At 24.5% G+C, this 45,098-nt stretch carries 40 protein-coding genes and 3 tRNA genes; 13 read left to right on the top strand and 30 right to left on the bottom strand.

The genetic code is table 4. The features are described 5' to 3' along the window. The 7 genes from T405_RS03985 to infC form a co-directional block, all read right to left on the bottom strand. On the bottom strand, positions 1-968 hold a 968-nt coding region (locus T405_RS03985), incomplete at its 3' end, for a restriction endonuclease subunit S (RefSeq protein ID WP_036430140.1). Positions 969-1,102: 134 nt separating this feature from the next. Beyond that, positions 1,103-4,684: a hypothetical protein gene (locus T405_RS00830; protein WP_036430138.1), complete on the bottom strand. Its 3,582-nt coding sequence runs from the start codon at positions 4,682-4,684 to the stop codon at positions 1,103-1,105. A gap of 50 nt (positions 4,685-4,734) precedes the next feature. Continuing rightward, positions 4,735-6,093 (bottom strand): asparagine--tRNA ligase, encoded by a 1,359-nt coding sequence (gene asnS, locus T405_RS00825; protein WP_036430136.1) that lies wholly within the window; start codon positions 6,091-6,093, stop codon positions 4,735-4,737. A gap of 121 nt (positions 6,094-6,214) precedes the next feature. After that, entirely contained in the window at positions 6,215-9,265 is a 3,051-nt protein-coding gene (locus T405_RS00820; RefSeq protein WP_036430134.1) for a hypothetical protein, read from the bottom strand. 59 nt (positions 9,266-9,324) lie between these two features. Continuing rightward, positions 9,325-9,675 (bottom strand): 50S ribosomal protein L20, encoded by a 351-nt coding sequence (gene rplT / locus T405_RS00815; RefSeq protein WP_036430133.1) that lies wholly within the window; start codon positions 9,673-9,675, stop codon positions 9,325-9,327. A gap of 62 nt (positions 9,676-9,737) precedes the next feature. Then, entirely contained in the window at positions 9,738-9,926 is a 189-nt protein-coding gene (gene rpmI, locus T405_RS00810; RefSeq protein ID WP_036430131.1) for a 50S ribosomal protein L35, read from the bottom strand. A 1-nt stretch (position 9,927) separates the two neighbouring features. Continuing rightward, positions 9,928-10,530, bottom strand: coding sequence for a translation initiation factor IF-3 (gene infC, locus T405_RS00805; protein ID WP_084271891.1), 603 nt, complete (start codon positions 10,528-10,530; stop codon positions 9,928-9,930). Between the two features lie 375 nt (positions 10,531-10,905). Here infC and T405_RS00800 point away from each other — a divergent pair, with 375 nt between their 5' ends. Beyond that, on the top strand, positions 10,906-11,172 hold the full coding sequence (locus tag T405_RS00800; RefSeq protein ID WP_036430127.1) for a hypothetical protein: 267 nt from the start codon (positions 10,906-10,908) through the stop codon (positions 11,170-11,172). Positions 11,173-11,439: 267 nt separating this feature from the next. Here T405_RS00800 and deoC read toward each other — a convergent pair whose 3' ends face one another. From deoC to deoD, 3 genes are read right to left on the bottom strand one after another with little or no spacing between them, the layout of a single operon-like run. Beyond that, positions 11,440-12,102: a deoxyribose-phosphate aldolase gene (deoC, locus tag T405_RS00790; RefSeq protein WP_036430123.1), complete on the bottom strand. Its 663-nt coding sequence runs from the start codon at positions 12,100-12,102 to the stop codon at positions 11,440-11,442. An 8-nt stretch (positions 12,103-12,110) separates the two neighbouring features. Next, positions 12,111-13,406: a pyrimidine-nucleoside phosphorylase gene (locus tag T405_RS00785; protein WP_036430121.1), complete on the bottom strand. Its 1,296-nt coding sequence runs from the start codon at positions 13,404-13,406 to the stop codon at positions 12,111-12,113. Position 13,407: 1 nt separating this feature from the next. Continuing rightward, positions 13,408-14,115 carry a purine-nucleoside phosphorylase gene (gene deoD / locus T405_RS00780; protein WP_036430119.1) on the bottom strand — a complete coding sequence of 236 codons (708 nt, stop codon included), beginning with the start codon at positions 14,113-14,115 and terminating at the stop codon, positions 13,408-13,410. A gap of 225 nt (positions 14,116-14,340) precedes the next feature. Between deoD and T405_RS00775 the strand changes: the two genes are divergently transcribed. Further along, positions 14,341-14,431 (top strand) — tRNA-Ser (locus tag T405_RS00775). Between the two features lie 88 nt (positions 14,432-14,519). On the opposite strand, the gene T405_RS00770 is transcribed toward T405_RS00775, so the two are convergent. From T405_RS00770 to T405_RS00755, 4 genes are read right to left on the bottom strand one after another with little or no spacing between them, the layout of a single operon-like run. Then, a complete protein-coding gene (locus T405_RS00770) occupies positions 14,520-15,545 on the bottom strand; it encodes a Cof-type HAD-IIB family hydrolase (protein ID WP_051619512.1) in 1,026 nt (341 codons plus the stop codon). Beyond that, positions 15,545-15,934: a hypothetical protein gene (locus tag T405_RS00765; RefSeq protein ID WP_036430117.1), complete on the bottom strand. Its 390-nt coding sequence runs from the start codon at positions 15,932-15,934 to the stop codon at positions 15,545-15,547. The genes T405_RS00770 and T405_RS00765 overlap by 1 nt, the downstream gene beginning before the upstream one ends. Continuing rightward, positions 15,921-16,460 carry a DUF4231 domain-containing protein gene (locus T405_RS00760; protein ID WP_036430114.1) on the bottom strand — a complete coding sequence of 180 codons (540 nt, stop codon included), beginning with the start codon at positions 16,458-16,460 and terminating at the stop codon, positions 15,921-15,923. The genes T405_RS00765 and T405_RS00760 overlap by 14 nt, the downstream gene beginning before the upstream one ends. Continuing rightward, a complete protein-coding gene (locus T405_RS00755; protein ID WP_036430112.1) occupies positions 16,460-16,927 on the bottom strand; it encodes a hypothetical protein in 468 nt (155 codons plus the stop codon). The genes T405_RS00760 and T405_RS00755 overlap by 1 nt, the downstream gene beginning before the upstream one ends. An 81-nt stretch (positions 16,928-17,008) precedes the next feature. Here T405_RS00755 and T405_RS00750 point away from each other — a divergent pair, with 81 nt between their 5' ends. Beyond that, positions 17,009-17,848, top strand: coding sequence for a Cof-type HAD-IIB family hydrolase (locus T405_RS00750; RefSeq protein WP_036430110.1), 840 nt, complete (start codon positions 17,009-17,011; stop codon positions 17,846-17,848). Between the two features lie 58 nt (positions 17,849-17,906). Here the strand turns inward: T405_RS00750 and T405_RS00745 are convergent. The 5 genes from T405_RS00745 to ligA all read right to left on the bottom strand — a co-directional run bounded on the left by T405_RS00745 (position 17,907) and on the right by ligA (position 23,412). Continuing rightward, a tRNA-His gene (locus T405_RS00745) sits at positions 17,907-17,982 on the bottom strand. A 127-nt stretch (positions 17,983-18,109) separates the two neighbouring features. Then, positions 18,110-19,216, bottom strand: a complete 1,107-nt coding sequence (locus T405_RS00740) for a restriction endonuclease subunit S (protein WP_036430108.1) — start codon at positions 19,214-19,216, stop codon at positions 18,110-18,112. A gap of 8 nt (positions 19,217-19,224) precedes the next feature. Continuing rightward, entirely contained in the window at positions 19,225-21,090 is a 1,866-nt protein-coding gene (locus T405_RS00735) for an HsdM family class I SAM-dependent methyltransferase (RefSeq protein ID WP_258408951.1), read from the bottom strand. Positions 21,091-21,092: 2 nt separating this feature from the next. Continuing rightward, a complete protein-coding gene (locus T405_RS04010) occupies positions 21,093-21,266 on the bottom strand; it encodes a hypothetical protein (RefSeq protein WP_258408950.1) in 174 nt (57 codons plus the stop codon). A 127-nt stretch (positions 21,267-21,393) separates the two neighbouring features. Then, positions 21,394-23,412: an NAD-dependent DNA ligase LigA gene (gene ligA, locus T405_RS00730; RefSeq protein ID WP_036430106.1), complete on the bottom strand. Its 2,019-nt coding sequence runs from the start codon at positions 23,410-23,412 to the stop codon at positions 21,394-21,396. 65 nt (positions 23,413-23,477) lie between these two features. Here ligA and T405_RS00725 point away from each other — a divergent pair, with 65 nt between their 5' ends. From T405_RS00725 to yidC, 4 genes are all read left to right on the top strand, one after another. Further along, on the top strand, positions 23,478-24,614 hold the full coding sequence (locus T405_RS00725; RefSeq protein ID WP_036430104.1) for a trigger factor-related chaperone: 1,137 nt from the start codon (positions 23,478-23,480) through the stop codon (positions 24,612-24,614). A 129-nt stretch (positions 24,615-24,743) separates the two neighbouring features. After that, on the top strand, positions 24,744-24,890 hold the full coding sequence (rpmH, locus tag T405_RS00720) for a 50S ribosomal protein L34 (protein ID WP_036430102.1): 147 nt from the start codon (positions 24,744-24,746) through the stop codon (positions 24,888-24,890). 10 nt (positions 24,891-24,900) lie between these two features. Next, on the top strand, positions 24,901-25,242 hold the full coding sequence (gene rnpA, locus T405_RS00715; protein WP_036430100.1) for a ribonuclease P protein component: 342 nt from the start codon (positions 24,901-24,903) through the stop codon (positions 25,240-25,242). Then, positions 25,220-27,268 carry a membrane protein insertase YidC gene (gene yidC, locus T405_RS00710; protein WP_036430099.1) on the top strand — a complete coding sequence of 683 codons (2,049 nt, stop codon included), beginning with the start codon at positions 25,220-25,222 and terminating at the stop codon, positions 27,266-27,268. Before rnpA ends, yidC begins: the two co-directional genes overlap by 23 nt. Positions 27,269-27,304: 36 nt before the next feature. On the opposite strand, the gene T405_RS00705 is transcribed toward yidC, so the two are convergent. The 10 genes from T405_RS00705 to T405_RS00660 form a co-directional block, all read right to left on the bottom strand. Further along, positions 27,305-28,315, bottom strand: coding sequence for an NAD(P)H-dependent glycerol-3-phosphate dehydrogenase (locus T405_RS00705; protein ID WP_051619511.1), 1,011 nt, complete (start codon positions 28,313-28,315; stop codon positions 27,305-27,307). A gap of 51 nt (positions 28,316-28,366) precedes the next feature. After that, a tRNA-Trp gene (locus T405_RS00700) sits at positions 28,367-28,441 on the bottom strand. 135 nt (positions 28,442-28,576) lie between these two features. Continuing rightward, positions 28,577-29,947 (bottom strand): M17 family metallopeptidase, encoded by a 1,371-nt coding sequence (locus T405_RS00695; RefSeq protein ID WP_036430097.1) that lies wholly within the window; start codon positions 29,945-29,947, stop codon positions 28,577-28,579. Positions 29,948-29,983: 36 nt separating this feature from the next. Then, complete coding sequence (locus T405_RS00690; protein WP_036430095.1) at positions 29,984-31,342, bottom strand: M17 family metallopeptidase; 1,359 nt, start codon at positions 31,340-31,342, stop codon at positions 29,984-29,986. Beyond that, positions 31,314-31,724 (bottom strand): IMPACT family protein, encoded by a 411-nt coding sequence (locus T405_RS00685; RefSeq protein WP_036430094.1) that lies wholly within the window; start codon positions 31,722-31,724, stop codon positions 31,314-31,316. The genes T405_RS00690 and T405_RS00685 overlap by 29 nt, the downstream gene beginning before the upstream one ends. After that, positions 31,717-32,568, bottom strand: a complete 852-nt coding sequence (gene ylqF / locus T405_RS00680; RefSeq protein ID WP_036430092.1) for a ribosome biogenesis GTPase YlqF — start codon at positions 32,566-32,568, stop codon at positions 31,717-31,719. Before ylqF ends, T405_RS00685 begins: the two co-directional genes overlap by 8 nt. After that, positions 32,555-32,842 (bottom strand): hypothetical protein, encoded by a 288-nt coding sequence (locus T405_RS00675; RefSeq protein WP_036430090.1) that lies wholly within the window; start codon positions 32,840-32,842, stop codon positions 32,555-32,557. The genes ylqF and T405_RS00675 overlap by 14 nt, the downstream gene beginning before the upstream one ends. Further along, the gene (locus T405_RS00670; RefSeq protein ID WP_036430088.1) at positions 32,842-33,585 is read right to left on the bottom strand and encodes a TrmH family RNA methyltransferase; all 744 of its coding nucleotides are present in this window, start codon (positions 33,583-33,585) and stop codon (positions 32,842-32,844) included. The genes T405_RS00675 and T405_RS00670 overlap by 1 nt, the downstream gene beginning before the upstream one ends. After that, on the bottom strand, positions 33,578-34,111 hold the full coding sequence (locus T405_RS00665) for a tRNA (cytidine(34)-2'-O)-methyltransferase (RefSeq protein ID WP_036430086.1): 534 nt from the start codon (positions 34,109-34,111) through the stop codon (positions 33,578-33,580). Before T405_RS00665 ends, T405_RS00670 begins: the two co-directional genes overlap by 8 nt. Positions 34,112-34,261: 150 nt before the next feature. Beyond that, positions 34,262-36,019, bottom strand: coding sequence for a GIY-YIG nuclease family protein (locus T405_RS00660; protein ID WP_036430084.1), 1,758 nt, complete (start codon positions 36,017-36,019; stop codon positions 34,262-34,264). 198 nt (positions 36,020-36,217) lie between these two features. On the opposite strand from T405_RS00660, the gene T405_RS00655 reads away from it, so the two are divergent. From T405_RS00655 to T405_RS00630, 6 genes are all read left to right on the top strand, one after another. Beyond that, complete coding sequence (locus tag T405_RS00655; protein ID WP_036430082.1) at positions 36,218-37,552, top strand: MAG3090 family protein; 1,335 nt, start codon at positions 36,218-36,220, stop codon at positions 37,550-37,552. A gap of 109 nt (positions 37,553-37,661) precedes the next feature. Continuing rightward, the gene (locus T405_RS00650; RefSeq protein WP_036430080.1) at positions 37,662-39,002 is read left to right on the top strand and encodes a glycine--tRNA ligase; all 1,341 of its coding nucleotides are present in this window, start codon (positions 37,662-37,664) and stop codon (positions 39,000-39,002) included. Between the two features lie 18 nt (positions 39,003-39,020). After that, positions 39,021-40,940 (top strand): DNA primase, encoded by a 1,920-nt coding sequence (gene dnaG, locus T405_RS03680; protein WP_051619510.1) that lies wholly within the window; start codon positions 39,021-39,023, stop codon positions 40,938-40,940. 1 nt (position 40,941) lies between these two features. Beyond that, the gene (locus T405_RS00640) at positions 40,942-42,378 is read left to right on the top strand and encodes an RNA polymerase sigma factor (protein ID WP_036430078.1); all 1,437 of its coding nucleotides are present in this window, start codon (positions 40,942-40,944) and stop codon (positions 42,376-42,378) included. 1 nt (position 42,379) lies between these two features. Continuing rightward, positions 42,380-43,150 carry a Nif3-like dinuclear metal center hexameric protein gene (locus T405_RS00635; RefSeq protein WP_036430076.1) on the top strand — a complete coding sequence of 257 codons (771 nt, stop codon included), beginning with the start codon at positions 42,380-42,382 and terminating at the stop codon, positions 43,148-43,150. Between the two features lies 1 nt (position 43,151). Then, positions 43,152-44,648 (top strand): APC family permease, encoded by a 1,497-nt coding sequence (locus T405_RS00630; protein WP_036430074.1) that lies wholly within the window; start codon positions 43,152-43,154, stop codon positions 44,646-44,648. Between the two features lie 76 nt (positions 44,649-44,724). Here the strand turns inward: T405_RS00630 and T405_RS00625 are convergent. After that, positions 44,725-45,098 (bottom strand): restriction endonuclease subunit S (locus T405_RS00625; protein ID WP_198763719.1); only part of this gene is annotated, 374 nt, incomplete at its 5' end.

Genomic DNA, 45,098 nt, shown 5'->3' with positions numbered 1-45,098 from the left:
CTTATGCCAAAACAAAATGAATTTAAATATATATTTTCCTTATCTTTAAAAGGTCAAATCGATGTAATTCCAACTTCTTCTGGTATTTCAGAAGAAGTTGTAACAAAAATATCTCCATACTTTACACTGTTTTGCTTACGGTCTTCTTCGATTCTATCTAGTCCTTTAAGATTAGCAATAGGGTTATTAAAAATATTTAAATATGTAATATACCTTGAATTACCATGACCAAAATCTTTTTTTGTTTTACCCGACAAACCAGTATATGTTTGTCCTATTTCTTCTAATTTCTCTTCTTCTCACTCTCCCTGAAACCCCCTAAATCTTATTTTAGGTGTTTTTGAATTACCATCTGGGAACATTTTTTGTAAGAGAGTTTCTTTGAGTTGTTTGAGTTTATTGAGTTTAATTTCTTCTAGAGTTATTAGGTTGTCGATATTTTCTAAAAGTTTTCCTATTTTTTGTTGTTCATTGTATTTAGGTAAAAGTAATTGAAAATTAGATAAAACTTCCTTTGTTATAGTTTTTATTATTGCTCCTGGTGCATTATCTGATTCAATTTGAAATTTCTTTTTAATGATATGAGCTCAAAAAGTTTTATTGATTTTAGTTTTATAACCTTCGAAAACTAATATTGTTCTATCTATGTATGAATCATATTGCGAAACCGCCGTTCTCCCTATTGTGCCTTGTAATGAAACTAACACTGAACCTTTTTTAACAAAAACGCTCATCCGTTGTGCTGATAAACTAATTTTTTGCTTTGTTTTCGGTTCTAACTTCAAATCATCACCTATATCAAAAACTTGAACAAAAGGCATCAAATTAACACCATTATATCATTCTTCTTTTCCATAAGGTTGTGGAAAAGAACCCCTTCTGAAAGAAGATAAATTTTCTATTCTTTCCTCACTTCATTCTTCACCAAACCCTTTAAACCTAACTCTTGGAACTAAATTTTTTTTCATAATTACCTTTAATTTTTAAATTATATTAAATTTAATTATCAAATTAATATTATTTATTGAAATTCAATAATTTAAAATTCATTTCAATTAAGGATATAAACAAAAATAGAACAAAATTCTATTTGTTCTATTTTCTATATTTCACTTCTTCCTAATAAGTGGTTTGTTGTTTTTGGTGCTCTTCTTAATTTAACACCATCATTAATATCTGAATCTTGTTTAAATTTTGTAATAGGAATATCTATGTCAAAACTATTATCACCTTGATGTTCATATCCTATTTTTAAAATATGTAGTTTTAATTCATCATCAGAATTATCAAAACTCAATTCTACATTTGATGCAAATTCTAAAACATCATTTTCATCATTAAATACTAATGAGTTATTTGGGAATGTTAATTGATTTCCACCTCTTAATTGAATAAGGAAGTTATTTCTTGGGAATGTAATTAAGTTTTCTGGATTTTTGATTTTGATGAATGCTTGATGTTTTGCTTGACGTTGAATTGTACTTTCATTTTCATCTTTAAATAAATCTATATAAGCATCAAAAATTTCTAAGTTAACTTCTTTTAAGTGTCATAATGGATTTTCTTTATTAAAAGTTAAATCACTATTATCTTGAACTTTTAATAAAGGAAGAGAATCTAGATTGTCAATTTCTTTTCCATTTGTATTTAGTCTTAATTCTTTTAAGTATAAAGCATTAGGTTGAATTTCTTGACCTTCTTGTGGGATTATTTGTTCTGCGGGTGCAATAAATTGGTACTTGACAGTATCATTTTCTTGTACTTTTGTTAATTTAAATTCTTTAACTATGTTATTTTCTAATTTAAATGCAACTTTAGAATTAAAGTTTAAATCTATTGATAAACCATTATTTAATTCAAAATCAAATCTGTATGATTTTGAATTAACATCATAGGATCTATTGAATTTTTTAACTGAATTTTCTAGTTTTTGTAATTTGAATTCATGTCTTGGCATTCTGATTAATTCGTGATCACCTAATAAGATTTTATTAAATGAAACTGATTGTAAAGTTTCTGGTTTTCCTGTTACTTTTAGTTTTAATTTAACAGTTCTTGGTAAATTGTTGTTTTGGTCATCTTCTACCGAACTTCATTGACTAAATGGTATTTCATTAACTACAACACCATTAGGTATGTTATTGATATTTAATTTAATACTTCTATTTTCTTCTGGTTTAATTCTATAAATATCTAAATTAAAACTTAATTCATATTCTTCAGTTGATATATTTTCAATCTCAAGAGTTTCTTCGTTTATAACAACAACTGATTCATTTATTATAGAATTTTGTAATTCTTTTTTGAATTCCTCAAATTCATCTCTAAGTTTAAATTCTAAATTAAGGAATTGATTTAATGTTGCATTTGCATCATTATTAATTGTTTCTAGTAGTTTAATAAACTCTTTGTATTTGAAAGAATACTCTCTTGAATAATATACTGATGGATTGGTATTACCATATTCTATTATTTCATTTAATAAAGTTCTAGTTTTTAACAATCCTTGTGCTTGTTTAGGATCATTATTAGGATTTTGATCTTTTACCTTATTAAATGCCTCAATAACTTTTTTTAATTTTGCTTCTAATAATTCAATTTCATTCTTGAATCTATGGTTAGGTAAGTTTAATAATTCTGATTCTCTATTTTGTATTTGATTTTTTAATTCTTGAGCTTTTGAGATAACTATAGAATATTTTTTTGTATTTGTATCAGTAAAACTAGCAAAAACTTCATTTTTAGTTTTTAAATTATTTAATATTTCAGTTTTTTGATTAGTAAATGAAATGAATTCATTTTTTAGTACTTCAATGTCTTTGTTTGTAATATCATAAAATTCTAACTCTGGGAATTGAACTGGATAATGTCTTAAATTACCACTTGCATAACTTCTTGGAACTCATTTAAATTTAATGAATTTAGCAAAACTTGGTTCAAAATGAATAGTAACTAATTTCACGCCTTGATTATCATTATCTAATGAAGTGTATTCAGAAGAATTTAAAGCAGTACCATTATGACTACCAAAATCAGCAAAATTAATTTTATCTTGATGTTTTACATCTTTAAAATTCACTCCATCCTCTGAAACCTGAATTCTCATTTCTTCTGGTAAAACTAAACCACCTAAACTATTTGCAGCTTTGATATAAATATTTAATTGTGATATTAAAACATTTTCATCATTATTAACATTAAAAACAAATTCAGAAAGTTGATTGCTTTGATCTCTTTCTTTTTGATTTCAGTTATTTCAATATGAACCATCTGCTTTATCTTTATTTCCATCAATAAGTCTATCTAATAAATTAGTTTCTCCAGAACTATTAGATTTAGTTCTATCAACTGATAATTTAGTATTAGTTAAATTATTTCCAGGAGCAGCAGCATAATTTATATAATAAACTTTAAATGTAACATTTAAATTATTATTTATAGCATCTGTTGTTTGATTTTCATTACTTTGAACTAGTTGATAATTCACAGTGAAATTTTTCTGAATTATTTTATTATTTGACTCATTTGTTGTATTTTGATTAGTAGCTGTATATGTTTGATTTGGAACTAAAGAATATTGTTTTTCTTTATATGTAATTGTATTAGGTAAATATTTATTAATTTTTTCACCATTAATTAAATATAAATAAAGTTCTTTATTTTCCGGTAAGTTAACAAGTTCATTTTCTTGTATTTGCTCACTTAATCTTCTTGAATTAAATAAATTGTTTCTTAATATTGCTAAATCTTCTAAATTAGGTGTTACAGTATTTTTATTATTATCAATTTCTGGTGTTAAAGGATTTGGAACATTTATCTCAGTTACATTAACAGGAGCTGATTCTAAATTTCTTAATTGATTTGTATCAGATAAATAAATTCCTTTAACTGTATAATTTGTATTTTCAAAAACTCTAAAACTCATTAAAATACTTTGATTATTTGAATTTTCTTTAAATTCCTTTAAATGTAATTGTAAATTATGATCTGCATTATTATATTCAACTAAAATTGAATCTGAAATTTCATTAACATCATCTAGTGGTAGAGTTGATGATAATTCAAATGTAATTAATCTAAAATCATTTCTATTTTCATATTGTACTGAATTAGGATTCTGAGAAATACTAAATAATAAAGATGAATTATCTAGTTCTTCTTTGTCTTGCTGGGTTTTGTTCAATATTGTGTCTAAAGCATTAACTGCTTGATTTAATTTTTCTGTTAACTCTTCTTGGTTCGAATTATTAACATTTTGTGCTATTTCTAATGCAGTCAAAAGAGCAGATTCAATTCCTTGATTTAAAGAAGTCTTTAATTCTTTATATCTTTGTTTGTTTAATTCTTGTAAGTAATCTCTAGCTTGAGATATTTTTAAAGTTAATAAGGATTCTCTTTTATCATTTGTACCTGGTTTCTGTTCTGGTTGTGGATTAGGGGTAGGTCTTGGATTAGGATCAACAGGTTGTTCTGGAGTTGGACCCTTTGGTTTTGGTTCTACTTGAATTGGTTGTTCAGGTTCGGTTGCTTTATTAGATTTACTTGCAACTGAAGCAATAACTGCTATAGTGGTAATTCCAAGTATTGATGAACCTAAAATAATTGAAGCTAATTTAACTTTCTTTTTATCTTTTAAAAATTTGTTTACCTTTTCTTTTAAATCATTTAAATTAATGTTTTTCATAAATTTTATTATACTAAAATATAAAAAAAAGCAGTGCTAAGCACTGCTAGTTACATACGGATGTTTCCATTTGTTCTTGGATAAGGTATTACATCACGAATGTTATCAATTCCTGTTGCATACATAACTAATCTTTCAAAACCTATACCAAAACCACTTGATTGCATATGTCCAAATCTACGCAAGTCTAAATATCATTGTAATTCTTCTTGATTAATGCCTAGTTCATTGATTCTGGTAACTAGTTTATTGTAATCAGTTTCTCTTTGACTTCCACCTATTAATTCACCGATTCCTGGAACTAATAAATCAAATGCAGCAACTGTTTGTCCATCATCATTTTGATGCATGTAAAATGCTTTAAATGATTTGGGGAAGTTAATAATTACAACTGGTGATTTATATAAAACATCAGTTAAGTATTTTTCATGTTCACTTGATAAATCTAATCCAAAGTGAATGTTTTTTTCTTCAAAGCTATCTTTAACTTTTTCTAATTCTTTTAATGCATCTTTATAATCAATTATTTTTAGATATGAATCTAAAAATAAGTTTAATCTGTTTAATAATGTGCTATTTGATATTTTGTCTAAATATTCAAATTCAAATGGGTGTTGTGCTATGGTATTTCTTATTACTACTTTTAATAAATCTTGTGAAAGTTCAATGGTTTGGAATAAGTCATAAAATGCCATTTCTGGTTCTATCATTCAAAATTCAGCTAAATGACGCTTAGTGTTAGATCTTTCTGCTCTAAATGTAGGACCGAAAGTATAGATATTTTTAAACCCATTAGCATAACTTTCCCCATGTAATTGTCCTGTTACACCTAAAGTTGATTTATTACCAACACCAAAGAAAGGATCATTTGTGTTTTTATCACTAACTATAAATGTTTCTCCTGCTCCTTCTCCGTCATTGCTTGTGATGATTGGACTATTCATATAGTAGAAATTTTTATAAATAAAATATTTATGAATTTCTTGAGCCAGTGTTGAACGAATAAGCATAACTGCTCTTAAAATATTTGTTCTATGTCTGAAATGAGGCACTTCTCTTAATGTTTCAAGTTTAATTTCTTGATTTTGAATTGGATAATCATCATCTGATTTTCTAAATGAATGAAGTTTGGTAGCATTCATCTCAATAGGTTGAGGTGCATTAGGTGTAGCATTTAATGTTCCTGAAATAGCAATTGCTGAACCAGGTTTTAATGAATCTAATAATTCAAAATCAAATTCTTCACCTTTAAAAACTACTTGTAAGTTTTTAATAGTACTTCCATCATTTATTTCTAAAAATCTGATTTTCTTATTTCCTCTATTTGAAGCAACTCAACCTTTAACTTCTACATTTGTTCAAGTATCATAAAATACTGGTTTTAATAAAAACTCTTTAATTGTGTGCATAATAACTCCTTTGTTATTTTGAAATTTGAGTTCTGTTTATAGTAAATAATTTATTTTTTTATTTTGTGAATAACTTAAATAGCAACTCAAAATACAATAAAATTATATATAAAATCAATTATTATTTAATTAATCTGATTGTAAATTGGTCACTTACAAAGTTATTATTTGGTTTTACAGTTAATTTATTATCAATTATTTGACTTGTAAGTGGAATTATTTCAAAATCAGCAACTAAGATTTGATTTTGTCCTTGCATATCAATTGATACATTATTTAACTTAATTAATTGTGATTGATTTATAATTGGTGGATTATATTTGTTTTTAGTTATTTCTAATACTTGATTAAAGAAATTACTTAAGTTAGTCTTTTCTAATAAAAGTTTAGTTTTTTCTTTAAAATCATTTGTTTGATTAATAGTTTCAACTAATTCTTGTAAATTAGTATTCTTATCTTTAAAACCAAAATATCTATTAAAAATTTCTAAGTTTTTAAATGTATCTGGCATTGATTTAATAAATTCTTTGTATAAATTATTTTCTAATGTAAATCCTGATATTCAATTATTTAAGATTGCATTTTTGTAAATACTTTCGTTGCTTGCTGATTTATTGAATTTTGCAAGTATTTTATATTGAATCATATTTAGAGCATTAAAAGGAGTAGTTTTTTGATTAGATGGACTTCCTTCTGTTTGACCATATAATACTAAATATAACTCATGATTAGTAGTATCATATAATTTTAATGAATTATCAATATTAAAGTATTGACTTAATTTTGTATTATTAAATGGAATTTTATATAAAGTTTTTGCTCCGAGTGAAGCATCTAGATCATCAGTATCTTTAAAATCTTGAAATTCTTGATTAATTTGATTAATTGTAGCTGATCTCCCTGTATTTGTTAAGGTTATAATATTGGTTAAATCAATATTATTTGGATTTTTTATAGAAAAATCACTTTCTTGTCAAAAATTATTAACAATAATTGAATATTCTTTTGATAAATTTTCATTAGATTTAAATTTAAAATTAATTCTTAATGAATTATTGTCAATAGTTGTATAGTTAATACTATTTTTATCAATGTCTAAATTGTCAAAATTGAAATCAAAGTTATTTAATTTAAATCTATTATTATTTGCTGTTTTTAAATTTTTAAATAAGAATACAAGTGGATTTTTTTGAAATTCCTCTTTATAAGATTTTATTCATCATTTATTTATGTTAATAAAGTTTTGTTCAGTTAATAAATTATTTAAAGTTTCATTCGGTATGGTTCCCGTGTTTGAAGTTAACCCAGTATTAATATTTTTTTCTATTTCAAAACTTTGACTATAACTTATTATTTTATTTATATTAAATGAATTAAGAAGTTTTTCATTATCTCAAACAAAAGTAATTGTTTTATTTTCTTGATTAATTTCTTTATGTTTTAAATAAATGATTTCTTGATTTTGTGAAACTTCTAGTTCTAAAGTAGTTGGTTGAACATTGTATTTTAATAATTCAAAATAATTTAATGTAATCAATTGACTAAATCCGTTATTAATAGATTCATTATCGATATTTAATATTTCTTTATCAAATTCAGGTCTTGTTTGTTTTAAGATTAATTTTGTTGTATCAATATTTGATTCTGGATAAATCCTTTGTTCATTACTTACTATTTTTTGTAAATAATAAGAAGTATTCAAATTAGCATTCTCAATGACAAATTTATAACTTCCATTTGTTTCTTTAGTTACATTTAATCTAAACTCTCCACCTAAATCATTGTTAATTATTACCTCTGGATTTTGTAATTCACCTGTTAAATTAAATGAACCTTCAATATTTTGTCCATTAACACTAAACATAAAGTTTGAATACTTTACAGATGAGTCTGTTGTATTTAAAATTAATGAAACATTATTAGATTTATTTAAAGCAAAGTCAAGAAAATCATTTGCTCCTTGTTCTCTAAAATGTATGGAATCAACTTCAAATTGTTTATTTAGTAATATTTCAACTTGTGGATTATCTAATGCACTATCTTCTGAATCATATTCATCTGTAAGCGGAATAACTATATTGTTTAAATTAGGTGTTGTGCTTTTTTGATAATTAAATAAAACATAAGTTTTTTCAGAAGTTTCTTTATCATTTAGAACTAAAACTCCTTCATAAACTGAATTTGGAAGAAAATGATTAACTTCTGTATTAAAACTTAGTTTAATATTTTTGTGAACTTCTGAAGTATTTAACTCGTAATCTAATGTTAATAAAGAAGGTTTATTTGCTTCTGGTTGTTTTGTATTAATGATAAGAGATTGAATTGGTATGTCTTGGCCATTGACACTTAATTTAAACACTTCATAAAGTGAATTTTCTTTCAAAGTGTTTAAATTAAAACTTATGTTATTAAATTCTATATCATTGTTTTTATTAATTTTATATTCAAGAACATTATCGCTTTCTAAAACAAATAATGTAAATTCTAAATCATTATTAGAATTTATTGGTTTGCCAAACTCAACATTAATTGTATTATCATCAACATTATGTAATAATGTTTTAACTACATAGTTATACTCAGATTCTTCTGTTGTTGGATGATTTATAGAAGGGTCATCAGAAGGTGCAGGTTCCTTTTGATCTGTGGGTTTATCAACTTGAGGGTTTGTTTGTGTATTAACTCCAGGTGATGGATTTGGTTTAGGTTCAGGTTGTGAACCTGGTTCTTGAATAGGTCCTTCTGTTTTGGTTTCTTTCTTTGTATTAAAAGTAGTTGTTGTATCATTCTTTGCAAGAATTATAATTTTATTCTTGTTTTCATCGTTAAACAACTCAATTTTTTCTAGTTCATAAGTTTGATTTTCTTTTATATTTACATTATCAATTAATAAAATATATTCATCTATTTTATTATGTGTTTTTATATTTAATTGAATTAGATTATTAGTTTCTATTTCTTTTAAATGAATAATACCTTGATTAAATTTAATTTCAGAATTTTGAGTTGTAAATTTTATAATAACTTGATTTTCTTTTAATATCGATGTTAAATTACTAAATTCTAGATTATCTATTTTATTTTCTGGTTGTTTACAACTTATTGAAAAAGTAAAAGAGACCAGAGAAGAGTTTAACAGTATTGTATATAATATTTTATTTTTGTTTTTCATATCTAACCTTCTTAATTTATGAAAAAATAGCAAACGAGTTGCTATTTATGTTTATTTTATTAAACTTCTTTTGATAATTTAATTAACATATCAAAAGTTTTTGGTTCATTAATTGCTAACTCTGAAAGCATTTTACGGTTAATTGTAACATTTGCTTTTTTAAGACCATTGATAAATCTTGAATAACTCATTCCTTGAGCTCTTGTTGCAGCGTTAATACGTGCAATTCATAATTTACGGAAATTTCTTTTAACTTGTTTACGGTCTCTAAATGCATATGTTCATGATTTAATAACTGCTTGTTTTGCAACTTTATAACCTATTGATTTGTGACCAAAGTATCCTTTTGCTAATTTTAATCATTTTTTACGTCTTGCTCTTGTAACTGTTCCACCTTTAACTCTTGCCATATTTATTTTCCTTTCTTACATATATTTATATGAATCTTGTATGAAAAATTAATTTAACAAGATTAAATCAATGCTTTAAATCTTTTAAGATCACTTTTTGACATTAGAGCAGATTTACGAGATTGACGTTTTTGTTTTGTTGATTTATTTTGAGCTAAGTGAGAACGATATGCTTGTTCTCTCATAACTTTACCAGTTCCTGTGATTTTAATACGTTTTTTTAACGCACTTTTTGTTTTCATCTTTGGCATTTTATTCTCCTTCTTGTGAATCTTCGGTTTGGTTATTTCCTTGATTCTTTTCTTTTAAGTATTTGGCGATTTTTATTTTATTTGGTTGGAGATTCATGTCTAAGAAACGTTCATTAACTAATTTTGGTTCTGTTGTTTTATCTGCTATATTTTCTACTTGAGTAAAAAACTTGTTTAAAACATTTTCACCAAGATCTTTACGACCTATTTCACGTCCTCTTAATTTTACTGAAACCTTAATACGGTCTCCTTTTAAAAGAAATTCACGTGCCTTTTTACTTTTTGTTAGTAAATCATTTTCACCAATCATTGGTGTTAAACGAATTTCACGATTTTGGATTGTTGTTTGTTTTTCCTTATTTTCTTTTTGTTTCTTTTTACGGTCATATTTAAACTTACCGTAATCTAATATACGTGCAATAGGTTTTGGATCTACACTAATTAAAACTAGATCCATTTTTTCATTTTTAGCTAATTCTAATGCTTCAGACTTAGTTAATACTCCTACCTTTTGTCCATCACTACCTAAAACAAATAGTTTTGGATAAGGTATATCATTATTAACATAATGTTCTGAAGTTGGTTTTTTTCTTTTGTCTTGAATAATAATAACTCCTTAAATAATTAAAAAGCTTGACCGCTCTCCTACTAAAAAAGGTATCAGAAGTATGATACATTTAATTGTAGCTAAACCCAAGGATATGTCCATCAGGTGAGAAGTGATTTCTACTTTCTGCAATTAAATAAATTTATTGCTTTTTAATTTTATCAAATACTAAAATATTTGTGTGTAAATATACAAAACTTTTAATCTTATAAATTAGGAATAAAAGTACTTTTTAAAAAAAAAAAAAATAATTTTGTTAAATTAAATAAATACTTTTTTTAGAAATTATTTAAAAATAAAATCCTTTAATTTTCAGACAATTAATGATATTATTTATTATATATATATATATATATATTAAATGAGGTTAAAATGAATATAAAAAAAGTTAGAAAACTCACTTGATGAAGTCTTGGTTTAAATATAGCAATGCAAGTTATTTTAATAGGATTTTTAGTAATATTAATACTATCAATTTTAAGTGCAGAAACAAACTATTATAATGATGATAATTCATTACTTGATAGAGTTGATAGAAATACTTCTGATCCTTCTCTATCTATTACTAGTTTATCAATTCCTATTGCAATTCTTGGTGCACTTGTATTTTTTTGTGGGTATAGCAAATTTAGTCATTAATATTATTATAATTAAAAATATTTACAAGGAAGAAGAATTAGAATTGTATTTTATATTTTTAGTAGTAGGGTTTTTCTTCCCTATTTTCACATTAATATCTTTAATTCTTATTTTAGTTAAATTAAAAAATATTGAACAAAGAAACGAACCACAAATGGAAACAATATAATTTTATTTGTTTCTTACTTAATTCATAAAAAAAGACGAATTTCACTGTTTTATAGTGTTATTCGTCTTTTTGTTATTTTTGTTTACTATGTATAAGGATTAATATCCGCCTTTAGAATCTTTACCTTCTACAATTGCAACTGAACGACTTGTTCCAAATCTGGTTGCACCTGCTTGATACATTTTAATTAAGTCATCCATATTTGAAATTCCGCCTGCTGCTTTAATTAATAAAGAGTCTCCGCAAACACTTTTCATTAATTCAACATCTCTTAAGTTTGCACCACGGAAACTAAATCCAGTTGATGTTTTAATAAATTCAGCACCTGATTTCATTACAATTTCAGTTGCTTTTTTAATTTCTTCTTCAGTTAATAAAGCAGTTTCAATAATAACTTTTAATATGTGTGTTCCACACGCTTCCTTAACTTTTTTAATATCATTTAATACGTATTCATAATCACCTTGTTTGAAACGTCCGATATTAATAACCATATCAATTTCATCAGCTCCATGATCTATAGCTAGTTTGGCTTCGTGAGCTTTTGATTGTGTAATCATTGAACCAAGTGGGAAACCAACTACACTTGTTATCCCTACTGAAGAACCTTTTAATTTTTCTGAAACATATTTAACTCATGAAGAATTTACACAAACTGTTTTAAAGTCATATTTTTTTGCTTCATCAATTAATTTGTTTAATTCTTTTTCTGTTGCTTCTGGTTTTAAATATGTATGATCAATCATTTTATTGTAATTCATTTTATCTCCTATTTCATTCTGTCTAAAATTACTTGGTTTTCTACTTGCTCTTGATTTATACGATATCCATTTTTTAATTCTTGAATAATACTTAAATCAATTTTACTTGATGAATAAAGTGTAAATAACACATCACCTTTTTCAACTTTTTCATTTGTTTTTTTGTTAATTGTAATTCCTGCTTCAAAATCAATTGAATCTTCTTTTGTTTTTCTTCCAGCACCTAATTTCATTGCTACAATTCCGAAAGTTAAACTATCAAAGATTTCAACATATCCCAATTTATCTGATTGCACTTCTAATTTATATTTAGGGTTTCAAAAACTTGGGTTTTTAAGTGCTTGAACATCACCGCCTTGTGCTTGAACAAATTCATAGAATTTATCAAGTGCTTTTCCGTTTTTAATAACTTCATCAATTTTTTGAATTGCTTCATTATGATTTTTAACTATTTTTGCTTGTTCTAAAATAGTTGCACAAGATGAATAAACTAGTTCATTAAAATCTTTTGGTCCTTTACCTTGTAGTGTTCTAATTGCTTCAAGAACTTCATTTTTATTACCAATTTCACATCCTATTGGACGGTTCATATTTGTTATTTCTGCGCGAACATCAACATTTAATTCTTTACCTATATTAATCATTGTTCTTGCAAGGTTTCTAGCACTTTCAATTTCTTTCATAAAAGCACCATTTCCACATTTAACATCTAATAAAATTGCATCTGAACCAGTTGCTAATTTTTTAGACATTATAGATGAAGCAATTAATGGTATAGATTGAACGGTTCCTGTTACATCTCTTAAAGCATATAATTTTTTATCTGCTGGAACTAATTTTGAACTTTGTCCAATAACTGCTATTTTGTGTTCTGTTACTTGTTTTATAAAATCTTGATAACTTACTTCAACATTAAAACCTGGTATAGATTCAAGTTTATCTATAGTCCCTCCTGTATGTCCAAGTCCTCTACCACTCATTTTTGCAACAGGAGCTCCACATGCTGCTACAATTGGAGCTACAGCTAGTGTAGTTTTATCACCTACACCCCCGGTTGAATGCTTATCAACTTTAATTCCTGGGATAGCAGATAAATCCATAACTTCACCTGAATACATCATATATTTTGTCATTAATGCTATTTCTCTTGAGGTCATAGAATTAAATAAAACCGCCATTAAAAAAGCACTCATTTGATAATCAGGTGTTGAACCATCCACATAACTATTAATAAGAAATCTAATTTCTTCTTCAGTTAATTCTTGATTTAATCTTTTTTTATCAATAATATCAACTACACGCATATTATTTTGCTAAATTTAAAGCAATCTCCATCATTTTAGTAAATGCTGTTTGACGTTCTGCAGATGATGTTTCTTCTTTAGTTATTAAATTATCACTTATTGTTAATAAACATGCTGCTTCTTTCCCAGTTGCTTCTGCATTAGTAAATAAAGCATATGATTCCATTTCAACACAAATTGATTGAGTATCTTTAATTCTTTGTTCTAAAGGAACTACTGAATAAAATACATCTGATGAATGAACTCTTCCTTCATGTAATTTTGTTCCTAATTTTTGAGCAATTTCTTTAATTTCTTTGTTTAAATTGCTTGATGGTAATGAAATATTACCTGTTTTTCCTAATGCTATTCTTCTAAAAGCATCACTATCTGCAAAAGCTTCAGATGCTAGAACAACTTCATATAGTCCTAAGTCTTTTACATATGAACCTGCTGAACCAATTCTTATGATTCTATCAACATCATAAAATTTGAATAATTCGTATGAATAAATTCCTATTGATGGACATCCCATTCCGCTTCCTGCAATTGTTACAGGTTTTCCTTTATATGTTCCAGTAAACATAAACATGTTTCTTACTTCATTTACTTGAATATAACCTGGATCTAAAAAGGTTTCGGCTATATATTTGGCTCTTAATGGATCTCCTGGCATTATTACTGTTTTAGCAATATCTTCTTTTCTTGCTGATATATGTGGTGTTTTCATTTATAATCCTCCGAATTTAAATATTAATAAATTTTTATTATTTGTAATAATCGTCTTAATTCTAACACTTAATAAATTTATGTGTATTTTTTTGCTTATAAATCTTTAAAAAAATTAGAAATAAAATAATTATTTCCATATTTTTCCATTATTATGCTTTTTTAATTATATTTTTATATTTTATTAATATAAAAATTTCTGTGTTATAATTATTTAGCACTAAATGGAACAGTACTCAAGAGGCTGAAGAGGCGGTCCTGCTAAGACTGTAGGGGAAGCAATTCCCGCGGAGGTTCAAATCCTCTCTGTTCCGCCATTTTTTTATACTTTTATATCCCCTCATTTTTATACTTTATATTTTTTTCATTTTATAATTTCAAATACCTTATAAAAAAAGATCAAAATTAAATTTGATCTTTTTTGTTATATTTTTTTATAAAATCATTTAATCAGTTTGTATCATTATCTCCTAGATTAAAAATAGCTTTATTCTTAACACTTTCAAAACAATTTGATGTTAGTCCTGAAAATTTAGCTACATTAAACATTGTTTCATCATTATCAGCATCACCAAAACAAATTGTTCTATTTAAATCTAAATTATATTCTTTAGATAATCAAGTTAATGAATTACCCTTTGATGCATTAATCCCCATAACATCTAAATAAGGTTCTTCTGATATAACTCCATATAATTGAGATTGTTTTTTTATATACTTTAATAATTCATTTCATTTTGTTTCATCATTACTTCTTCTGATTACTAAAAATTTACAGAATATTCAATTATTTATTTCTAAAGAAAAATTCCCTTCAGCATAATTTTCAATTCCTATTCTTTCTGGATATTTTTTATTTATAAAAAAATCTGTTTTATTTGTATTATAACCATATATTTTATCTGGAGTATAAACTAAAAAATCATATTCTCATTCAACTAATTTTTTATATAAATTAATTCCGGTTTCTTGATGTATATTAAAATATTTAATAACTTCGTTATTATGTTTAATAATTGAACCGTTTGCAAAACTTATCGGAAGATTTGTTGGTATATCTTTAATAATATTTTCTGCAGTAAATCATGGTCTACCTGTTGAAATAATGATTTTTTTATTTAAAGATTTCAATGTGTTTAGTGATTGTAATTGTTCATTCGATAACATTGATTTTTTATTTAATAAAGTTCCGTCTAAATCAAATACAAAATTATCAACTGAATCTAAATCAAATGAAATTTCTTTAATTCTTAAAAAAACATACGATTGTGTTTTTTGAATATCTAAAACATTAACTATAGCTTCCTGATTGTCATCATATAAAACAATTATTTTGTTTATATAATCATTTTTTCAAGAAGGATTATTGTCTAATTTAATATGATTAGTTTTATTTATAAAATATTCAGGGCAATAAAATCTTCTAAACATTAAAATAACTCCATAATATTATCTATTTCCTCTTGACTTAGTTCTGTTTTATCTTTTAATATTGATGTAATTTCGTCATTTTTTGCAATATTTTCTTTTAAAATATACTTTCTATTAGTAATATTTAAAAAGGATTGAAACGAAATAAAGAATGTAGAAATTGATGCTATTAAAGACATTGCAAAGAAAAATGCCATTGTTTGTTTTGGAAAATCATTTCATCTAATTGAATATAAGTTTAAAACAACTATTGATGAAGAAATGAATATAGACAAAATACTCAACAAAATAAATGTTAAACGATATATAATGAATTTTTTATAAATCATTTTTTTTGATAATTGAATTTTTATATGTAAAGCTTTTTCTTTCATATTATTTTTTTTCATTATTTTCTCCTTTATTTAAATCTACATTAACATTTAATAAAACACTTGATTTGTATCTATCTGTTTCTAAAATTTGCAATGCTCTTTTATATAACATAAACTGATTTTGTTCATGAGTTCCATTATAAATATATAGTTTTGACATATAAATAGTTTTTTCAAAAACTAAAATATTGTATTTTCTTTTATAAAATAGAAATCTTGTATTAATTACAAAAAATGAAATAACTCCAGAAATCAAACCCACTGCAGAGTTAATTATGGTTGTTAGTAAAATATAATTAGTACTATCATTAAAAAATGGACTAAAATAAGGATTATTCCCTGGATAAGCATTTGCTCCACCAGGAAAGTTTTTATTATTTCCTGCTAAAAACTGTAAAGCTATATAACTAATATATAAAGCAGTAAATATTGAAACAGAATTTAATAAATAATAAAATACACCATAAACTCATTTTTTAATTCTAGTTTGCTTTACTATTTTTTCATATAACTGAATTGGCTTTAAATGATTTCTTTTCATTATTTTGCTCCTTTTTTTAGTTCTGATTTAATTATTTCTGATATTGCTAATTTTTGTTTTTTTGTTCCTTTTTCTCATAATGTATCAATAATAGTATCTAAATCTTTGTCTGTTATCAAATTAGAATTATGCTTAATTTCTAAATATTTAATAGTATTTAAAATTCTTTTATATTTAACTGTTTTATCATTATGTTTCATAATTGATAAAACAATAGTTAATATAAATGATAATAAAATAAAGATTACTAGAACTAACAAAAGCACAAATGATACAGAAGTTAAAACATCTGGATTTTTATTACTTAATTGAACTAAAATAACTAAAACATAAATAGCTGTAGAAATCGAAGCAATAGATAAAAAAGACACAATAGTAGATATTATTGCATCCAAAATAGAATATAGTTTTAATGTCTTCTTATCTCTTTCTTTCTTTTTTTGTAATTTTTCTAGGATTAAATTCATAGTATATTTATTTTACATTAAAATATAAAAATTATTCCATTTAAAAAGGTTAAATAACTATTATATTGATATAATAAAAACATGAAAAAATTAGCAATATTTAGTGATGTGGATGGAACCATCTATCCTTTTCCAAGTAAAGAATTATCTGAAATTAATCAAAATAAAGTTAAAGAAGTAGTATCAAAAGGAGTTGAATTTGTAATTAATACTGGTAATGGACCATATCAAAAAATACAAAAATTAGCAGCTTCACTTGATGGTAGATATATTATTTGTTCTAATGGTGCACTTATTTTTGATAATGAAACTAAAGAAATATTAAATATAGAATATATACCATTAACAGAAGCACAAAAAATTTGAGATTTAGCTGATGAAGTTGGTATTGGACTTTATTATTTTGGTACACATCAATATTATTTAAAAAATCCCGCAAAAGAATTTAAAGAATTTATTACTAATTTTTGTGAATACAAAGAATGAATTGAAACAGGAATAATTCCAAATGATTTACATAAAATTGAAACTTATGGAACAAAAGAAAAAATGAAAGAATTTTATGATAAAGCTATCCAAAGAAATATAGATCTTAATATAGTTTTATTAGATTCACACATTGAAATAACAAAAACAGGAATTTCAAAAGGTTCAGGAGTAAAATGATTGTGTGAAAACATTTTAAATACAAGTATTGAAAATGTAATGAGTATCGGTGATAGTCAAAATGATATTTCAATGTTTGAAATCGCAGGTTATTCATATGCTATGGAAAACACTGATTCATATTCAAGGAAATTTGCTAAATACTTTACTTCTACTGTAGAACAAAATGGTTTAGCAGAAGCTATTGATGATTATTTATATAGAAGTGATTTTGAATTAAAAAGAGCAATTTCTCAAGGTAAAATTAAGAAATAAAATAAAAACTCCGTAATTAAATTCGGAGTTTTTATATATATAAATTATAAAAATTCTATGGGGCGGTCGACGGGATTCGAACCCGCGCATGACGGGACCACAACCCGCTGTGTTAACCGCTTCACCACGACCGCCATATAATGAATTGCATTTATTATATCAAAAATATTTTTTTTATAAATATTATTTACTAATAATTAAAAATATCATCAAATAAAATTGATGATATGTTAGTTAATATAATCTTCATAAGATAAAAAATTAGATATTTAATAATTTGTAGTTATTACTGTTTATTTGACTTTGTATTCGGATATAAATATTTTTTAATATTAGTTTTTTTATAGCATTAATAAAGTTTTCTATAAAATTGAAATCTATTTGGTTGTTTTTTGTTGGAAGTGAAATAAATGAGTCTTTAAAAGTTTTATCTATATCCCTGACAAGAATATTTTTTAATTTTTGTTTTAAGTTATTTAGCATTACATTAAAAAATAAGAAATTTATACTATTCAAATTTTTATCTAAAAAACTCTTTGGTTTTATCTTTCTTACAAATTGACCTGCATACCAGGGTCTTTTTCTATAAAAGAAATCTAATTGCAAAAGTCCTAAACTTCATGTTTTTTGCTCATTTAAATGTTCATTATCTATAAAACCTGTAAAAGATAATATACCTTGGTTTATTGAAGTTCTAGTAACATAATCAAATTCTATACCATCCTTTAATGAATCTTTGTTAAGACTGCTTGTAGAATATATTTCAAACAAATCACCAATCCTATATTCTCCTCATTGAATATCTTTAAATTTATTTATTGCTTCTTGTTCTAATGTAGATAATGAATAATTATTGTTTGTTTGTTTGTTTAAATACTCTTTTAATTTATTTAAAGATTCTTGTTTAATCAAAGAAATATACTTTTCCATAAAATCAAAATCTATTTGATTATTTTTTGTTGGGAGTTTAATAAAATCATTTTTTACTTTTTCTCAACCCGATTTGTTTCCTCAGTCATATTTTGCATATACAGTATTTAAAACACAGACAATAAATGGATGAATATTTTTTATATTAATTTTTTTATCTTTAAACCTAAATGCATAACTATCTTGTAAAACAGTAAAATCATATGGTTGATAAAATGCTCTTCCTGTTCCATTTGCAGTAGCACTAAAAACATTTTTTAATATAGTTGCATTTTTTCTATTTACATATCTTCCTATTTGATTATTAGTTAACAATGCAGTTGTAGCGGGCAAATCACCAGGTTCTACATTTTTATAAATATTATTTGTTTTTATTTTTTCAAATAAATCACCAATCCTATATTCTCCTCATTGAATATCTTTTAATTCATAATTCAATGAGGAATTTACTTTTTTATCATTTCATCTAAGTCTTTATTCTTTAATAAATTAGTAATTTCTCAATTTAAATAATCTACAACTGTTTTTTGAAAGTCTCCAAAAGTTGGAATAGTATTAATTGGTTTAGATTGATTTCAGTCTGCACCATTTGTTGGATCTATTTTTCCTTCGAAATATTCATTTTCTGAAAATAAATTTAATTTTGTTTTTCCAAAACGAACTAAGTCTGCTATCTCTTGATATCTTAAAGAAGCATTATCAATATCTTTTAAATTATTTGTAGATTTTCTTCTATTGGTTCTTTGATATCCATCATTTGTAAAATCAATAAACTTAACCATTTCATCTTTATGATGAGGTTCATTTACTTTAAAAACATAAATGTATGTTTGAACAGAAGATTTACCTATAAATATATCAACTGGCATTTTAATACTTGCTAATAATGTATGTTTTTTTAAAATTTCTTTGTTTATATCTTTTGCTTTTCCAGACCCAGCTGAACTCTGAATAATAATTGATGCATAACCTGATTTTTGCATATTCAATGCTCTTTTTACGAATATCATTCCATTTCCTTCTTGAGAATATGGAGGATTTAATAAAAATGCAGTAGCAGGGAAATCTTTGTCAGTTTGACTAAAACCATATTTTCCATCAAAATCTAATAGTGAGTCCATATTTAAAATATTAGAACTTCCATCACCCATTAAAATCATATTTAAAATCGCTAACATATAAACATTAGGTAATAATTCTAAACCTAGTAGTTGTTCAGCACGAATGGAATTAATTTTTTGTTGTAATTTTTCTGGAGAATCTTTTATCTTTTCTTTTGCGTCTAAAATCATTTCATTCATTGCTGCAACTAATAAACCGGCACTTCCAGTTGCAAAATCTCACACATAACTATCTTTATTAATTCTTGCTAATTTAACCATCAATGTTGCAACATATGATGGTGTTAGAACAACATCATTCAGTTTGTCTTGACTAAAACCAAGTCATGAATACATTTCATTAAATAATTTACCTGTAAAATCAATTGATAAACCTTGTTTATAATATTGTCCTAAATCATCATATATTTTATTAAAAATTCTTTTTAATTGACTTTCACCATTTACTGTTTTATTAATATTTTCAGAAAGTAATGTATTTTTTAATGTTCTAATAATCAAATCTGTTTTCTTTTGAGGAAGTGATTTTTGTTTTAAAAATGCTTCAATTTTTCGAATAATTATTTCACCATCTGTATTCCCTTCTTCAGTAGAAGATATTAAATCAGACTTTTCTAATGGAACAACTTTTCCTTCTATGCCTAGTGTTGCAATTATAGATGCAGATACTAAATAAATTCTATCTGTTTCTGATAAACCATTTTCATTTGCATAAATTTCATTATTTAATTTGGTTAAACTTGCAGTTATTTCTTTTTCTCTTTGATTTTGTAGTTTTTCTCATTCTTCTTTTGTCAATTTAGTTTTTTGGACTTCGAAAATAAAATGATCAAAGTTTTCTTTTTTCATAAAAGAAAAATCTGAATATTCTCCGATTTTTTTCCCATAACCAAGATTTTCATTTGATACATAATAAACTGACATTTGATGTTTTAATTGACCTAACTTGTCTTTATAACCTGTCATTCCTATTGCAATAACGTTTTTATAACTAGTATAATGTAAAATTGCATTTGCATAATGAACTGCACCGTTTACTGCATAATTCTTAATATTATTATAGTTATTTTCATTAGTTTTTGTTTTATTTTCAACTTTATTATCTGAATCTAATTTAACTAACTTATCTTTATAACCCTTGTATTCAATTAATACTGGATAAAGAATATTATGTTTATCTCTGACAAACAACTTTACATCTGGTCGGTTACCTCCATTCCCCCCCCTTTAGACTTATACTCATTTAATGCTTTATCTATTTCATCATTAAGTTTTTCTTGTTCTAATTTATAATCTAAACCAAGGTCTTTTAGTCAACCATTTCCTAAATCAGCTATCATTGGTTCAACAGATTGAATATTTTTCATTATTTCTCCTTAATTTTGAGTATATTATAATTAAATATTATAGCTTTATTAAACTATTTAAATAGTTTAATAAAATCATCCAAAATGGATGAAATAAAATCTAATAAAAGTAAATGTAAAATTTTTGTTATTTGTTAGACAACATAGAATTAAATTCTGATTCATTTATTATTTTGATATTTAATTTATTTGCTTTTTCTATTTTAGAACCTGGGTTTTCACCAACTAATAAATAATTGGTATTTTTTGAAATGGTATTTGTTACTTTTCCACCATTTTGTTCAATTATATTTTTAAAATAATCTCTACTTTCAGATAATGTACCAGTAATAACAAATGTTAAGTTTTCTAAAGTATTTGAAACTTTCTCTTGATTTTCTTGATATTCTATAATTTCATCTAATTTTTTAATTAAATTAATGTTTTCAGGAAAACTTATAAAATTTTTAATACTTGAAATAATAATATTTCCTATTGTATTGATTTCTAATAATGTATCTAAATCTAATGTTAATAAATCAGAAATTTTATTCATTTTTTGAGATATAAGTTTTGCTACATTTTTTCCAATATTAGGTATTCCTATAGCAAATAATAATGTATCAACAGTTGTTTTTTTAGACTGATTAATAGAATTGATTATATTATTATATTTTTTAAAATCTGTGTTTTTATTTTTTCTAGAACTACCAAAACTATTTAGTTGCACTATTTGTTCTTTATAATCTGATAATTTATAAATCGAAATAATATCAGTTAAAAAACCTTTTTCATAAAATGTTCTAATAATTTCACTGCCTAGTGTTTCAATATTTAATGCTTGGTTAGAACAAAAATGAATAAGAGATCTAATTCTTTTTTCATTACAATTTTCATTGACACAAAATTGGTCTACAAAACCTTCTTTGGTTAATAATTCAAAAGAACAAGACGGACATTTCTCTAGTTTTCTAAAAATTGTATCTGTATTCTTTTTAACTAAACCAATTACTTTTGGAATTATTTCGCCTGACTTAATAACTAAAACTTCATCACCTTCATTTATTTTCATTTCATTAATAAATTCATAATTATGAAGCGTTGCATTAGAAACCATTGTCTGATTTAATTCTAAACTTTCGTTAAAATGGGCTAAATAAGTTATTTTACCGGTTCTTCCTACTGTTGCGGTTATTTTTTTTATTAATCCCACTTTTTCTTCTGTTTCATATTTAAAAGCTATGGCATATTTTGGAAATTTGGACGTTTGACCTAATTCATCTCAGTATTTTAAATTGTTAACTTTGATTACAAAACCATCACAATCATAATCAAAAGAATTTTTTAATTCTTTAAATGCAATTACATAATCTCATATCTGATTAAAATCAGATATGTTTTTTATGTAACTATTAGTAGGAATATTTCAAGATTTTAATGTATTCAATAATTCTTCTTGAGATACAAAACCTAATTCAGAAGCATTAACAATATCATACAAAAGAATTGAGAGATCTCTTTCTTTAACTGTTTCTGGATTTAATAATTTAAGTGTTCCAGAAGCAGCATTTCTTGGATTTGAAAAAGTTTTTTGATTGTTTTTTAATAATTGCTTATTTATTTTTTCAAATTGTGATTTTGATAAATAAACTTCACCACGAATTTCAATATCTTTTAAAAATGGAATTTCTTTCGGTAGTTCTGATATTTGGAAAACATTTTTAGTTACATCATCTCCTTGAACACCGTTACCTCTAGTAATTGCTTTAATTAATCTTCCGTTTTGATAATGTAATGAAATCGATAAACCATCGATTTTAGGTTCTAAACTAAAAGAGAGATTATTGATTTTTAAATTCTCTTTTGTCTCATTTAAAAATTTAAATAAATCTTCCTTAGAAAATGCTTTATTTAAAGATAGCATAAGTTTTTTATGTTTAAATTTTGCAAATTTATTATTATTTCATTGTCCTATATTTTGTGTAGGAGAATTAGACATAATTAAATCAGGAAACTGTTGTTCTAGAACTTCTAATTCTCTATAAAAATTATCATACACTTCATCTGAAACACTCGGTTCATTTAGCATATAATATTCTCAATCTCACCTATTTAATTGCTCTACTAGTTCTTTAATTTTATTTTTTATATTCTTTGAATCAGACATATTTTAATTATACAAAATATACATTGCTATACTAATTTATAGTAAAATTAAAACAAAGGATAATTATGGAATTTATTATTACAAATTATAAGTTTTCTGGAAAAGAATGAATAAAAATTCAAAATGATGCACTTAAATTTTTACAAGAAAACAAAAACATAAAAATAACACAACAAAGTATTTTAGATTTTGCAAAAAATGGATTAATTGCTCAAGAAAAACAAATACTATTTCATAATCAGGTTTCAGATAAATCAAGTGAGAAAATATTTTTTATGGGGATACCTGAAAATATTAATTCATCTGTTGCTGAATTAAGTTTTGATTTAAAAACTTATTTTGTTAATTATGATTATTTAAATCAAATTAATTTTGATTTTGAACCTCAGAGAAAGTTCAATCCTGATTTAAATCAAGAAAAAATAAATGATTTTATAAAACAATACATAGAAGAAAATAGATTTAAAGAAATTAAAACAGAACAAACAATTCAAACTGGTGATATTGTTAAGTGTGAATTTTTTGATATTAAAACTCAAAGAAAAGAACAATTTGAATTAATAGCTCAAGAAACAGAAAATCACACTGTAGAGAAATTATTATTAAACAAAAAAGTTAATGATAAGTTTGAATTCAAAGCAAATGATGATTTTATCATTGATGTAACAATTTTAGAAGTCTCATACTTAAAAAAAGAAAAACTAACAGATGAAAACGTTCATAAATTAGGTATTCAAGAAATAACAGACATAAATTCTCTCAAAGTTTATATAGAAAAAACTGTAAAAGAAGATATTTTATCTAATGAAATTTTTAATTATGGTTATGGAATAATTAAACAACTTTATGAACAAAAATTACCTTTTGAATTTCCTGAAGATTTAATTACAAGTGACATTGAAGGATTTGCTTTTGATAACAATTTTCAAGGCGATCCAAGAACTGTTGTGTTAGATTCTTTAACTGAATATTTATGATTAAATGCAATATCTAAAAAATTTGATTTAATGGTTCATGCAAGTGAAATCAAAAGAGAAGAACAAAAAATAAAAGCAAACTTGCCTATTCACCAACATAAACAAATTAATATAAAGAGAATAGCAGACGGAATTTTATTTCAAAAAATAGGTGCAATTTATTTAAATAAATTAGATAAAAATTTATATGAATCTGTTAAAGAAAACTTAGTTTACAAGATTTAAAACAAGATAAAAGAATGTAATTTTATAGTTTATTTATGATTATAAAATTACATTCTTTTATGATATTTTTTATTGTATAATAATAGCACGTTTATATTATAAAAATATTTATTATATTAAGGAGGAAAAATGAGCAAACGTACATATCAACCTAATAAACGTAAACATGCAAAAGTTCACGGTTTTAGAGCAAGAATGAAAACAATCAGCGGAAGAAAAGTATTAGCAGCTAGAAGAGCTAAGGGTAGAAAAAGATTAACAGTTTCAGATAAATAATTAAAACTTAATGAAAAAAGAATATCGACTTAAAAAAAACTGGGATTTTCAAAATGTAATTAAACAAAATAATTTTTTACAAAATAAATATTTAGTTATTTATTTTGTAAAAAATGAAAAACTAAGAATTGGAATAACTGTTCCTAAAAAATTTGAAAATTCTGTAGGTCGTAATTTTAATAAAAGACAATTAAAAGCAATAATAAGAGAAATTAACATTTTTGATTTATCTTATGATTTTGTTTTAATAGTTCGTAAAGAATTTTGTAATACATCTTTTGAAATAAAAAAAGAAGGTATTAAAAAACTTTTTGAAAAGTTTATAAATAATGAAAAAAACAAACAACTTTAATTATTTTACTCAAGACGGAAAAGATCAAGAAAAGAAAAAAGCGACAATTAAAAAAGTTTGAAAATGAATTAAGATAACTTTATACGCAATGTTATTTGGTTTAACAATAACAGGTTGCGTGCAGTCGTTCGTATTAAAAAATTCTTCTAATGTTGGAAACGGTATAGAGTTTTACATAGACCAAGAAGACATTGGACCAAAAGTTAATACTTTAACTAATCGTGAAACAAAATTAAATGTAGCTGTTGTAGATAACAACGGTAAATCACAAGAAGATAATACTAACCAAGATAATAATTATGAATTAGCAATCTTAAATATTAATCAAGATAAAAACGTATATTTAAATAACAAAGAAGTTATTAGTAATTTAAATAAACAATCAACTAACAATGGTGGAAAAAACATTGGACAACCAAAAGTTTGATATTCTTCAGTTGCTTTAGATATACCTACAGAGGATTTAAAAAGATTAGGTTATAATGAAACTACACCATTTAACCTTGTTCAAAAACAAACAAATAATGAATCAAATCAATATTTATTTATTGGTAACGATTCTAATAAATATACTTATTTAAACGAAATTAAAGATATTATTTTACTAGACTTTCCAAAACCTGGTGAACAATACATTACTTTAGACACACATAGTATTACTGAAGATAAAAAAACTATAACAACAAATAAAGTTGACGAAAATAAAAACTTTACTTTATTAGGTTTTTCTGGCTTACAAAAAATAATAAAATATGATGGTTCTAATGAAAAACAAAAAAATGTTGCGTTTGCTCGTGATATTTTACAAACCTTTTATGATTATTCATTTGGAAAGAAAAGTAAATTCATTAATTCCTTAAATAATGTTATTTTTGCTGAAAATAAAAAAGCAGATAATTCAAATTACAATGATTTTAGTGAATATCTAATTGTTTTAGGTGAAAAACTAAAAAATAATCAAGCTGTCAAAATTTCTCAAATTGAAAGAGAAATGATTAACACTTATCAACAAACTATGGTTGAATACTTAAGTGTTCTTGGTTTATTAAACAAAGCAGATATAGGTAATGATAAAGAAGATTCAACAGTTGTTCCTGCTGCTAAAAATCAAGCAACTAAATATGATTATCAAGAAAATGTATTTACTAGATTAGGTGCACACATTAAAGATAAAACACAAATTAATGATATCAATACTCCTTTTAGAGGTGATCATCCAATTGAACCTATTACTAATTGAGGACAAGCTTGAGGATATGGACCATTTTATGGTTTATTAGTTTATCCTTTATCTGCTTTAACTCAGTCAATGCGTCAAGCTATTCCTGAATTAGGTGGTTGAGGTTCAATTATAGTTATAATAATTTCTCTTGTTATAACTCGTTTATTAATGTTTGCAATTACATTTAAGTCAAAAATGATGCAATCTGTTCAAGAAGGTTTAAGAACTAAAAAAGCAGCTATTGAGGCTAAATATGTTGGTTTTGAAAAAAATAAAGCAATGAAAATGAAGAAAAATCAAGAAATTCAAGCTTTATATGCAAAATATAATATAAGTCCTTTAGACCAATTTGGAAGTATGCTTATAACTATGCCTGTATTCTTTGCTATGTGACGTGTTATCCAAGGAATTCCTGAAATAAAACAAACAGTGTGATTAGGTCTAAACTTCTCATCTCAATCATGAACAAAAGTTCTAGGCGGAGAATTTATATACTTATGAATATTAATAGTAACTATAGGTATTCAAGTTCTTTCACAGATGCTACCAAAACTATTAGAGCGTAAAAAATTCAAACAAGCAACAACTATAGCAGAAGCACAAGCACTTAAAAAATCTGAAAGAACTCAAAAAATTATGGTTATAGTTTTTGCAGTAATTACAATTTTATTTACTGTCGGGGTTCAAGTTTATTGATTATTTGGTGGTTTATGACAAATACTTGAAGTTCTAATATTACATAAACTAAAAAGAACTAAATGATTTAAAGAAAGATATTCAAAGAAAATACTAAAAGATCGTTAATATAAAAAATGAAGTTTATTATTTAAACTTCATTTTTTATACTTCATTCATAAAATCAAGTAAATTAACCGGTTTCTTACTGTTAAATAAAACATCTAAAATACTTTTTAAGAAAGGTATATTATTTATTTCTTTTTCCTTAATCATTTTTTCTAATGTTTTTGCTGTATGATATCCCTCTACTGTTGAACCAGAATTTTCTAATGCTTTATCAACTCCGTTTTCATAAATTTGAATTCCTAGTGTAAAGTTCCTGCTTTTAACTGATGTACAAGTTAAGTAAACATCTCCAATACATGAATAGGATAAACTGAAATCAATATTTTCTTTATTAGATAAATGTTTATAAATATGGTTAATTTCATTAATTCCCATAGTCAATAATGCTGATAAAGTATTTTTGCTTGTATTTGTTGCATTTCACATACCAATACCTATTGCTAAAACATTTTTAATTGCGCCAAATATTTCAGAACCTAATACATTTGTTTCAGGAATGAGTTTAAAGTATTTATTTGTAAATAAACTAACTAACAATTCATTATATTCTTCATTTTCTGAAACTACATTTATAATCGTGTTTTCTCTTTGAAAAACTTCTGAAGCAAAAGAAGGTCCAGTAAGTGTTGCTAAATTTTTAATATTCTTATTAAATTTTCACTTTATGAAATCACTAAAAAACATTCCCGATTGATATTCAATACCTTTTGATAAATTGATAATATTAATTTTTTTAGAATTCAATATTTCTTTTATTTTTTTTAATGTTTCTCTCATTGCTGTTGAAGGTATAGCTAAAACTATATGTTCTGATGATAAAACAACTTCTTCTAAGTTATCTGTTGCATAAATATTTTCTTTTTTATAAAAAGGTATAGAACCAAAGTATCTTTGATTATACCCAGTATTTATATCATTGATTTCATATTCATTAATTCCATATAGAGCTACATTATGTCCATTTTCTGATAAGACATTTGCTAATGCACTTCCATATGAACCAGTTCCTATAAAACCGAATTTATATTTTTTACTAATTTCTCTCATAAGATTAATTATACTTAATTAAGAATATTATTAGAAAAAGTTATAAAAAAATGGCAGGAGTAGCAGGATTCGAACCCACAACACACGGGGTTGAAGCCCGTTGTTCTACCGTTGAACTATACTCCTAAACTTTTTTTATTATACCATAATTTGTTAAAGTTTTAACAAATAAAAACATATGTTTTATTAATGAATATAGAGAAAAATTTAGCATTTATGAATTAAACAAAAAATCTACAGATTAATCTGTAGATTATAAAATTATTTAGAATTTAATGCTAATTGAATTAATGTTTTAACCATAACTCCAGTAGGTCTTCCACCTTGCTCTGCAGTTCCTGCTACATCTAAATGGATATATTCAACACCTTCTGTAAATTCTTTTAAGAACATTGCAGCAGAAGAACTACCACCACCTGCTCCACTTAAGTCTGTATTTTTTAAATCAGCAATAACTGAATTTTTAATTTCTTTTCCGAATGCATCATCTAAAGGCATTCTTCAAACTAATTCGTGTTGTTCATTTGCTGCTTTAGATAATTCTTCTCAACCTTTTTCTGTTGTGCTTCATACACCAGTATATGTGCTTCCTAAAGCAACTAAAATTGCACCTGTTAATGTTGCAACATCAACTATACGTGTAGCTTTTAAGTTTCTTACAGCATATGTAATACCGTCAGCCATAACTAAACGTCCTTCAGCATCAGTGTTATTAATTTCAACAGTTTTTCCATTCATACTTTTTCATACTGAATCTGGCAATGATGCATCTCCATTAACTCTGTTATCTGTTATACACATAATTGCTGAAACATTAGTTTTTGGTTGTAATTGAGCAATAGCTTTCATTGCACTTGCTACAAATACAGAACCTGACATATCGAATTTCATTCCTATCAATGATCTACTTGGTTTTAATGAATATCCACCTGAATCAAAAGTAATTCCTTTTCCTACATAAACTGTTTTTTCTGATGATTCTGGATTACCATTATATTCAATAACTACAACTCTTGGTTCATACATACTTCCTCTATTTACAGAAAGTAATAATCCCATTCCTAATTCTTGAATTTCTTTTTTTGTTAAAACTGAGATTTTTAAATTTTTATATACTGATAAATCTTTTAATACAGTTTCTGCTAAGTATTCAGAATTACAAATATTTGGCGGCAAGATTTGTAAATTTCTTGCATAATTAACTGCATCAGATAAAACATTAGCTTCTTTTAATGCACCCTCGTATCTTTGTGTTGGTTCTTTTGATAATAAACTAATTTGATATCTTTCTGGTTTAGGAGATGTTTTCGCTGAATAAATATCAGCATTTACATAGTTATATGCATGTGTAAATGCTTTGGTTACACAAGGAATGCAAACTTGACCTTTAACAAATGAATCTAAATCTATTTGTAAATCTCTAACTTGGTTAGTAAATAAAGTTTTTGCAAAATTGAAAACTGTGTCATAATTGTAATTTTTTTCTTCACCTAAAAATACAACTGCTTCATTTTTATCGAAATATTCTGTAACTTTATTTGCTTTTTCTACTAAATTTTGAGGTAATTCATCCCCTTTAAAAACTGCTCTTAAAAGCATCATATTGTTTTTTTGATTTTCTACTTTTAACATATTATCCTTTCTATATTTTAATATTTTACTATTTAATTAAGAATTTAAAATATATTCAACTAAAGTACTTACTAAAACTCCCATTGGTTGACCTTTAATTTCTGCAGTGCCTGCTACATCACAATGAATAAAATCTATATCATTAGTAAACTCTTTTAAAAATAATGCTGCTTGATTTGAATCTGATTTAACAATAGATGATCAATTTGCTAAATCTGCAACTTTAGAAGATTTATTGCCTTTATCAAAATCTTTATGGAATGGCATTCTTCAAACTTTTTCTTGAGCTTTTAGTGAAGCTTCTTTGAATTTTTGTCATTTAGTCTCATTAGTCGATCAAACTCCAGAATAAACTGTTCCTAATGCAATACTAATTGCTCCTGTTAATGTTGCAACATCAATAATTGTTGTTGAATTTAATTTACTTACTGCATAATAAATACCATCAGCAAGAACTAATCTTCCTTCTGCATCTGTATCAGTTACTTCAACTCATTTTCCACTCATTGATTGGTATACATTTTCAGGTAATGAAGCGTCATTGTTAATTCTATTATCTGTTATACACATAATTGCATAAGCATTAACTTTTGCTTGTAATTCCGCTAATACTTTAACAGTATATGCAGCAATTACAGAACCAGACATATCGAATTTCATACCTTCCATATGATAACCTTTTGTATTTACTCCACCGGTATCAAAAGTTATCCCTTTACCTACTATTGATGTAATTTCTTTTGATTCTGGATTACCAAAGTACTTCACAATAACAACTCTTGGTTCATGTGTACTACCTTTATTAACAGATAATAATAACCCCATGTTCAGGTCTTGAATTTCTTTTTTTGTTAAAACTTGAATTTCTAGGTTTTTTATTCCTGAAAAATCATTTGTAATTTCACTTGCTAATTGTTCAGAATTTAAAAAGTTTTCAGGCATTATTTGTAGGTTTCTTACTTTTGCTATAGCTTTTGCTATTAATTCAACTTTATTTATTAATTCTTTTGTTTGAATATCATTTTCATTAACTAATAAATAAAGATTATTTATTTTGTTTTCTTTTTCTTTTATGGTTTTTTTAAATAATTCTGTTCTTGCAAAATAAGCATTTAAGATAAAGAATCTTATTAATACTTCTTTTTTAAATTTTTGTGCAAAACTATTTAAATCAATTTGATAATCCATATCTAAATCTTTTGCAAAATTAATAAATCATGATTTTAAGTCATCTAAATTTATATTTTCTTTTTCAATATAAACATAACTTTCATTTGTTTGCAAGTTATTTGTTAAGTGAAATTTTTTGGTTCCTACATATTTAGGAAATTCCATTCCTTGATATGCTGCTTTTAGCATTAATGAATTATTTTTTTCTTGAATTATTTTTATCATCTTGTATTCCTTTATTTAATATTTGATTAATTGTTAGCATACTTGCTTGTCTATAACTTCTAACTAATCCACCTGCACCTATTTTTACTCCGCCATAATACCTAATTACAACAACCAAAACTCCGAACAGGTTTTTTAATTTTAATAAATCATACATTGGTTTTCCTGCTGTCCCTTTAGGTTCACCATCATCCGAAAAACCTGCTATTTCAACTCCATTTTCAATTAATGAATATGCATAACATATATGAGTTGCTTTTTTATGTTCTACATTAAGTTTGTCTAAAATTTCTTGAACTTCTTTTTTATTGTTTATTTCATAAGTAATTGAAATAAATTTAGATTTTTTGATAATTAAATTATCAATATAAAAATTAGTCAAATGTTATTCCTTTTAAGTTTTTTACTCACTGTATAAAGTGATTATATGCTTTAATTAAATCTATTTTACCTTTTTCTTTATAAAAATTATGCTTTTGAGCGTAATTATATAATTGATTGTATATTAATACATCCTCAAATTCTGGTTTTAAATCTAAGTTAATTAATAAATTTGGATAATATTTCGAAATCAGTGCATAAATTTTAGTAGCTACAAATTCTGGTGGAAAGTTTTCTAATTTAATTGAACCGATTGCTAGCAATTTAATTGCTATTTCTTGATCTGTAAATTTCGGCAATAAAATACCTGGTGTATCTAGAAATAAAAATTCTTTATTAACTACTCATTTCTTTTCTCTTGTAACACCTGGGAAGTTAGCAACTTTTAAGTTTGATTTTTCTGATATTAAATTGATTAAAGTGCTTTTACCACAATTTGGGATGCCAACAACAAATGACTTAATTTTAGTTTGTATAATTCCTTTGCTTAAATCTTTTTTAATTCTTTGTAAACTCATTTGTTTTAATTTAGAAAGAATAATTTTTTTTGCTGATTGTTTTCTTAAATCTAATCATAAAATCTCTGAACCATAAAACCTTTTAGTTATCATTTCCTTCTTATTAACATCCATTAAGTCAGATTTAGTTATAATAAATAGTCTTTGTTTGTTTGGTGCAATTTGATCAAAATCTTCATTATATGAACTAATTGGACATCTAGCATCTAAAACCACAATAAAAATATCAGCTAAATTTGAAATTTCTTTAATCTCTCTAAATCCTTTAGTCATGTGACCAGGATATCAATTAATAAGCTGATCATAATCTTTTTTAATTTCTTCCATTTTTATCCTTTTTAAGTAATTGAAGTATGTTTTCTAGTTCTTTTATTTTAAATTCTAAAAGTTTAATTTTATTTAAAGATTCTTTATAGTTTTCTATTAGTTTGTTAATATAAACATCTTTTTCATTATCTAATTCTTTTATTATAGAAAAAGATAATAATAAATTATTTAAATAACTGTCTATTTCATCAGTACTATAACCATTAAGTGAAAGTTTAAAATCTTTATTTTTAATATTATTTACTTCTGTATCTATTATTTTCTTTAATTCCACTATCCATTCCTTACTTTATTTAAAATAATAGAAGCACAACAAGCAACATTTAAACTCTCAAAAGAAATTGGTATATATACTTTTTCATCAGTTAATTCAATAATATTTTGATATATTCCGCTCCCTTCATTACCAAAAACTATAACAATATTTTCTTTTAAAAAGTTAACTTCATTTAATGCTTTAGAATCTTTATCTAATAAGGTTGCATAAATTTTAAAATTTTTAGACTTCAAATTTCCTAAATATTCTTTTAGGTCTTTTGTTGTTATTATATTGATATCAAAAAGAGCTCCTTGAGAACTTCTGATGACTTTATCATTAAATGGATCTAAATTTTCAATTATTACTGTATCAAAATCAAACGATTTTGCTAATCTAATTATTGTTCCAACATTTCCTGGGTCTTGTAAGTTATTTAGTGCAATAACTTTATTGAGTCTTGTATTTTTTAATAAAGTTTTATCACAAAGAGCAATAACACTTTGTGGCGTGATAGTTTCACTTAAATATTCAATAATATGATGAGAAACCTTATAAGTATTATTAAAAAAATAATACTTACTTTCTTTGCTTGAATCTAAAATTTCTACAACTATACCTTTTTTTAGTGCTTCTTGAACTAAATGCTCACCAGATACTAAAAATTGATTAGTTAAATCTCGGTATTTTTTACTATGTAATTTCTTTAGATTTTTTATATGTTCATTCGAAGTGCTAGAAATATATTTAGAATTAGTCATTAATTAATTCCTTCAAATAATTTTTTCCCTTTTCAACTTCATATAATGATAAGTCCATAAAATCCAATTGTCTCATTACTTCAAAACCTATAATACACACAGAATTTGCTAAATTAATAGATCTCATAGCAGATACCATTGGTATTCTTGCACAATTATCTATATTCTTAGTCAGGATAGATTTTTCTATACCTGTAGATTCTCTTCCAAACATAAGTCATATTTCTTGATTTTGATTATATATTTTTTTATAATCAAAATCAGTATATTTTTTTAAACCATATCTAGTTATATAAATAATTTTTTTATCATTATATTTTTTATAAAACTCTTGATAACTAGAATGTATTTCATGAGGTATATCAGATAACATTCTACCTGCGCCATATCTTCTTAAATACTTTGGATGTAAATCAAATCCAATAGGTTTGATTATATGTAATTTTGCACCCAGAGCAAAACAAGTTCTTATGATATTTCCTGTATTAGGGCAAATTTCTGGTTCATATAAGACTACATTCAACATATTTTTCCTTTTTATAATAAATTTGCATTTAAAATTGTTTTCTTTTATAAAAAATAAGTAATTTAGAAATTAAAATTTACTAAATTATTAATTTATATTTTTAATTATAAACTATATATGTTTATAAATTTGAACAAAACTCAAATTACATTAATTTGATTCTTCTTTATTTAATTCTTCGTAAATTAATTTAGCAAATTTCTTTCCTACTACTAATTCGATTTCTGAAAATTTAGCTTTCTTAATTTTTTCAAAAGTTTTAAAGTAATTTAATAGTTTGCTTTCTGTTTGTTTCCCTATTCCTTTTATTTTTAATAAACTAGATTTATTATTATTGTTGTTTTTGTTTTTATTTAAATAAAACTTTGCTCTTTTATCTACTTTTTCTTGGATAGAACTTAAGAATTTGAAGGTTATATCATCTATTTTGATTTGTTTTCCATTTTCATCTATTAATTTATCTGTTTTGTGATAGTCGTTCTTTACTAAACCAAATACTTTATTATTTAAATCAAATTGTTTTAATGCTTCTTTAATCTCTTTAATTTGTTGTATTGAACCATCAGCTATAAAAATATCATCTTCTTTTATTTTATATAAAATGTTTGAATTAAGATAACAAGCAGCATTATAGTAAGTAAATTGAACATCTGATTGTTTAATCATATTTAATTTATACTTTTCTAAATTATTAACTTTAGACATTTTTCTAACATATCCTGTTTGGTCATAAACATCAACTACACCGCATAATTCTTTTTTATTATTAATAAATGAATTATCAAAAATAAAAATTCTGTTTAGTGAATTTAAATTCAAGGAATTTTGGATATCAATTCAAATGTTATTTAAATTGTTTTTATTCATATATTTGTTTTTAACCATTACTATTGAATGATTTTGTTCATTTAGATTATCTATAATTTGTTTTAAAATACCTTTTTGTGGATAAAATATTTTTGAATTTATATAATCATTAAACATCAATTCGTTGTCTTTATAAATACAATCAATAAGTATTTTATTAGGGTTATAATTTATATTTAAATAAAAATTATTTAAATACTGTTCAATAAAATCAGAAATTATTCCTTTTCATTCTTTATTAATATGTTCTACAAATATTAATGAACCATTTTGATAAAATCGAATTGAAATAAATACTTTGTCATTATATTTTTCAAATGCAAAAAAGTGTAGTATTTGCATATTAGATATTTCTGTTATTTGAGTTTCTTTAATTTTGTCTAAAAAATTAAGACCTTTTTTATATTTTAAAGCTCATTCAAAATTCATATTGTCTGAAAATCAAATTTCTCTTTTTTGTAGTTCTTTATAAAACCAATCATCTTTAAAGGTAAAAATATTTTTAATTAAATCCAATTTATTATTTCAATAAGTATTATCCTGATTAATTATTTTTAATCCTTCACTATATAAAAAATAATTAATCAATATATCTAAAAAATCACTATATTGAGTATTTGGGGTTAAAGGACCAAATTTATAATCATATTTTGTTTTATCTTTTATTTCACTTAATATTTTGATATCTAATTCGTTTTTTTGAATTTTAAAAACAAAATAAGGATAATTTCTCTTTTCTCTTAGTTTTATATTATAGATTGGATTATATTTTTTGATTTGATTTAGTTCTAAAGCAAAAGCATCTCTTTCACTTTTTGCTATTATAAAATCATAATCACAAATAACTTCCATCATTATTGGCGTTAATCAAGAATTTGTATGACCTTCAAAGTATTGTTTCATTCTTTTTCTTAAATTAATTGCTTTACCTACATAAACAACTTCACCTGAACTATTTTTTCAAAGATAAACACCAGGGCTTGTAGGAACATTTTGATTTATTGAAGTATATAACTTATTATCGATTAATTTATTTGTCATTTTTACCTTAAATTACCTAATTAAAATAAAAAAATAATTTATTTAATTGAAAATTATTTTTTTCCTGTAAAATTAGCAATTAAAAATATCGAAAATTTAAATTATTAAATTTTTTATTATTATATAATAATACTAAACGAAAATAATATAAATTATTCAACTAAATTAAATTAAATAAAACAAAGAAAAAGAGGACATATGAAACGTTTATTATGTTTATACAAACCAAGCCAAGATAAGGTTTACCCTTGAATATTAAAACACCCAAAAGTTAAAACAAATTTAGCACACTTTAAATCACGTAAAGATGCAATGAATTGATTTATTTCATTAGGATATGATTGTGCTACTTGATTCCAAACAGAACAAAAAGTGTTTGGTGGGATTTTTATTTCAGAAAATAAAGAAAACGAATACCAATTTGAAGTTAATGTTGAAAAATTCGATGGTAATGTTTTAGAATCAGATATTTTAGAAGAATTTTGTGTGGACCCAGGAACAGGTCTTAGAAGTAATGGTGCAAATCAATATTTAAAAACAGTAATTGATTTTAAAGAAATCAATGACCATAGAACATACTTCCCACTAGATGATGAATTTGTAATTGAAAGAAAAAAATCAGCTAAAGATACAGAAATCGAAGCATTACAAAAAGAAAACAAAGAATTAAGAGAAAAAGCTTCTAAAATTCCTACACATATTATTGAAGAAAAAATTAAAAAAGAAGTTGAAGTTAAAGAAGTAGTAAAAGAAGTTGTTAAAGTTATTGATAATACCAAAAAAGAAGTTGTTAAATTTGCTTATGTAAGAGATTTAGAATTCCAAACACAATTTGATGCACTAGCTGTTTACTCACAAAAATTAGAAAAAATCGCAGGCATTATTAATAATCAAGTAATTACATCTCCTGAAGAATTAAATGTTATTAAAAAACAATTAACAAATGTTTTTGAATTGTCAAAAGAACTGAATTCAGAATTATTAGATGAAAAATTACAAAAAGTTTACAAATTTGTTGTTAAGTCTCTTTCAGATTCTATTTCTAAACTATCTAAATTAGTTGTTGCTTCAAACGAAGTAGAAAACAACCCACAAAACTTTGTTTATTTTGTAAAACCTTGTGGTGAAAACGCGAGATTAGCACAAGAATTATCATATGTTTTATTTGATAAAAAACACGTTGCTTTTGTGTCTAAAGAAGACTATACATTCGCTATCTATGCAAAAGAAGTAAAAACTCAAACTCACTTATTCTACTTCCAAGATGAAGTTAAAAATGAAAATCCTTTTGTAGTAGAAAAAGAAGTTATTAAGGAAGTTATTGTAGAAAAAGTAGTACAATCTACACCAGCTGTTGTTAATACAGGTGTATCACAAAAACAAGAAGAAATTGTGGTTACAAAAGTAAAAGATGAAGAATCAATATCTAATTGATATCTATTCTGAACAATTTTATTATTATCGTTTGCTTTCTCAATCTTAATTGCTTTAGTATTCTTATTATGATTAGGTTATATACCTACATATTACTAAAAACATCTTTATGGTGTTTTTTTGTTTATGAAAGAATAGAATAGTTTATTTATTTATAAATAATAAAATAGTATAATTACCAAATATGTTTAACACTAAGAAAAAAGACATGCAAGAGATTGTAAATCACCTAAAAAATTTTGGTTTTGTTTACCAAGGAAGCGAAATATATGGTGGTTTATCAAATACATGAGATTATGGTCCTTTAGGTGCATTATTAAAGGAAAATATTAAAGATTTTTGAAAAAGAGAATTCATTCTTAAAGAAACTAATAATTTTTTAATTGATAGCAAAATTTTAATGAATCCACAAGTTTGAATAACAAGTGGTCATGTAGGAAATTTTAGTGATCCTTTAATTGAAAATAAAGTTAATGGTAAAAGATATAGAGCTGATAAATTAATTCAAGAAATAAATCCTAATTTAATTCCTGAGAAAATGTCAAATGAAGAAATGACTCAATATTTAAATGAAAATTTAAAAGAATATGAAAACAGTAAAACTGATTGAAGTCAAATCAAACAATTCAATTTAATGTTCGAAACACAACAAGGTGTTGTTGAGGGAAATAAATCTAAAATTTATTTAAGACCAGAAACTGCTCAAGGAATTTTTGTAAATTTCAAAAACGTACAAAGAACTACAAGGTCTAAATTACCTTTTGGGATAGGTCAAGTAGGAAAAAGTTTTAGGAACGAAGTAACTCCTGGTAATTTTATTTTCAGGACACGTGAATTTGAACAAATGGAATTAGAATTTTTCTGTTTGCCTGAACAAGCAGAACATTGATTTGAATATTATATTAATAAATCAAGTAAATTTGTTCAAGATTTAGGTTTAAGTTCTGAAAATATTAAAATCAGATCGCATGAAAAAGAAGAATTATCTCATTATTCAGCAGGTACAACAGATATTGAATTTAACTTCCCTTTTGGTTGAGGTGAATTATTAGGGATTGCAAACAGAACTAATTTCGATTTATTATCACATTCAAAAGCTTCTGGTGAAAATTTAGATTACCTAGACCCAAACACTAATACTAAAATAACTCCTTATGTAATTGAACCTAGCATAGGACTAGATAGATTAATGTTAGCTGTTATTTGTCAAGCATACAATGTAGAGCAATTAGATCAAAACGATAGTAGAATAGTATTAAATTTTCCGCTACACATAGCACCATATAAAATTGCTATATTACCTCTTGTTAAAAAACTTTCAGAACCTGCTCTTGAAATATTCAACAAATTAATTGACAAAGGTGTTTCTGTAAATTATGATGAAACAGGTTCAATAGGAAAAAGATATCGTCGTCAAGATGCAATAGGAACTTTTTGGTGTTTAACTGTAGATTACCAGACCTTAGAAGACCAAACTATAACATTAAGAAATAGAAATTCAATGGAACAAATCAGAATTTCAATAAATCAAATAGACAAATATTTATAATCTGTAAAAAGGGGGATAATGAACAAATCAATTCCAACTGAATTATATAATTCAATTATCTCTCAAGTAAATATAGTTGATATTATTTCTAATTTTGTTTCTTTGTCTAAAAAAGGGAACAATTATGTAGGTTTATGTCCTTTCCATCAAGATTCAAGTCCGAGCTTTATGGTCAATCCTACCAAAAACATTTATAAATGTTTTCCTTGTGGAAAAGGTGGCGATGCAATAAAGTTTTTAAGAGATAAAGAAAATATGTCTTTTATCCAATCGCTAGAATATATAGCAAATCAACTAGGAATGGATGTTAACTTTGAAGAATTTAAAAATAATTCTAATTTCACTAGCAAATACAATGAAACTGAATTAGAATTATTAGAAATCTTAAAAGCTGCTAATGCTTTTTACAAAACTCAATTAATAAAAAATCAAGATGCTATTAATTATTTAAAACATAGACAAATATATCAAAGTGATATTATTGATAAATTTGATATCGGTTTTGCTCCAGATAATAATTCATTATCTAATTATTTAATTACTAAATTAAATTACTCACCTGAACAACTGCTAAAAGTTGGATTAATCAATGATTCAGGAAATGAATTGTTTAGAAATAGAATTATGTTCGGAATAAGAAACTCATTTGGTGAGATTGTAGGTTTTTCAGGAAGAATTTTAAATAAAGAAAACTTACCAAAATACATTAATACTTCAGAAACCATCTTTTTTAATAAGTCTAAGTTATTATACAATTATCATAATTTCTTTGAATTCAGCAATAATTCTAATGAAATTATTATTGTTGAAGGATATTTAGATGTTATTGCTTGTTATCAAGCAGATATTTTTAATGTAGTTGCTTTAATGGGTACTTCTTTAACAAAAGAACATTTATATTTGTTAAAGAATAAAAAAATTAAGTTGTTTTTAGATAACGATAATGCAGGTTTAAATGCAACACTTAAAACTTTAAAATTTCTTTTGAGTAATAATATTAATAATATTGAAGTAATCAGAAATCCATATGAAAAAGACGCTGACGAGATTTTAAAAGAAAATGGAAAAGATATTTTAATTGAATTAATAAATTCTTCTAAAATTGCAATAGAATGAATTTATAACTCATTAAAAAATATTTTAAATGTTAATCAGAATTCTGATATAAACACAATTAAAACTCTTGCAAACGAATTTACTGATTATTTAAATTATTATGATAATGATATACAAAATTATTTTAAAAATAAATTTTTATCTGATTACAAATATGAATTAAAAGTAAATTCTTATATAGATGATAATACTTATTTAAATAATTCATTTATTAGTTCTAATGATTATGCATTTGATATTTATGGTCAATTACCACAAAATACCAAAAACGTAGATAAAGATAAATTTTTAGAATCAATCAATGAATTAAAAAGGTTGAGATTTTTAATGTTTATGATAATGAATAATGATTTTTCTAATTTATTTTTAGAAGATGAAAATTGTAAAAATCTTTTTACTCAACCTGAAGAAATTAGAGATTTATTTATTAAAGTAAGAAGTTTTAACAAAGATATTAATGACAAAATTAGTCAAAATATTTATGAAAATTTTCAAAAAGCATATGAAAATATAAATATAGAAAACAAAATAAAAGAACTAAAATCAGAAGTTCTTAAAACTTTTATAAAAATAAAAAAACAAAGAAATACAAATGAATTAACTGAAAAATTCAATGAATTTTGAATAGAAAAAGAAAATGAAATAAACAATGGTTTTCAAGAGCGAGCTTCTATTCCTTTATTTCCAATTGTTATAGAAGCAAAAAAAGAATATAACAATTTTGTTTTAGAAGTAGGTTCAGTAAATCCTAAAACTTTTAGTAATTATATTAACTCAATAGAAAAATACAAAAATATCAAAATAAAATTAGAAAAGAGGTAATATGTCTGAATTTAAAAGCACAATAAAGTTATTAAAAAAAGATATGAAAATTCTTCAAAAAAAGACTCTTTCGCAAGAAGAAGTTTTTGATTTACTGGATAAACACAACATTTTTGTAAATGAAGAAGATTCAAACTTATTTTTTAGTGAACTAATTAATGAAAAAATAATGGAAAATCACTCTGATTTTGGTGATTTAGATGATGTTTCGTTTGATGATTTCCAAGGCTTTACTTCTAAAAATAAAAAAAATGAGATGGAAGATGATGAAGTAGATTTCAATCAAAAAATTGATGAAGATGATGATTTTATTGAATCTGATGAAGAAAATGGTGAAGAAATTCATTATGATTTAGATAATATTAAAGATATTCCTCAAGATAACGAAAATGAAGAAGAAGATGAGGAAGAAGAAGCAGAAGATGAAGAAGAAAATTATTATGATAATTCATTATTAGAAGATGATAATGATATTAGTGATTTTAACTTTGAATTCCATAGTACTCAAACAACTCTTTTAGAAGCAGAAACTAAGAAAACTAAAAATCTTACTAATAAATTAACTGAAACTAATGATATTGTAAAATGGTACATGCGTTGGATTGGGAAGTATGGAAAACTTCTCGATGATGCTGAAGAAAAAAAATTATGTAATGAAATTGAAAAAGGTGGTTTTAGAGGTAAAAGAGCTAGAGATAAATTAGTTTTACGTAATTTACGTTTAGTTATCAATAATGCTAAAAAATATAAAAATAGAGGCTTATCATTCATAGACTTGATTTCAGAAGGAAATCAGGGAATAATGAAAGCTGTTCAAAAATTTGATGTAAGCAAAGGTTATAAATTCTCTACTTATGCTACTTGGTGAATTAGACAAGCAATTACAAGAGCTGTTGCAGACCAAGCTAGAACTATTAGAGTACCTGTACATATGGTAGAAACAATAAATAAAGTATCAAAAATTGAACGCGAATTACAACATGAATTAGGAATTGAACCTACCATCCAACAAATAGCAGATCGTTTAGGTGGCGAATTTACAGCAGATAAAGTAAGTCATATTAAAAGAATTAATATGGACCCTATCTCATTAGATAAACAAGTAGGTAAAGAAAATGATTCATCTTTTAGTGATTTTGTTAAAGATGAAGCAGTTATTAATCCTATTGATTTTGCTGCTAATGAAGAATTAACAGGGTTGTTATTAACTATGATAGATACAGAATTAGAAAATGATGAAAAGCAACTAATTTGTAGACGTTATGGAATTGGTTCTGATGCAAATGGGCAAAGATATAGAGTTCACAGTCTTGATGAATTAGCAGTAGAAAGAAAAGTTTCTAAAGAAAGAATTCGTCAAATTGAAAATAAAATTTTAAGAAAACTTAAAAATAGTCCTAAGTATGGAAAAAATTTAAAAGACTTTTTAAGATATTAATATGACACTAAAGAAATTTATTGAATATCTTGAACTTAAATATCCATTACAAAACAAAGAACCTTGAGACCCTTCTGGATATTCTGTTAAAACACAACAACATAAAAAAATTACTGGTGTTATTTTAGCTATGGACTTAACTTCTGAAGTTTTACAAAGTGCAATCAAAAACAATTGTAACTTAATTATTAGTCATCATCCTTTTTTATTTGAAGAACATTTAAAAGACGAAGATACTAAAGCACCATATAAAAGAGAAATTATTAAACAATTAAGAAAACATCAAATTACTTCTTATTCATTACATACTAATTATGATAGTGCTTTATATGGTACTTCTTATCAAATAGTTAAATATTTAGATTTACTTGATTTTTATGATAGTAATTCTGAAAAATATAGTGCAACTATAAATAAAGAATTTACTATAGATGAAATTTCTCACTTAATAAAAGAAAAACTTTTATTAAGTGAATTTAGAACAAATGTAATCAATTATAATCAAAAATTTAAAAAAATCTGTTTTTTAAGTGGTTCTGGATATATAGGACAAATCAATCAACTAGTTTTAAATGGAATTGATTTAATTATTACAAGTGATTTAAAATGAAGTGATTGAATTAATTATCAAGAAATAAAAGCAAATATTTTAGAAATCCCTCATTTAGACGAAGAAGTTTTTGCTTTTGATTTACAAGAACAACTAAATAATGAATTACCTGATTTAAAGGTTATTGTCAAGAAAATTAAACAACCATATAGGAATATATAATATGAATAAAAATAAAAAAATTGGATTCTTTCTTTCGTTAATGATGTTAATAGGATCTGTAGTAGGAATTGGTATCTTCTTTAAAAACGGAGGGATATCTAGAGCAGTAAACGGTGATGGTCTATCATGATTACTAGCTTGAATAATCGGTGGAATAATTTCAATTACAGCAGCTCTAAGTTTTGCTGAAATTGGTTCATTTAAAAACACAAAATTAACGGGTTTAAGTAATTGAGCGTATAAAGTAGGTAAAGCAAGGTTTGGATATTTTGCTGCTACTTCTTATACCTTATTTTATTGAGGTATTTTAGCAACTGTATTAGGACTTTTCTTTTCAGAAATATTCTTTCAGTTTCTTAGTACTATAACTACATTAAATTTTAAAAATATACCAATATATGTTCATATAATAGTTGGTTTTGTTATTATGTTAATGTTTATAGTATTAAATTATTTATCAACTGTAGTTAGTGGTTATTTACAATCAATAGTTACTATTATTAAATTCATACCTCTTATTTTTGCTTTATTTATAGGTATTTTATTCCCTAATACCCACAATGCAGATGGAATGAATGCATTTTTAAAAAATTCATTTACTATTAAGGGAATAATTGCAGCACTACCTTTTGTATTATTTTCTTATGATGCATTTTTAGTATCTGGGTCATTATCACATAAAACAAAAAATCCGTCAAAAACATTACCTAAAGTTATTTTAGTAGGATTAGTATTTGTAACCATTTTATACACATTAATTGCTTTATCTTCAATATTCCATAATGCTGGTTTTATAGGAACATTAATAGCTGATTCTATTAGTGTATCTGCAGCTAAATATGTTACACCAATTATTTTCTTCTTTTTAATTATTTCAACACTTGGTGTAATTAATGGTATATCTTCTGGTTTTACAAATGAAATTAGAAATTTAATAAATAGTAATTTGTTGTTTGGCTCAACTAAATTAAAAAATAAATTTGGTTATACAAAAACTACATTTATTTATATGGGTATAATAATGACATTATGATCACTTATTATATTTATTCCATCTATAGTTCTTAATTCAGATATCTTAATTGATGGGATTTCAAACTTTACTACTGTTTTCTTTTTTGGTATTTATGCAATTGTTATTTTACTTTATACAATTAAAAGAAACAAATTTAGTGAAACAACAAAAATGAATAAATATTTATACTATATAACTGCTATAACTACAATTATAGGGATTACTATTATAGAAATTGCTTTTGTTGTTATAAACATAGAATTCTTAAGTGATTTATCTAAAACCAATCCAGCAGGATGAGGATTGTTTTTAGATAACCAAAGCAATAAAATACCTGCTTATTTACCAATTTTATTATATGTAATCTTCTTATTTACTTTTATATCATTACCATTTATTAATTACTACTTAGAATTAAAAATAAATAAAAGAAATTTAATTAAATCATTTAACGAACTAGTTATGTTAAAACAACAAGATTAAAACAAAAACATAGAACTTAATGGTTCTATGTTTTTGTTTCTTTATTTACTTTCTTTTGATTATACAGATATTAGTCTTATACAAACATTTTTTGTAATAAACCTTCTTTGATTTGTTTAAGTTTGTTGAGTTTGGAATTGTAAAGATTGATTAGGGTATCAATATTACTAAAAAAATCTCCGATTTTTTGTTGTTCGGAAATATTCGGTAATAGAATATTTAGTTTCATAAATCTTCTATTAGATATATTAAATCTTGAAATACCTTGAGCAAGTAAAACTATGTCTTTTCTTAGTTCATTGTTTCTTAAGTTGTATGCAAGGAAGTTTATATAATAATTATTTATGTTGTTTAACCTTATGCCAAAACAAAATGAATTTAAATATATATTTTCCTTATCTTTAAAAGGTCAAATCGATGTAATTCCAACTTCTTCTGGTATTTCAGAAG

The sequence above is a fragment of the Mycoplasmopsis felis ATCC 23391 genome (assembly GCF_000701865.1).
Classification (GTDB): domain Bacteria; phylum Bacillota_I; class Bacilli_A; order Mycoplasmatales; family Metamycoplasmataceae; genus Mycoplasmopsis; species Mycoplasmopsis felis.
This window is presented reverse-complemented; position numbering and strand designations above follow the sequence as displayed.